General features: G+C 30.6%; 49 protein-coding genes (1 of these 49 running past the window's edge). 21 read left to right on the top strand and 28 right to left on the bottom strand.

Going from position 1 to position 57,671, the window contains the following annotated elements; translation table 11 throughout:
- From EQ921_RS12530 to gldJ, 3 genes are all read right to left on the bottom strand, one after another.
- Window positions 1-2,808: the 5' portion of an aminopeptidase gene (locus EQ921_RS12530; RefSeq protein ID WP_128331888.1), read on the bottom strand. It extends 15 nt beyond the left edge of the window; only the first 2,808 of its 2,823 coding nucleotides appear in the window; its start codon is at window positions 2,806-2,808; its stop codon lies off the left edge, out of view.
- Window positions 2,809-2,825: 17 nt separating this feature from the next.
- A complete protein-coding gene (locus tag EQ921_RS12525; protein WP_128331887.1) occupies window positions 2,826-3,338 on the bottom strand; it encodes a Smr/MutS family protein in 513 nt (170 codons plus the stop codon).
- 71 nt (window positions 3,339-3,409) lie between these two features.
- On the bottom strand, window positions 3,410-5,065 hold the full coding sequence (gldJ, locus tag EQ921_RS12520; protein WP_128153333.1) for a gliding motility lipoprotein GldJ: 1,656 nt from the start codon (window positions 5,063-5,065) through the stop codon (window positions 3,410-3,412).
- Between the two features lie 172 nt (window positions 5,066-5,237).
- Here gldJ and porU point away from each other — a divergent pair, with 172 nt between their 5' ends.
- The 5 genes from porU to EQ921_RS12495 all read left to right on the top strand — a co-directional run bounded on the left by porU (window position 5,238) and on the right by EQ921_RS12495 (window position 12,666).
- Window positions 5,238-9,125 carry a type IX secretion system sortase PorU gene (gene porU, locus EQ921_RS12515; protein WP_128331886.1) on the top strand — a complete coding sequence of 1,296 codons (3,888 nt, stop codon included), beginning with the start codon at window positions 5,238-5,240 and terminating at the stop codon, window positions 9,123-9,125.
- Window positions 9,126-9,184: 59 nt separating this feature from the next.
- Window positions 9,185-10,342, top strand: a complete 1,158-nt coding sequence (porV, locus tag EQ921_RS12510) for a type IX secretion system outer membrane channel protein PorV (RefSeq protein WP_128151954.1) — start codon at window positions 9,185-9,187, stop codon at window positions 10,340-10,342.
- An 80-nt stretch (window positions 10,343-10,422) separates the two neighbouring features.
- Complete coding sequence (locus EQ921_RS12505; RefSeq protein WP_128331885.1) at window positions 10,423-11,436, top strand: bifunctional oligoribonuclease/PAP phosphatase NrnA; 1,014 nt, start codon at window positions 10,423-10,425, stop codon at window positions 11,434-11,436.
- Entirely contained in the window at window positions 11,414-11,980 is a 567-nt protein-coding gene (locus EQ921_RS12500) for a hypothetical protein (protein WP_128331884.1), read from the top strand. Before EQ921_RS12505 ends, EQ921_RS12500 begins: the two co-directional genes overlap by 23 nt.
- Window positions 11,981-11,991: 11 nt before the next feature.
- Window positions 11,992-12,666 carry a GLPGLI family protein gene (locus EQ921_RS12495; protein ID WP_128331883.1) on the top strand — a complete coding sequence of 225 codons (675 nt, stop codon included), beginning with the start codon at window positions 11,992-11,994 and terminating at the stop codon, window positions 12,664-12,666.
- A 426-nt stretch (window positions 12,667-13,092) separates the two neighbouring features.
- Here the strand turns inward: EQ921_RS12495 and EQ921_RS12490 are convergent, their stop codons facing one another.
- Entirely contained in the window at window positions 13,093-14,022 is a 930-nt protein-coding gene (locus tag EQ921_RS12490) for a bifunctional riboflavin kinase/FAD synthetase (RefSeq protein WP_255424492.1), read from the bottom strand.
- 126 nt (window positions 14,023-14,148) lie between these two features.
- Between EQ921_RS12490 and atpD the strand changes: the two genes are divergently transcribed.
- The gene (atpD, locus tag EQ921_RS12485) at window positions 14,149-15,663 is read left to right on the top strand and encodes a F0F1 ATP synthase subunit beta (RefSeq protein WP_128151946.1); all 1,515 of its coding nucleotides are present in this window, start codon (window positions 14,149-14,151) and stop codon (window positions 15,661-15,663) included.
- A 27-nt stretch (window positions 15,664-15,690) separates the two neighbouring features.
- Window positions 15,691-15,966 carry a F0F1 ATP synthase subunit epsilon gene (locus EQ921_RS12480; RefSeq protein ID WP_128151944.1) on the top strand — a complete coding sequence of 92 codons (276 nt, stop codon included), beginning with the start codon at window positions 15,691-15,693 and terminating at the stop codon, window positions 15,964-15,966.
- A 60-nt stretch (window positions 15,967-16,026) separates the two neighbouring features.
- Here the strand turns inward: EQ921_RS12480 and trmB are convergent, their stop codons facing one another.
- Both trmB and EQ921_RS12470 read right to left on the bottom strand, forming a co-directional pair.
- On the bottom strand, window positions 16,027-16,701 hold the full coding sequence (gene trmB / locus EQ921_RS12475) for a tRNA (guanosine(46)-N7)-methyltransferase TrmB (protein WP_128331882.1): 675 nt from the start codon (window positions 16,699-16,701) through the stop codon (window positions 16,027-16,029).
- Between the two features lie 87 nt (window positions 16,702-16,788).
- Window positions 16,789-17,709, bottom strand: a complete 921-nt coding sequence (locus EQ921_RS12470; RefSeq protein WP_128331881.1) for a 2-dehydropantoate 2-reductase — start codon at window positions 17,707-17,709, stop codon at window positions 16,789-16,791.
- 133 nt (window positions 17,710-17,842) lie between these two features.
- Here EQ921_RS12470 and EQ921_RS12465 point away from each other — a divergent pair, with 133 nt between their 5' ends.
- On the top strand, window positions 17,843-19,027 hold the full coding sequence (locus EQ921_RS12465) for an MFS transporter (protein WP_255424491.1): 1,185 nt from the start codon (window positions 17,843-17,845) through the stop codon (window positions 19,025-19,027).
- A 444-nt stretch (window positions 19,028-19,471) separates the two neighbouring features.
- Here EQ921_RS12465 and EQ921_RS12460 read toward each other — a convergent pair whose 3' ends face one another.
- From EQ921_RS12460 to EQ921_RS12450, 3 genes are all read right to left on the bottom strand, one after another.
- Window positions 19,472-20,032: a hypothetical protein gene (locus tag EQ921_RS12460; protein ID WP_128331880.1), complete on the bottom strand. Its 561-nt coding sequence runs from the start codon at window positions 20,030-20,032 to the stop codon at window positions 19,472-19,474.
- A 57-nt stretch (window positions 20,033-20,089) separates the two neighbouring features.
- Window positions 20,090-21,550, bottom strand: coding sequence for an IMP dehydrogenase (gene guaB / locus EQ921_RS12455; RefSeq protein ID WP_128331879.1), 1,461 nt, complete (start codon window positions 21,548-21,550; stop codon window positions 20,090-20,092).
- Window positions 21,551-21,625: 75 nt separating this feature from the next.
- Window positions 21,626-23,047, bottom strand: a complete 1,422-nt coding sequence (locus tag EQ921_RS12450; protein ID WP_128331878.1) for an L-serine ammonia-lyase — start codon at window positions 23,045-23,047, stop codon at window positions 21,626-21,628.
- Between the two features lie 156 nt (window positions 23,048-23,203).
- Between EQ921_RS12450 and EQ921_RS12445 the strand changes: the two genes are divergently transcribed.
- The 3 genes from EQ921_RS12445 to EQ921_RS12435 all read left to right on the top strand — a co-directional run bounded on the left by EQ921_RS12445 (window position 23,204) and on the right by EQ921_RS12435 (window position 26,588).
- Window positions 23,204-24,070, top strand: a complete 867-nt coding sequence (locus tag EQ921_RS12445; protein ID WP_128151932.1) for a neutral zinc metallopeptidase — start codon at window positions 23,204-23,206, stop codon at window positions 24,068-24,070.
- Window positions 24,071-24,305: 235 nt separating this feature from the next.
- Window positions 24,306-25,238: a hypothetical protein gene (locus EQ921_RS12440; protein WP_128331877.1), complete on the top strand. Its 933-nt coding sequence runs from the start codon at window positions 24,306-24,308 to the stop codon at window positions 25,236-25,238.
- A 357-nt stretch (window positions 25,239-25,595) separates the two neighbouring features.
- On the top strand, window positions 25,596-26,588 hold the full coding sequence (locus EQ921_RS12435) for a hypothetical protein (RefSeq protein WP_128151928.1): 993 nt from the start codon (window positions 25,596-25,598) through the stop codon (window positions 26,586-26,588).
- 189 nt (window positions 26,589-26,777) lie between these two features.
- Here the strand turns inward: EQ921_RS12435 and EQ921_RS12430 are convergent, their stop codons facing one another.
- The 8 genes from EQ921_RS12430 to EQ921_RS12395 form a co-directional block, all read right to left on the bottom strand.
- Entirely contained in the window at window positions 26,778-29,237 is a 2,460-nt protein-coding gene (locus EQ921_RS12430; RefSeq protein WP_128331876.1) for a glycoside hydrolase family 3 protein, read from the bottom strand.
- 641 nt (window positions 29,238-29,878) lie between these two features.
- The gene (atpG, locus tag EQ921_RS12425; protein ID WP_128151925.1) at window positions 29,879-30,757 is read right to left on the bottom strand and encodes an ATP synthase F1 subunit gamma; all 879 of its coding nucleotides are present in this window, start codon (window positions 30,755-30,757) and stop codon (window positions 29,879-29,881) included.
- A gap of 34 nt (window positions 30,758-30,791) precedes the next feature.
- Entirely contained in the window at window positions 30,792-32,369 is a 1,578-nt protein-coding gene (gene atpA, locus EQ921_RS12420; protein WP_128151923.1) for a F0F1 ATP synthase subunit alpha, read from the bottom strand.
- Window positions 32,370-32,406: 37 nt separating this feature from the next.
- A complete protein-coding gene (gene atpH, locus EQ921_RS12415; protein WP_128151921.1) occupies window positions 32,407-32,949 on the bottom strand; it encodes an ATP synthase F1 subunit delta in 543 nt (180 codons plus the stop codon).
- Window position 32,950: 1 nt separating this feature from the next.
- Window positions 32,951-33,445, bottom strand: a complete 495-nt coding sequence (locus EQ921_RS12410) for a F0F1 ATP synthase subunit B (protein ID WP_128151919.1) — start codon at window positions 33,443-33,445, stop codon at window positions 32,951-32,953.
- A gap of 96 nt (window positions 33,446-33,541) precedes the next feature.
- On the bottom strand, window positions 33,542-33,739 hold the full coding sequence (gene atpE, locus EQ921_RS12405; protein WP_128151916.1) for an ATP synthase F0 subunit C: 198 nt from the start codon (window positions 33,737-33,739) through the stop codon (window positions 33,542-33,544).
- A gap of 31 nt (window positions 33,740-33,770) precedes the next feature.
- A complete protein-coding gene (atpB, locus tag EQ921_RS12400) occupies window positions 33,771-34,871 on the bottom strand; it encodes a F0F1 ATP synthase subunit A (protein ID WP_228427607.1) in 1,101 nt (366 codons plus the stop codon).
- 447 nt (window positions 34,872-35,318) lie between these two features.
- Window positions 35,319-35,513 carry an AtpZ/AtpI family protein gene (locus tag EQ921_RS12395; RefSeq protein WP_128151914.1) on the bottom strand — a complete coding sequence of 65 codons (195 nt, stop codon included), beginning with the start codon at window positions 35,511-35,513 and terminating at the stop codon, window positions 35,319-35,321.
- 189 nt (window positions 35,514-35,702) lie between these two features.
- Here EQ921_RS12395 and EQ921_RS12390 point away from each other — a divergent pair, with 189 nt between their 5' ends.
- The 4 genes from EQ921_RS12390 to accC all read left to right on the top strand — a co-directional run bounded on the left by EQ921_RS12390 (window position 35,703) and on the right by accC (window position 38,375).
- On the top strand, window positions 35,703-36,191 hold the full coding sequence (locus tag EQ921_RS12390) for a DUF177 domain-containing protein (RefSeq protein ID WP_128331875.1): 489 nt from the start codon (window positions 35,703-35,705) through the stop codon (window positions 36,189-36,191).
- 25 nt (window positions 36,192-36,216) lie between these two features.
- The gene (rpmF, locus tag EQ921_RS12385) at window positions 36,217-36,417 is read left to right on the top strand and encodes a 50S ribosomal protein L32 (RefSeq protein WP_128151910.1); all 201 of its coding nucleotides are present in this window, start codon (window positions 36,217-36,219) and stop codon (window positions 36,415-36,417) included.
- A 116-nt stretch (window positions 36,418-36,533) separates the two neighbouring features.
- Window positions 36,534-37,007, top strand: coding sequence for an acetyl-CoA carboxylase biotin carboxyl carrier protein (gene accB, locus EQ921_RS12380; RefSeq protein WP_128151908.1), 474 nt, complete (start codon window positions 36,534-36,536; stop codon window positions 37,005-37,007).
- A gap of 12 nt (window positions 37,008-37,019) precedes the next feature.
- On the top strand, window positions 37,020-38,375 hold the full coding sequence (gene accC, locus EQ921_RS12375) for an acetyl-CoA carboxylase biotin carboxylase subunit (protein ID WP_128151906.1): 1,356 nt from the start codon (window positions 37,020-37,022) through the stop codon (window positions 38,373-38,375).
- Window positions 38,376-38,470: 95 nt separating this feature from the next.
- Here accC and EQ921_RS12370 read toward each other — a convergent pair whose 3' ends face one another.
- The 3 genes from EQ921_RS12370 to EQ921_RS12360 are packed head-to-tail and all read right to left on the bottom strand — an operon-like array spanning window position 38,471 to window position 41,030.
- On the bottom strand, window positions 38,471-39,040 hold the full coding sequence (locus tag EQ921_RS12370) for a hypothetical protein (RefSeq protein WP_128151904.1): 570 nt from the start codon (window positions 39,038-39,040) through the stop codon (window positions 38,471-38,473).
- 7 nt (window positions 39,041-39,047) lie between these two features.
- Window positions 39,048-40,466: a CCA tRNA nucleotidyltransferase gene (locus EQ921_RS12365; protein ID WP_128331874.1), complete on the bottom strand. Its 1,419-nt coding sequence runs from the start codon at window positions 40,464-40,466 to the stop codon at window positions 39,048-39,050.
- Between the two features lie 15 nt (window positions 40,467-40,481).
- Window positions 40,482-41,030, bottom strand: a complete 549-nt coding sequence (locus EQ921_RS12360; RefSeq protein WP_128153329.1) for an L-threonylcarbamoyladenylate synthase — start codon at window positions 41,028-41,030, stop codon at window positions 40,482-40,484.
- A gap of 220 nt (window positions 41,031-41,250) precedes the next feature.
- On the opposite strand from EQ921_RS12360, the gene secD reads away from it, so the two are divergent.
- The 3 genes from secD to EQ921_RS12345 all read left to right on the top strand — a co-directional run bounded on the left by secD (window position 41,251) and on the right by EQ921_RS12345 (window position 45,099).
- The gene (gene secD, locus EQ921_RS12355) at window positions 41,251-44,112 is read left to right on the top strand and encodes a protein translocase subunit SecD (RefSeq protein WP_128151900.1); all 2,862 of its coding nucleotides are present in this window, start codon (window positions 41,251-41,253) and stop codon (window positions 44,110-44,112) included.
- A 136-nt stretch (window positions 44,113-44,248) separates the two neighbouring features.
- Window positions 44,249-44,539, top strand: coding sequence for a twin-arginine translocase TatA/TatE family subunit (locus EQ921_RS12350; RefSeq protein WP_228427606.1), 291 nt, complete (start codon window positions 44,249-44,251; stop codon window positions 44,537-44,539).
- Between the two features lie 2 nt (window positions 44,540-44,541).
- Entirely contained in the window at window positions 44,542-45,099 is a 558-nt protein-coding gene (locus EQ921_RS12345) for a phosphatase PAP2 family protein (RefSeq protein WP_128151897.1), read from the top strand.
- Window positions 45,100-45,112: 13 nt separating this feature from the next.
- On the opposite strand, the gene EQ921_RS12340 is transcribed toward EQ921_RS12345, so the two are convergent.
- The 3 genes from EQ921_RS12340 to EQ921_RS12330 form a co-directional block, all read right to left on the bottom strand.
- The gene (locus EQ921_RS12340; protein WP_128151895.1) at window positions 45,113-46,468 is read right to left on the bottom strand and encodes a nucleoside permease; all 1,356 of its coding nucleotides are present in this window, start codon (window positions 46,466-46,468) and stop codon (window positions 45,113-45,115) included.
- A 107-nt stretch (window positions 46,469-46,575) separates the two neighbouring features.
- Complete coding sequence (locus tag EQ921_RS12335; RefSeq protein ID WP_128331873.1) at window positions 46,576-47,883, bottom strand: ABC transporter permease; 1,308 nt, start codon at window positions 47,881-47,883, stop codon at window positions 46,576-46,578.
- The gene (locus EQ921_RS12330; RefSeq protein WP_128151891.1) at window positions 47,880-48,806 is read right to left on the bottom strand and encodes an ABC transporter ATP-binding protein; all 927 of its coding nucleotides are present in this window, start codon (window positions 48,804-48,806) and stop codon (window positions 47,880-47,882) included. The genes EQ921_RS12335 and EQ921_RS12330 overlap by 4 nt, the downstream gene beginning before the upstream one ends.
- A gap of 158 nt (window positions 48,807-48,964) precedes the next feature.
- Between EQ921_RS12330 and EQ921_RS12325 the strand changes: the two genes are divergently transcribed.
- Both EQ921_RS12325 and EQ921_RS12320 read left to right on the top strand, forming a co-directional pair.
- Entirely contained in the window at window positions 48,965-51,025 is a 2,061-nt protein-coding gene (locus tag EQ921_RS12325) for a hypothetical protein (protein WP_128331872.1), read from the top strand.
- A 60-nt stretch (window positions 51,026-51,085) separates the two neighbouring features.
- Entirely contained in the window at window positions 51,086-51,622 is a 537-nt protein-coding gene (locus tag EQ921_RS12320; RefSeq protein WP_128151887.1) for a hypothetical protein, read from the top strand.
- 38 nt (window positions 51,623-51,660) lie between these two features.
- Here the strand turns inward: EQ921_RS12320 and hflX are convergent, their stop codons facing one another.
- The 4 genes from hflX to EQ921_RS12300 form a co-directional block, all read right to left on the bottom strand.
- Window positions 51,661-52,881: a GTPase HflX gene (gene hflX, locus EQ921_RS12315; protein ID WP_128151885.1), complete on the bottom strand. Its 1,221-nt coding sequence runs from the start codon at window positions 52,879-52,881 to the stop codon at window positions 51,661-51,663.
- Between the two features lie 173 nt (window positions 52,882-53,054).
- A complete protein-coding gene (locus EQ921_RS12310) occupies window positions 53,055-53,618 on the bottom strand; it encodes a DNA-3-methyladenine glycosylase I (RefSeq protein WP_128331871.1) in 564 nt (187 codons plus the stop codon).
- Window positions 53,619-53,663: 45 nt separating this feature from the next.
- Window positions 53,664-55,319 carry an LptA/OstA family protein gene (locus EQ921_RS12305; RefSeq protein ID WP_164875634.1) on the bottom strand — a complete coding sequence of 552 codons (1,656 nt, stop codon included), beginning with the start codon at window positions 55,317-55,319 and terminating at the stop codon, window positions 53,664-53,666.
- Between the two features lie 4 nt (window positions 55,320-55,323).
- On the bottom strand, window positions 55,324-55,773 hold the full coding sequence (locus tag EQ921_RS12300; RefSeq protein ID WP_128153328.1) for a Fur family transcriptional regulator: 450 nt from the start codon (window positions 55,771-55,773) through the stop codon (window positions 55,324-55,326).
- A 237-nt stretch (window positions 55,774-56,010) separates the two neighbouring features.
- Between EQ921_RS12300 and msrA the strand changes: the two genes are divergently transcribed.
- The gene (gene msrA / locus EQ921_RS12295; RefSeq protein ID WP_128331869.1) at window positions 56,011-56,658 is read left to right on the top strand and encodes a peptide-methionine (S)-S-oxide reductase MsrA; all 648 of its coding nucleotides are present in this window, start codon (window positions 56,011-56,013) and stop codon (window positions 56,656-56,658) included.
- A 7-nt stretch (window positions 56,659-56,665) separates the two neighbouring features.
- Here the strand turns inward: msrA and EQ921_RS12290 are convergent, their stop codons facing one another.
- The gene (locus tag EQ921_RS12290; protein WP_128331868.1) at window positions 56,666-57,313 is read right to left on the bottom strand and encodes an alpha/beta hydrolase; all 648 of its coding nucleotides are present in this window, start codon (window positions 57,311-57,313) and stop codon (window positions 56,666-56,668) included.
- Window positions 57,314-57,671: the final 358 nt, after the last annotated feature.

The raw sequence follows: 57,671 nt of genomic DNA, 5'->3' as shown, positions 1-57,671 counted from the left end.
TCTAAAATGGCTTATAGCTGCCTGTAAGTTAAGGTTAAATGTAAATCTGATATGAGATAAATATTTATCTTTACCAGGTTCAAATCCTAATGTTGATTGTATTGGGAAATATAACTCAAGAAAATCAGGTATAATTTTTAATTTAACACCTGTATCATATATAAAACGATTGGATTTTCCCATCCCTTGATATACACCTACATCAGCATATAAATCAAAAGGTTTCCATAGATGTATTTCACCGTTTATAGCTGTTATCCATTTACTGGCAGATTTATCGACCATTGATTTAAATCCTCCTTCAGCCATAATATATTGCTGATATAACAAACCATTGGTAGCTGACCTTCCCAAATAGTCAACATAATTAAAACTATAATCTGTTATATGGTCAATACCAAAATCAAAATAAGTTGAATTGGATTTGTTATTTAAAAAATATCCTCCGAAAAATCTTAGAGTTATTTTTTTATTGGGTGCATATTCATGACGGTAATAAATCTCTGAACTAACTTTATTAAATAAATTCGAATGTTGAAAATCTAATTTACCAGACCATTCATTTATTACTTTTTTATCTGAATAAGTATACGAAATATCTAGTAAATTATATTGTGAATAATCGTTAGAATTTGTAAATTTATTGGGATTTCTTTCTCTATCAACACTATTAAAAGATAAACCTATTACCTGATTAATTTCAGAACGGGGCCTTTTTTTAAATATCAGTCCTAAACCTGCAGAATATTTTTTATATGATAAATTTTTATCGTAATGATAATAATTATATCCCGAACTTAGTGCAATTCTACGGAACAAACCTTTTTCCATGTCATAATTATAATTAAATACAGCGCTCCCTGTTAAGCTATTGGTTCCTGTTGAATAGGTAGGAGCAATTGAATACTCAAAAGGTCTGGAAAAAGGAGAGCGATTGTAAAAACGTAATCCAATTATAAATTTGTCATAATCATTCCATTTAAGTTTCGGCTCGTAAAATATTTGATTATAATTAGGGTTATCAACATCAGCATAGAATTTCATTTGTATCCGTTTTCGGTTTTTGAAAACTCCTTCCGTATTCAAAATATTATCATTGTCATTAATTTCGGGGAATAAATAGTTCCTGTTTATAGATAACTGATTGTAATTTCCTTTAGGAAAAGTATATAATGAATCTTTTTGGGTAGAAAAAATCCATTTCTGATTCACAACTTCTCCTTTTTTTTCTCCACTAATTAAAATAGGCACAGGCAATGCTGTTTTATTTTTAATTTTTATATCAATACTATCTTCATTCTTGGAATGAAATTTTAAGATTTTGAAATTTATCCTGTCATTTGTATTAATATAATTTTGAAAAAACCAGTTTAAATCTACTCCTGAATTCTTTTCTAACGTATTCCTTAAATCTTCAGGTTGCCACTTTTGTCCGATTTTTTCATCTATTAATTGTCTTACTGAACTTTGAAAATTATCATCATTTAAATACTCAGATAAAAAATTAAAACTTAGCCCTGTCTTAAAGCCACTAATGATAAACTGATTTATGTTACTAAGTTCAAGGTATTTTTCATTGATAGGCTGATCATAATTTTGAGTAGCTATGTATCGATAACCTAACTTATACCTGTCAGTTAATGGTACTTTAGAAATAAAAAAATATTTTAATGGTTTTATGCTAAATATTTTAAACTTATCAGGTAAATCTCCTAATAATTTAGTGTCATTATAATATGTTTTTAAATATTGAAGTTGATAATAGGTAAGTAGCCCATTAGGTATCCAATGATTTAAATTTTTATCTACATTTATTTTAGAATTTATTACTTCGTAAGCTATTTGCTGAAACAATTTTAAATCACTTTTAATTTCATCCGAAAACAAAGCCCATTCTTTTATTCCAAATAAATCAACATCATCGATTCCTATAAAATTTTGATTTTTTTTAACTTTTGAAGATATGAATATTTTTGAAGGTAATTCTCCCAGTTTGTCATTTAAAAAATTAAGTTCTCTTTCTATATTCTTTTTATATATTGAATATAATTTTTCCTCTACTTTATACCCTAGAACAACTTCAGTTTTTTTCCCCTTAATCTCAAAGTTGAATGAAACCGGAGGTATTTTGGAAATGAATAGGGTAATAGCCGTATTATTTTCTCCAGCTAAGTGATTATCTGATATCTTAATTAAGTCAGAGTTTATAGTGAATCCCTCGGGAAATAAAATAGAAACTTCATATTTTGTATTTCTGTAAGGATTAAACTCAGTGTCAGTATATGCTTCTAAGAGAGGTTTACCTTTAACAAAATCCAAAGGTTGGAGAAAAAAATATTTTAATAAATAATTATTTTCTGGAGAATATCCATATCCTGATATTTTATCACTTGGAATTTTAATTGTATATTTTAGATCTAATTGTACAGAATCATTAGGTAACAAAGGCTCCAAAAGGTATATTTCGTAAAATTCCAAATCACGAAGAATAAAAGGGGCTGGTTTTTCTGCAAAATTTATTTGTAAATCGTTTATTTTTCCTCTGTCCTTAAATTTAGAAAAATACAGTGATTTATTTCTGTCTTCCAGTTTTCTTTTTCCTAAAACTGTGTTATTTCCGGAATATGAATTAGCTACTGCATGAAGGTATATTGAATTTAAAATAGTACCTGTATTATTAATAAAAATGATTTTCTGATTTACACCTAAACTATTGGAAATAGTATCTAAACTTGCCTGTATAGAACTATAATCCTTCTGTGCAAAGCATAATATAGGTACAAACAGAAAAAATAAAATCTTTTTCATTTTTATAATTATTCTGATTAATAAAATCTGATTTCAACGGCTCCAAAACGATACTTCATAATATCTGCTTCAAAAAATTCAATTCTATCCATAGTTTTAAGCATTTTATAAATTTCTTCTTTTAAAACTCCTTTTCCCTTTCCATGAATAAGAATTAATTTTTTGAGCTGATCTTTTCTTGCTCTATCAATTTCATATTTTGCAGTATTTAGTTGTTTTTGAAGCATTTGATGAGGTTGAACATTTTTTATAGAATCCATTAAATGACCAATATGTAGATCTATTTCTCTACATTCTTCTTTACTGTTGACTAATTTATTTTTAGCTTTATCCGTTTTATTTTTAGCTAAACGAATTTCAACATCTATTACTGTTTCATCTACTGATATATAAGGCAATATTTTACTCAAACTATATTCCGTTTCAAATCCATACTGATCTTCCAGGACAGCTGTTCCTTTGTGTAATTGCTTAATAACAAATACACCTTCTTCGTCTACCACCTTAACTTTATCTCCAGATTTGAACATGTCAGAGTCCTTACTAAAAAAGGCTATCTGTCAGGATAGCCTTTTTATTTATAATTTTATTTAAAATTTATTTATTTAGGAATTTTATTATTGGTTCCTCTTTTCGTCTTAGATGAAGATGATTCTTTACCTTTATGATCCTGAGCTACTCTGAATCCTACCCATACAGCTGATTCATTTTCCAACATATATCTTCTTTGTCCCGGATCTAACCAATATGCAGTGTCATTCCAAGAACCTCCTTTAATAACTCTTAAATCATTGCTGATTTGCGATGTTCTCATTTTAGAGTCTTTTTCAAGTACAACTCTTCCTTTTTTATCTACTGTCCAGTTTCTTATAGGAGAGTTATAAAAATTGTATGAACCTGTTGAATCTACTCTTCCATCTCCTGCTTCTAAAGATGATTGTAAATCTCCGTCTCTGAAATTTCTTGAGTCATCAACAACCTCCGTTTCAAATTTACCGGATAAACTTTTATATATTCTTCTTCCATCAGATAAGGTATCGTATTGAATATTATCATCTTCTACCTTTTTAAATCTTCCGGCACTACCTTCTTCGTTTATAAATTGCTGATAAACATTTCCTCTATAATAGTTAAAATCATTGTAATCTGTATCAATAAGAGGTCTGTATACATCCTGTGTCCACTCAGCGACATTCCCGTACATTCCGTAGATTCCGAAAGGATTTGAAGGATAAGCCCTTACATCTGAAGTAATCGCATTTCCATCATTACCCCAACCACCAATACCGGAATAGTCTCCTTGTCCGTATTTGAAATTATCTAGGAACTGACCTCTGTTTCTTCCTTTTTTACCACGCATTTTGTTAATCATAACATCTTTACCTTCAACCAAATTGTACTGTCGGTTGTCAGCTTCTGCAAGCGCAGCATATTCCCATTCAGCTTCGGTAGGTAGTCTGAACTTTTGAACTAAATTACCCTGTGCACTTTTATTTACAGCAATTACCCGTTCATTTTTACTTGTAATACCGTTTTGTTTAGCAACTTTATCTTCATTAATAATTCCTTCTAAACCTGGGTCATTATATTTATATTTTTCTACATTAAATGAATTAGATCCGACGTTGTTGGAAGCATCATTATAGAAATCTTTGGAAATAATACCCTTATTCATCAGTTCTCTTTCGTTTGCACGGTCGGTAAGCCAGTCACAGTATCTTTGTGCCTGTAGCCAGCTAACTCCTACAACAGGATAATTATCAAACTGAGGTGCTCTGAAATAATCTTCCGAATACACATCATTTCTTGACAACTTGTTTTTCCAGACCAATGTATCTGGAAGTGCTCCAAAGTATATATCTTTATAATTCTGCTCGGTTGGAGAATATACATATTTCAACCAGGTAACATACATTCGGTATTCATAATTAGTAATCTCCGTTTCGCCTATAAAAAAGGATCGTACCTGCATACGTGTAGGAGTATTATTCCAATCGTGCATTACGTCATCTTTAACAAGTCCCATAGTGAAAGTTCCTCCTTCAACAAAAACCATTCCTGTCCATCCTTTTTCATTCTTCTTTTTGTTGCTGAAAAACCAACCGTTTCTATCATTAGCTTTCCATCCGGTTAGACTTGTACTATTTTTGGTACCACCACCCGGCTTGGTCCTTCCTCCACCGCCTCCACAACTTACCATAGTAAGAGAAACGGAAGATACAATTGCTAATAATAAAATGAATTTCCCTATTTTCATTGTATTTATTTTCATTATTTTAAACATGCAAAAATAATATATTATTGTGAAATTAAAAATTTTTATGTTCTAATATAGATTATTATGTAGCCTTAAACGCAAACAAAAAGAAAAATATTGTATCAGGTATTAAAATTTTTTTATTATTTTTCCGTTTATTTGAATAATTCTTATGAAAAAATACAAACATTTTCTCTCCATATTTATTCTAGTGTTTTTTTGCAGTATGTTTTTAAAAGCGCAAACCATTTATTTACAATGGGAAGGACTTAAAGAGGCGTACGATACAGAAAATAAATCAAGCAAGTTCCCCTACTTTTCCAATCATCACTATTCCTTAGAGGGAGGAATACCCACTTTAAATTATTCTGAATCTACAAATTATGTTGGTGAAATTACTCTTACTGATTTGCAATGGGTTCCTGTGAACCTTTCTGAATTGGGGGATATGCCTATATCTTCGCTCCCTAATAATGATGAGTTTGCAGCAGGCTTTAATTCAGCACGTTCAAAACGAGTACTTTCGGTATCTATTAGAACATTTAAAAAAACAGGGAATACCATTTATCAGTTAAAAAGCTTTACTATCTCTAAAGCAACACGTCTATCAACATCAAGCACTAACTATAAAATAACAGGGAGCACTGAGAGTATTTTTGAAAATGGTGATTGGTTTAAAATTAAAGTAAACAAAACCGGAATTTTTAAAATTAACCGGAATTTTTTACAATCGTTGGGTATAAATGTAAATTCCGTAAATCCTAAAACAATCAGAATTTTCGGGAATGGTGGTAAAATGCTTCCGGAACCCACTTCAAGCTTCAGATATGATAACATCCAGGAAAACGCCATTTTTGTAGCTGGAGAAGAAGACGGAGTATTTAACAATGATGATTATATTCTTTTTTATGCGCAAGGACCTGACTATTGGGATCGTTCTAATGGAAAGAATATAAAGCATAAAAAAAATATATATGAAGATTATGCATATTATTTCATAAATATTAATCAGACCCAGGGGAAAAGAATCTCATCAACTTCTTATCAAACTCCTAATTCCACACAATATACAGAATATGACGATTATCAATTTTATGAAGAAGATGCTCTAAACCTAAATGAAGTCGGCAAAATGTGGCTGGGCGAAAATTTAGGAGTACGCAATAATCTGGAACTGAATTTTCCTGTGCATGCATTAGCTCAAAGTACAATCAATTGGAGATTTTACTGGGTATCCAGAAATGGCACAAATGGCAAGGTGAATATTTTGTATAATGATTCTCAGGTTTATTCAACTACCTTAACTCCTGCCAGTAATGAATTGGACTTTTCCTTAAGAAATGTAAGTCAAACGTTAGAACCCACTAATAATCTTTTAAAGTTCACACTCAATTTTGATAATTCTTTAAATCCTTCCGCTCAGTTGTATCCTGATTACTTTGAAGTTATTTATAAACAAAAATTACAGTTCAACGGCAGCCAGATGAATTTCAGAACTCTTGACAATATTGAAAACGGAAATATCTATGGTTTTAATTTCAGTTCCGGAAATACTTTTGAAGTATGGGATGTTTCTGATTATGTAAATGCCAGAAAACTCGAAAAATCGCAAGAAGGAAACAAGTATTCTTATCAATTTTCCTCTGCTACTTTTAAAAACGAATTTATCGCATTCAATCCGGATCATGCCTACACTCCTGAAACTGTAGGAAGAATGCCTAATCAGGCACTTCATTCCCTATCAGATTCCGATTACATCATAATAACAGTCCCGGAATTTATTACTCAGGCCAATCGTTTAAAAACTTTCCATAAAACGAGGAACAATCTTCAGGTTGATGTAGTAACAGTTAATCAGATATATAATGAATTTAGTTCGGGAGGACAGGACTTAGCCGGAATACGAGATTTTTTACGTTATTTATATAATAAAGATGACGGTAAGCTTAAATATGCACTTTTATTAGGCTCAGCATCTTATGATTTCAAAAATAAAACAAAAACAGGTTATAATCTGATTCCCACTTATCAAAGTTACAATAGCCGAAATCTGGAATTCTCGTTTGCTTCAGATGATTTTATAAGTATTCTTGATGATAATGAAGCCATCATGGTTGGTGAAGATGCTAACCTATCTGCCAATCAACTGGATATTGCTATTGGAAGAATGATAGCCAAAAACGTTTCTGAAGCAACTTTATGTATTGATAAAGCGATTAAATACGATAATGGAAATGCTCCTCAGGGAACCCCTTTTGGAGACTGGAGATTGAAAACCTCTCTCATTGTTGATATTGACCGTTCCAGTTATAATTTTCACGAGACCATTGAAAATAGTATTTCTAAAAATATTTTTGAAGCAGAACATACCGAATTTACATTAAGAAAATTATATATTGATGCTTTTACAGCTGATTATACTTCCGGAGGTGCTAGATTTCCACAAGTAACCGAAGCTATTAAAAATGCCTTAAATAACGGAAACTTAATTATCAACTATTTCGGACATGGAGGCCCCTCTTCTATTTCTCAATATCGCCTTCTTGCTAAAGATGATCTTTTCAATTTATCAAATTTCACAAATGATTATTCCAGACTTCCGTTGTTTATTACTGTATCCTGCGATATTTCCGTCTGGGATAACCCCGGAATTAATTCTATAGGAGATATGTTATATTTAAAAGAAAATGGAGGAGCCGGATCTTTAATTACTACAAACCGGGCTATATATATTGACTACGGTATCAATATGAACCCGGTAATTATGAAAAATATTTTATCCAAAGACGATTCAGGTAAAAATTACATATCCATGGCTGAAGCTTTAAGACTTTCAAAAGCAGAAGTTCTTGATGGAGATAATCGTAAAGTAGCTTTTTTAGGAGATCCTGCACAATCGCTTGCTAAACCAAAGAGAGAAATTAAATTAACAAAAATAAATGGTATTGAAGCCGATTCTTTTTCCGGAACTTTAAGAGCATTGGATTTTATTACTCTCGAGGGAGAAGTTCTTAATGAAAGCGGTGCTATTGATACATCATTTTCAGGAAATATACAAACTACATTATTTGATAAACCTGTTGACAAAAAGACACTGAATAACTTTAACTATAGTTATTTAAATCCTCCAATGCAATATAAAGAACAAATCAATGCCATTTATAGAGGAGGATCACAAGTTAAAAACGGAATATTTAAAATTGAATTCTATATACCAAAAGATATAAATTACGAAGTAGGAAACGGCAAATTAATCTTATATGCGGATAATTCTTCGATTGACGCATTTAATTTTAAAAATGACATCAAAGTAGGAGATATAAATCCTGAAGGAATTAACGATAATGAAGGTCCAAAAATAAGATTACATATGAACAACCTTAATTTCGCCAACGGTGGAATTACAGACAGATCTCCTTATCTATTAGCTTGTGTAACCGATGACTCTGGAATAAATTCAACGGGACTAGGCGTTGGTCACGATATAACGGGGATTTTGGATAATAATGTAAATAATACAATAATACTAAATGAATTTTATACAGGTGGAGAAATATCTCCCTGCCTGAATCCAGATTTAAAGGATTTTCAAAAGGGGAAAGTGTGGTATAGATTATATGATTTAGAACCAGGAAATCATACAATTAAATTTAAAGTTTGGGATATAAACAATAATTCTTCAACTGCGTCGTTAGACTTTATAGTAATGGAAAATGGTGAACAGGGTTTAATCATAAAAAGATTATTGAACTGGCCCAATCCTTTTACAACTAAAACATTCTTCCATTTCGAACACAATTGCCCGGATATTCTGGAAGTTCAGGTTCAGATTTTTACAGTTTCCGGAAAACTGGTTAAAACCATAAATCAAACGGTTACATCAGAACCTTTCCATGAAGGTTATCGAACTGATAAATATGGATTAGAATGGAACGGTTTAGATGATTTTGGCGACAAAATAGGTAAAGGTGTATATATTTATCGGGTCAAAGTCAAAGGAACATCTGACATGTGTAAAGGATCAGTTTCTCAAGTAGAAAAATTGGTTATTTTGAAATAAAATTTAATTTTGCATTATTCAATTATATTATAAACTATTACTAATACAAATTTTTTTAAATGAAAAAATATTTTTTATTTCTGGGATTACTAAGCTCTGTCTTTTATAATGCTCAGAATAGATATCAAGCTATTGTAACAGGAGCTCCTTTTTTGAGGATTTCTCCAGATGCACGTTCCGGTGGTTTAGGTGATCAGGGGGTTGCTACTTCACCCGATGCTTTTTCTCAGTACTGGAACCCTTCTAAATATGTTTTTGGCACAAGTTATTCCGGAGTCGGAGTTTCTTATACTCCATATATGAATAAACTGACAAATGATGTTTTCTTATTGAATGGTACTTTTTATACTTTTTTAGGTGAAGAAGAAAGAAGTACTCTAGCTGCCAGTGTCTACTATTTTAATATGGGAGAAATTCAATTAAATGAATTGATGGGTAACGATATTGTTGGAAAAGGAATTTCTAAACCTAATGAATTTGCCATTGACGTATCCTATGGTTTAAAACTTGCCGATGTTTACTCTATGGCTGTAACTGCAAGATATATTCGCTCTGATTTATTTAACAACGTGGATAACTCTTCTGCGCAAACAAAAGCTGCTAATACTTTTGCTGTAGATGTTACCGGATATTTTCAATCTGAAAAGTCTGATTCATTCAACGATTTTGAAGGCAGATGGAGAGCTGGATGGGGAATATTTAACATGGGTCCTAAACTGGATTACTCAGATAATAGTCAAAATTCAAGTTATTTACCTACGAACTTACGTTTAGGGGTAGGTTATGATCTTTTTATTGATGAAGAAAATAAAGTCGGATTAACCCTTGAGGCTACAAAATTATTGGTTCCCGGGCCTGAAAAAATAACAAACGAAGACGGTAGCTCAACTTATCAGGTTCCTGATAAGAGTTTTATCTCAGGTATGTTTAGCTCTTTTGGAAATAAAGATGCTGGTAAAGAAATTACTTATAGCGTTTCCGGAGAATATGTTTTCAACAATGCTTTTGCTTTCAGAGCCGGATATTTTCATGAAAATCCGGATAGAGGAGCCAGACAATACGTTACTTTAGGTGCAGGACTTAAATATCAATCATTTGGAATTGACTTTTCGTATTTGATAACCACATCTAAAATTAATAACGCGTTAGATAATACACTCAGATTTGGACTCACATGGGATTTTGGAGGAGAAACATCCAATTCTGATTACTATTAAAAATCTAATTTTTTCATAATTCAAAATTAAAATCACTCTTCAATGAGTGATTTTTTCTATTTTTACTAAAACTTTTTTATATGTTCTCATCCCAGGAGTTAATTGAAATAAAACAATTACTGACAACAAAAAAAAATATACTCATACTTTCCCATCAGAATCCGGATGGAGATGCTATAGGTTCCTCTCTGGGATTGTATCATTTCTTACAGGCTTTGGGTATAGAATCAACAATTATCGTTCCCAATGAATTTCCTAAATTCCTAAAATGGTTACCTGAAGCTAAAAATATAGTTATAGCAGATTACAGAACGAAGTTCACGGAAATTGCGTTTAATAATGCAGAAATTATTTTTTGTCTTGACTTTAACACCGCTTCAAGAATTAATCAGCTCGATCAAAAACTACGTTCTTCCAAGGCCGTAAAGATATTGATAGATCATCATCAGGAACCCGATCCGTTTGACTATGTTTATTCCGACACCTCACAGCCGGCAACCTGCCAGATGATTTATAAGTTTATCGAAAGTCTGGGTAAAACTTCATTAATTAATGAAGACATTGCGTACTGCCTATATACCGGAATACTAACAGATACAGGAAGTTTCAGGTTCAGGAATACAACTGCTGAAACACATAAGATAATTTCAAATCTTATTGAAGCAGGCGTCTATCCTGATATAGTAGCATCTAATGTGTTAGATAGCAATACACCGGAAAGAATTAAACTTTTAGGTACTGTTCTTGACTCCATTGAAATTTTACCTGAACAAAACACGGCTATACTTTCATTGACAAGAGAACAACTAAAGTCGTTTGGATATCAAAAAGGAGATACTGAAGGCTTTGTTAACTACGGACTTTCTATTATCGGTATCAAATTTGTAGCATTTTTCATGGAAGATATGCAGAATAACTTTATTAAAATTTCTTTTCGGTCTAAAGGAAATTTTGATGTAAACCAATTTGCAAGAAAATACTTTAATGGCGGTGGTCATATTAATGCTGCCGGTGGCAGAAGTGATATGTCAATAACTGAAACTATTATAAAATTTAAAGATATTTTAGAAAGTGAAAATATTTCAAACATTTAATTTAATTTTAGTCCTGCTTTGTTTAATCGGGTGTCAAAAAAAAGAAGTTTTTCGTCCGGTAAGCCAGACTACTTCTGACTATTTAAAAGATTCTCGTGAATATTCAAAGTCCAGGGAAGAAAGCGAACGGAAATTTCTAACACATTGGATTGAAAAACAAAAAGATTCTCTTAATCAAATCTTTATACCTACTTCTTCAGGAATATGGATTAGATATATTAAAACCAACAGTCTTCCTAAGATTAAAAACAAAGATTATGTGTCATACACTGCGGAAATAAAAACCATTGCTAATGAAATTATTTATTCTTTTGCAGATATTGGTAAAAAAGAAGGTATAGTGGGTAAGTTTAAAGAAATCAGGGGTATTGAAAGTGCTTTATTTTTATTGAGTCAGGGTGATAAAGCTGAAATTTTAATTCCTTCTTTTTCCGCATACGGATTATATGGCGACGAAAATAAAATAGGTTCCAATGTTCCTTTATTAGTAGAATTACAGATTAATAAAGTAGAAAATTCAAACAATTTTAATTCTACTAAATAAGATTTCAGATAATGAAATATTTTTTTTTAAACATAATAATTTTTACCAGTAGTTTTATTTTTAGTCAAACGTATAAAGCTGTTTATAAAATTTCCCAATTAAATATTACTGATCAGGAAAAAAATAAACAATTAGAAAATTTTTCAGTTTTAATTTTTTCCGATAACAAATCTGTTTATGAACAACTTGAAAATAATCCTGCAAAAGCAGAAATACCCAGAATCGTATTTAAAAATTTCGACCAAAATATAAAAATAACTCAAACTTCTTTTTTTGGTGAGGGTATAAACATTAAAGAGGATTTAGCGAGCTTAAATTGGATAAATTTAAATCAGAGCAAACAAATTAACCAAATGAAATGTTCTCTTTATCATACCCAAATTAAGGATATGTGGAATAAAGTTCAAACAGTCCATGCTTGTGTTGATAAATCCATACCGGTTTTAGATGGCCCTGAAAATTATACCGGATTACCGGGCTTGATAGTTGAGTTACTATTACCTGATAAAAAATTTGAACTAACTGAAATAAAGATCCTCAAAAACAACACATCATTAAAAGAACCTGTAAATAGTTTTAAAACTCTAAGCAAAGAACAATACGATCGATGGACAGATGAGAATATGGAAAAAATGATGGAAGATATGAACAAACGTGAAGGCTTAAAGATTTCTTCTGAAAATTAAAAAACCCTGTCGCAATCTAAATAAATAAACAATTTATCTTTAATTATTCAACAAAATAATTACTAGCTATAAATTTATTTTATTAGCTTAAACAACACCTTTAAAGTTAGGCATATTAAAAAATAAATTAGTACGGAAAACCTCAATTATAATATAAAATAAAGCTTTATTTTTAATATTAATTAGAAGCAAATGGCTTGGTTACACTAAATTATTATTATTGTTGGTCTTAGTTAGTATACTAAGGGTAATATTTTTATATTTAAAACAAATTTTCTACATGAGCTATTAATTTTTAGTCTCTCTAATAAAATACTCATGTAGGATTTTTTGAGATTGAAATATATTATTTATACATTATAATTTTAATCATAATTACATATTCTTTAGTAATATCAAAAAATTTTTGTACAAATATTTTTTATATTAACTGATTTCTCTAAAATAATCTCTCGTATTTTCTCTGTCGGTGTAAAGCTGCTTTTTCAAATCCTCGATTGATGAGAATTTTTGCTCATCTCTTTCTCTATCATAAAAATGAATTTCTAGCTGTTCTCCGTAAATATCCTGATCAAAATCTAATATATTAACTTCAATTTGTTTCTTCAATCCGTTTACAGTCGGTCTCATTCCAATATTCATCATTCCGTGATAAAATTTATTCTTTAAAGAAACTTTCACAAAATAAACCCCGTTTTTAGGACATATTTTTTGAGCGTCTATATCTATATTAGCTGTTGGAAACCCTAATTGCCTACCTAATTTATTACCTTCCACCACTTTTCCCGTCATAATAAATTTATAACCCAGCCATGAATTAGCTGTAGATATGTCGCCTTCTAAAATTTTATTTCTTATTTTAGTAGAACTGATAACCATTTCGTTTTCACTGATTGGAGGAAGCTGATACAATTTAAATTCAAACATTTCAGAAAAAGTTTGTAATTGCTCAAAATTACCATCTCTATTTCTTCCAAACTGATGATCATATCCTACTACCAAAGAATGTATATTAAGTTTAGCAACTAAAATATCCCGTACAAATTCCAGGGATGAAAGCCTGCTGAATTCTTTAGAAAATTCCTGTATAAATAAATGTTGAATTGACAATTCACTTAATAAATTAATTTTTTCCTGTAATGTAGTAAGTAAACGAAAATCGGTATCTGGTTGTAATACGAACCTTGGATGAGGGTTAAAGGTCATGATTGCCGTTTCTCCATCTTCTTTTTTTGCAATTTCGTCTAAATAATTTAAAATAAACCTGTGCCCTAAGTGAACCCCATCAAACATACCTAATGTAAAAATGATTTTCTTATCCTGGGGCAGACTATATTTTTCTCTCTGAATTTTCACGTATTTTTATAAGATATAATTAAATGCAAAGATGATAAATTTTGTATTTTTTTCAAATAGATACGAATAAAATATTATATTTGCATGATCACAAGAAAAAGTATAGTTATTTGAATTTTAAATTATATGGCAACTGAAAAAAAAGGTAAAATATCTCAGGTTATAGGACCAGTTATAGATGTTGTTTTTGATGAAGTGGCACAACTGCCTAACATTTATGACGCTTTAGAAGTACTAAGAGAAAACGGAGAACCCCCTTTGGTTCTTGAAGTAGAACAGCATATTGGACAAGATATAGTTCGTTGTATAGCTATGGATGCAACTGATGGTCTATTTCGTGGTCAAACTGTTATAACCACTGAAAAACCTATTACAGTTCCGATTGGAGAAGAAGTTAACGGTCGGTTATTTAATGTGATCGGAAAAGCAATCGACGGAATCGGAGAGGTTCCTAAAACCAACGAATTGCCTATACATAGATCAGCTCCAAGATTCGAAGATTTATCTACTTCCGCTGAGGTACTTTATACTGGTATTAAAGTAATTGACCTGGTTGAGCCATATTCTAAAGGAGGTAAAATCGGTTTATTTGGAGGTGCTGGTGTTGGTAAAACAGTATTAATTCAGGAATTGATTAATAATATAGCAAAAGGTCACGGAGGACTTTCCGTTTTTGCAGGAGTGGGAGAAAGAACTCGTGAAGGAAATGACCTTCTTAGAGAAATGCTTGAGTCTAAAATCATTTCTTACGGTGATGAATTTATGAAATCTATGGAAGAAGGTGGATGGGATCTTTCTAAAGTAGATCATGAAGCATTGAAAACTTCCAAAGTTGCTTTCGTATTCGGGCAAATGAATGAACCTCCGGGAGCTCGTGCAAGAGTTGCTTTATCCGGACTAACCTTAGCAGAATATTACCGTGATGGTTTAGGAGAAGGTAAAGGACGTGATGTTCTTTTCTTTATCGATAATATATTTAGATTTACTCAGGCTGGTTCTGAAGTGTCTGCACTTTTAGGCCGTATGCCATCAGCCGTAGGATACCAACCTACGTTAGCCAGTGAGATGGGTGCACTTCAGGAAAGAATTACTTCTACTAAAAATGGTTCCATTACTTCCGTACAGGCAGTATACGTTCCTGCAGATGACCTGACTGACCCGGCTCCGGCAACAACTTTTGCATATTTGGATGCAACTACGGTATTAGATAGAAAAATTGCTTCTTTAGGTATATATCCTGCAGTTGATCCATTACAGTCAACTTCGCGAATACTTACTCCTGAAGTATTAGGAAATGAACATTATCAATGTGCTCAAAACGTAAAAGAAATTCTACAAAGATATAAAGCTTTACAAGATATTATAGCCATATTGGGTATGGAGGAATTAAGTGAGGAAGATAAACTGGTTGTTCACAGAGCAAGAAGAGTTCAGAGATTCCTTTCCCAACCTTTCCATGTTGCTGAACAGTTTACAGGTACTCCGGGCTCGTTAGTTGATATTAAAGACACCATCAAAGGATTTAATATGATTCTTAACGGTGAGTTGGATCAGTATCCGGAAGCAGCTTTCAACCTCAAGGGAACAATTGAAGAAGTTATTGAACATGGTGAAAAAATGTTAGCTGAGTTAAAAAACTAATTTTATAAACTTATCTGATATATAACCATGAAAATACAAATATTAACCCCGGAAGAAATAATTTTTGATGGTGAAGTTAAGTCTATAATACTTCCCGGTTCTAAAGGAGAATTTCAAATGCTGGAAAATCACTCAGCTATTGTTTCTACCCTTATTGAAGGTAAAATTAAGTTAGACTCTGTAATTTCATCAGTAACAATTAATGAACAAAAATTATCTGATGAGGGTAAATTTAAAACTCATAATATAAAAGGCGGATTATTAGAATTTAATAATAATAAAGGTATTATCCTTTGCGACTAAATTCTACTAACAATTATAAAAAAACGGTTTAATGTAAAAATTAAACCGTTTTTTATTTTATCAATGTATTTTAAAATTAAGATAAGTAATTCTTTTATCTTCATTTAAAAAAAGCTTTTCATAATGTGTCTTTATATCTCTTACATAAGAAGGTAAATTATATTCCGGTGCCCCGTAAATATCATGATGTGAAGATAAAATTTTATATCCTAATCCTTGTAAAAGACCATTTGCATATCCATGTAAAAACTCACTATCTGTTTTTAAATGTACACTTCCTTCAGATGTCATTATTTTTTTGTATTTATCTAAAAATACAGGATGCATTAACCGATGTTTTGCTCTTTTATATTTTATTTGAGGATCAGGAAAAGTAATCCAAATTTCATCCACTTCTTCCGCTGAAAAAATGTAATCAATAAGTTCTATTTGAGTACGAAGAAAACCTACATTGGACAGCCCTAACTGCTCTGCAGTTTTTGCTCCTCTCCAAAATCTGGCTCCTTTAATATCCAAACCCAGAAAATTTTTTTCAGGAAAATGCTGAGCTAAACCTACTGAATATTCTCCTTTCCCACATCCTAATTCTAATACTATCGGATGATCATTTTTGAAAAATTCTTTTTTCCATTTTCCTTTTAATGAAAACCCATTGATTACTTCTTCTCTTGTTGGCTGAATTACATTAGCAAAAGTTTTATTTTCTGCAAATTTTCTTAATTTATCTTTTCCCATGATTTTATGAATGCGAATGCAAAAATAGTAATTAATTTACTCCTAATAAATGATTATTAGATTTTAACAGTGTTTAAATTAAAATTACTAACATGAATATTCATCTTCTGCAAAATGCAATAATTTAGCAATCATATCTACCTTAGACATATAATACCCTTTTTCAAGTGCCATTTTTATCGGCTTTTCATACATATAATGAATTTCCATTTTTCTATGATTATCAAAATCTAATTTCATACTTGGAGAATATGAGGGCATTTTTTTTGTAATTTCAATTTGTTCCTTAATTAATTTTTCAGAAATTTCTACTCCACATGCTTTTGCGCCGGAAACTACCTCTCCCATTATTTCCTCAATCAGATTGAGCATGCTTTTGTTATTTATTAATTTATCTGTTTGAGCATTCAAAATTACTGACAGGCCATTAAAAGGAATATTCCAAAGAAGTTTATTCCATCGACTGTAATTCAAATTTTTCTTTGTACATATAATCTTAGATGTTTCATTAAAATCTTTAATCACCTGCTCTAATTTACTATCATCTTTATCGTTAAATGATCCGAGACTTAAATTGCCTAATTGCTGATGTCTTATTATTCCCGGTGAACTTTTATGGGATAATATCTGAGCTACACCTCCAGCTATTTTAATATCAGGAAATACCTTCTCCAAATCCTGCTCTGCTCCAAGACCATTTTGTATTAGTATAACCAAACTATCATTTTTAAGTACAGAAGGTAATAATTTTTGCAAAAGGTAGTTTTTATTTGTTTTCAAACCAACTAAAAGTATATCACATTTAGGCATTTTTTCAACCGTATCGTAATAATTCCCTTTGCATTTTATTTTACCGAAAACAGCTGAGTCTATATATAATCCATTTTGCTTTACAAAATCATAATCACTGTTTATCAGGAAATTTACATTTTTACCAGTATCTGATAAAATTCCTCCATAAAATCCTCCTATTGCTCCTGTTCCGATAACTCCATAAGTTAATTCCATAAACTTTATTTTATATACACAAAGGTATAAATTCTTAGTATAGTAAAGTTTTTAATTTAAACTGCATTACTAATTGTATAAGAATTAAAATTCGTAAATATTTAATAATTTTGAAATTCTAAATATAGAAAATTTGAATTCATCTTTATCACAGCCCAAACTAACATCGGGCGTATTATGGCTAATGGCTATAAGTTCGGGTTTAATCGTTGCCAACAATTACTATAATCAGCCTTTACTAGGTTTAATGGCTGAAGATTTTCAGGTTAGTGAATCTGAAATTAGTGGTATTCCTATGTTTACCCAAATAGGATATGCATGTGGTTTATTTTTCTTTATCCCACTTGGCGATATGTTCAAAAGAAAAAGAATGATTCTTATTGATTTCATTTTTATTATTATGGCATTAATAGCCATGTCTCTAAGCAAATCAGTTAAATTGTTGCTTCCTATCAGCTTTATTATAGGTTTTACTTCAGTTATTCCTCAGCTATTCATTCCTATGGCAGCAACTCTGGCTACACCAGAAGAAAAGCCCAAAGCTGTGGGAATCGTAATGAGCGGTTTGTTAGTAGGTATATTAGGTTCAAGAGTGTTAAGCGGTTATGTCGGAGATTTTTTTGGCTGGAGAGAAATGTACTATATAGCTACAGTGATTATGATTATTTTGTTTGTTCTTATTTATTTTAAATTACCTGAAGTTTATCCCCGATTTAACGGAACTTATAAAGAATTAATGTTATCACTTATTCAACTTTTTAAAACTAATTCTTCGCTGCGGCTTGCTGCTTTAAGAGGAGGATTAAGCTTTGCAGCTTTAAGTGCCTTTTGGACTCCGTTAGTTTTTCATCTACAAGCTAATTTTCATTTAGATGAACATATGGCCAGCAATATTGCGGGCAAATTTGGCCTTGTTGGAGCCTGTGGAGCTATTACAGCAGCTTTTATGGGTAAGATCATTGCAAAAAGTAATAAAAATAATTTTTTAACTAATTCTATTTTATTAATTCTTGCATCTTGGGTAATTTTTTACTTTAGCGGATATTCTTTCTGGGGACTAATTTTAGGAGTTATATTTATAGATATAGGAGTGCAGGCTGCACATATAACTAATCAATCAATAATATTTTCAGGTAATCCTAATGTTGCCAATAGGGTAAATACTATTTATATGACTTCTTATTTTATTGGCGGTGCTTTAGGAACTTATATTTCAGCTCATGCTTTTCAGTATTTTAATTGGAACGGTGTAGTATACACCGGGGGAGGAATAACACTTTTAATGCTTGTGTGCCACTGGACTTCTTTAAAAAAATAAAAGGAATTTTAATTATGTAAATAATTAAAATTCCTTAAACACATAAAGTGAAACATTAATAGGAAATATATATTATATTATAATCAGTATTTTAAAGAGCGCTTAATTTTTAGTCCTCATAAATGAGAAATGTAAAAAATAATGTTTCTATTATGTATATATTATATGTTGAATGACTCGACTTAAACTTTTAAATTCAGAAACAAATATAACAAATCATACAAACCCTACCAACTTAATATAAATTAATCTAAAAACAGATAAACTTCATTTTTTTATAAATTATATATTAAGAATTAATGTATTACTATTTATACTTCTGTATTTTTTTACATGTATCATAAAAAATTAAAAACTTTTTATGTAATACTAATTTCAATTAACTACAAAAAAAGAGCCGTTATGATAAACGGCTCTTTTAATATTCATTATCTTAAGCTGAACTTAAAACTTGTATTGCCCACCAATTCCTAAGGTAACAAATGTTGAATTAGAAGTTCCTCTTACTTTAGAAGAAATTCCTTTAACAAATCCTTGAACCTGGAAATCACTGATATTCCAACCTACTTTTGGCTGAAAATAAAAGCCCGTATCAATTCCTTTTTTTGTTGAAATAGCTACACCTAAGTCAGTACCTACTACAAATTGTTTTCCTAAAGCATATTCACCAGCTACCGCTACAGGGATAAATCCGAAATCCCCAACACCTACTTTAGTTGTAATAGTTTGATCAGGAATTAATGTTGGAAAAGGAGAAGGAATAGTTACTGTGGTAGTTTTATCTTTACCAATGTAATGAGTATACCCTGTAGCAACCCCAACTTCTAACTTATCAATAGGTTTCCAGAAGAAATAAGCTACATCTAAACCTAAGTTAAATGAAGAGATATCAGCTGCATCTCCTACTGGTAATCCCAAATGTACACCTGCACGTAAACCTTCCTGTGCTGAAAGTGTAAACGTTGCTCCTAATGCTAAAGCAATTGACAAAAATAATTTTTTCATATGTTTGTTAATATTTAAGGCTGCAAAGATTTGACAAAAAAATTTAATAAGCAAATATTAATTTGAATAGTTTGGTGCTTCCTGAGTAATAATTACATCATGAGGATGGCTTTCTTTAAGACCTGCTGAGGAAATTTTAACCATCTTACTATCTCTTTGCAAAGCTGTTATGTTGTTGGTGCCGCAATATCCCATTCCGGCACGAATACCTCCACATAATTGATAGACAACATCTGATAATTTTCCTTTGTATGGCACTCTTCCTTCTATCCCTTCAGGGACTAATTTTTTAGCTTCAGATTGAAAATACCTGTCTTTACTACCTCTCTTCATAGCTGATAAAGATCCCATTCCCTGATAGCTTTTGAACTTTCTTCCCTGAAATATGATTTCTTCTCCCGGAGCTTCTTCAGTTCCTGCAAAAAGAGATCCTAGCATAACACAAGAAGCTCCGCTAGCTATAGCTTTAACAATATCTCCTGATAATTTAATTCCACCATCAGCTATTACGGGAATGTTTTTACTGGTAGCATATTCAAAAACATTATATATTGCAGATAATTGAGGTACTCCTACTCCTGCCACGACTCTGGTTGTACAGATAGAACCCGGACCTACTCCCACTTTTAGTGCATTTGCACCAGCATCGATCAAATCTTTCGCTGCTTCGGCAGTCACAATATTTCCTCCTACAATGTCAAGTTCCGGGAAAGAACTTCTTATTTCTTTTATTTTATTTAAAACATTTATAGAATGCCCATGAGCTGAATCTACTGCAACTATATCAACACCTGCTTTTACTAAAGCAGCTACTCTACCTAACGTGTCATTGCCTACCCCTACTCCTGCTCCTACTCGTAAACGTCCGTCTGTATCTTTACATGCGGTTGGATATTCTAATAAATTATCTATATCTTTGATGGTTATTAAACCTATTAATTTATTATTTTTATCAATAATAGGTAATTTTTCAATTCTATTATCCAATAGAATTTCTTTTGCCTGTTCTAATGAAGTATCTCTTGAAGACGTAATTATATTTTCTTTTGTCATTATGTCTTCAACTTTTCTATCCAAATTTGACTGATATTTGATATCCCTGTTCGTAATTATTCCTACAAGGGTATTATCATTCTCTATAACAGGTAATCCGGAAATATGATATTCCTGCATCAGGTTTAAAGCATCCTGCAATGTATGGTTCCTGCTTAATGTAACAGGATTGGATATCATACCATTTTCAGACCTTTTAACTTTATTAACCTCTGCAGCCTGCTGCTCGATTGTCATATTTTTATGTATAAAACCAATACCTCCTTCTCTTGCTAAAGCAATAGCCAAAACAGATTCAGATACGGTATCCATTGCGGCAGAAACAATAGGAATACTTAGTTTAATTTTTTGAGTGAGTTGTGTTTCCAGAGAAACCTGAGAAGGTAGAACTTCTGAGTAAGAAGGAACGAGAAGTACATCGTCAAAAGTAATGGCCTCCTCTACAATTTTGCTTTTAAGTGACATATATGCTTTTGCCGAGCAAATTTACTGTTTTTTTTATTAATATGAAAAATTTCATAGAAATTAATATCGTTTAGTTTAGCATTCGGCAATGGTAACCGGTATACTAACTGCTAAACCTCCTTCTGAAGTTTCTTTATATTTAGAATTCATATCTAAAGCTGTCTGCCACATACTTTGTATAACTTCATCCAAACTAACCCTTGCATTTTCAGGATTGCTTTCCATTGCTATATTGGATGCTGTAATAGCTTTTATGGCTCCCATTGCATTGCGTTCAATACAGGGAATCTGCACCAGCCCACCGATAGGATCACAGGTAAGCCCTAAATGATGCTCCATTGCTATTTCTGCAGCCATTAAAACCTGTTCGGGACTTCCTCCCATGATCTCAGTAAGCCCTGCAGCAGCCATTGCTGAAGAAACTCCTATTTCTGCCTGGCAACCACCCATAGCAGCAGAAATGGTGGCATTTTTTTTAAACAGCGTTCCTATTTCACCTGCTGTTAGTAAAAAATCAATTATATGTTTTTCCGTTCTTCTTCTGGTAAATAAGTGTGCATACAACAATACGGCAGGTATAACTCCTGACGCTCCATTGGTTGGAGCCGTTATAATTCTTCCGAACGAAGCATTTTCTTCATTTACTGCCAAAGCAAAACAACTGATCCATTTATTTATCTTAGTAAAGTTTGTTCCTGAAGATTTCACTAACCTCATCCATTCGTCAATATTTGAGTAATCTTTTCCATCCAATAGTTTATTATTCAAATCAAAGGCTCTTCTTTTCACCTTTAAACCTCCAGGTAAAATACCTTCTTTGTTCACACCCTCATAAATACATTCTTTAATGTTTCTCCAAATTTCAAGTGCATTACTCACAATTTGCTCTAAAGGGTTCCATGCTTGTTCATTCCAGAGTACCAACTCGCTTAATCTCAGACTAAGTTTATTACAATTTTTAATAATATCCTTTGCACAATGGCACGGATACGGAGTTTTTATTGCATGCTCTTCGATAGTATTTTCATCTTCTGTAGAGATAAAGCCTCCTCCAACTGAGTAATAACTCTTTTCAATTTTTTCTTGATTATTAAAAGTTACATGAAATGTCATTCCATTAGGGTGAAATGGCAACAATTCCTTATAATGAAAACGAATATCTCTTTTATACAGAAAATCAATATTTACTTTTCCTGCCAGGTTAATTTTTTTTTCATTTTTAATTAAATCAACAAGTTCAGGTATACTTGGTGTATTAATAGTTTTAAAGTTTTGACCACTGAGCCCCATCAACACAGCTATGTCAGTACCATGTCCTATACCTGTTTTAGCAAGAGAGCCATATAAATCCACAGAAATTTCTTTTACGTTATCTAAAGAATATTTATCTACAATTAATTTAATAAAAAGTTCAGCGGCATTCCATGGTCCCATAGTATGAGAACTGGAAGGGCCAATCCCTATTTTTATAATTTCAAAAATACTGATTGATTTCATAACTTCTATTATTTCATATCATGCTAGCCTAAGTAACAAATCTAATAATTTTGTTTTACAATCACTCCATTTGTTTTAATTCATTGTTTTCCAATTTTAATGAGTTTAATAAAAAAATTATAAATTTGAAAATAAAACAAATTAATAAGAAAAGATATGAAATGGGAAGGCCGTCGGCAAAGTTCTAATTTAGAAGATAGAAGAGGTTTATCAGGTGGTGGTAAAGCCGTTTTAGGCGGCAGTGGAATTTTAATTATAGGAGTTATTATATTTAGTCTGTTTACAGGCAAAGATCCTTCTCAACTTCTTAGTTTAATTAGTGACAATTCGCAAATTACAACTGTTGATAGTACTTCTCAAGAACTAACACCTGAAGAGGTTAAAACCGGTGAGTTTGTATCTACTATTTTAGCAGACACAGAGGAAGTCTGGGATAGAATTTTTAAAGAAAATGGTTTAACTTATAAACAACCTAAACTTGTATTGTTTACAAATGCAGTACAAACTGCGTGCGGTGGAGCAAGTTCCGCTGTAGGGCCTTTCTATTGCCCAGCTGACCAAAAAGTTTACATGGATATGTCTTTTTTTAAAGAATTAAAAGATAAATATGGAGCTAAAGGAGGTGATTTTGCCGTTGCTTATGTGATAGCTCATGAAATAGGACACCATGTACAAAATTTACTTGGAACTTCTGAAAAAATGCAGAGAGCTCAGATGGGTAAAAGTGAAAAAGAAGCAAACAAACTGTCTGTAGCTCTTGAATTGCAAGCAGATTTCTATGCCGGTGTATGGGCTCATTACGACGATAAAATAAATCATGTACTTGAAGATGGTGACATTGAGGATGCTCTTAGTGCAGCTAATGCTGTAGGTGACGATGAAATACAGAAAAAAACTCAGGGTCAGATAATACCCGATTCTTTTACCCATGGTACTTCTAAACAAAGAATGTATTGGTTTAAAAAAGGATTTACTACAGGAGATATCAGCCAAGGTGATACATTTGCTTACTTATCTAATTAAAAAGATAAATGGTATTTACTATTTACATGTATTCTGCTCAGTATAATTATTAATTCATAATGAAATTATCATTTATTACACCTATATAATAACATAAATTAAACATTTTTTATTTGTACATTTAAACTTAATTTCATAGTTTATTATATATTCACTTTTAGAATTCATGAAGGGTTTTAAACGATACATAGTTAAGCGCAAGGAAACTTTGGAGTCTATCGCTATAAATCTTAATATGAAAGTCGAAGAATTAAGACATTTTCATAATTATAATTGTGATTTAAAACATTTAATTGGTGGAAACAAAATTCCCAGACATGTAAAAGAAATATATTATCCTGCAGTAAAGAGTAATAACAATACTTTTGTAAATAACCATTCGGTAAACACGATAGTTTCATCAGATGACAATTTATTTAGTCAGCTTTACACATCTCAATTGTTACATTTTAAATGTAAAGTAACTGTAACGTCAGATAACAATGTTATTGATTTTATAAACCATTATTCTCTTCAATATTTTCATAAATCGGATGAATATTTTTACGTGGAAATAAATTATAATCTTTCACAATCAAAAAGTTCAGATCCTCTATCTGAGATAAAAGAAAAAATATATTCTAACATTTATCCATTAATGCTCGTTATTAATATAGATGGAACTATACATGATATTCATAACTTTTCCAGAATAAAAAATCGTTGGTTTAAACTTAAGAATGAAATTAAAAAAAAATATTCTATTCCGTCAATTCTTAATTTTTTAAATCGAAATGATGGTATTTATCTGAATAAAGAAAGTCTGCTTCAACGGTTAAAAAATGATTGGTTTTTGAATTCCTATTTTTTTGGAATATTTACTAATTACAATAAGGAATGGGAAATCACTAAAACAATTAATATTCCTATATCCAGTTCTTCATATACATCTTTACTTGTTAAACAAAAAATTATAAATTATTCTGAAAAGGAAAATTATATTGTTTCGGAAATCGAAAATTATGCTAAATCAGAAAATTATCTTGTACCGGATAATAATAAATATACAGCCTGTTTTACTTTAGAGCCTTTATTTCATATACCCCATAAAATATTTATAAATTGTTATTTAGAAAATCAAGCAGCTAAAAAAATATCAATTTTAATCACTCAAATAATTAAATCTTAATAAATTTCAAGCTTAAATCTTATTATTAAAATATCTTATTAACTTAAATACAGTATAAATTTTACAATTTTAATAAAATAAAATAAAATTTGTTAAAAAAATTAACTTTTTACTTTGTCAGTAAAAAAATTAATTATAATTTTATTTCTCAATTTACAATAAATATATATTATTAGACATTCTTTTTAAGAAACAATATTTTAATTAACATTAAAAAATAACATAATTACTAAAAAAATAGTAATTATAACACTAAAACTTTTAATTTTTTGGGTTTACATGATTTAACGTTTAAACATGATTTATCCCATATTCAATTTATTTAGATAAATTGAAACCAACTAATTATTATTTATCATGATAACAAAAACAACTAAAATTCTTTTTACTATTTGGTTTTTATGTAACTTAATTTCATGTGGGCAAAAAAAAGAGGCTATGCTCATGGGGAAAGAAAATTTTTTAATAACCGAAGATAATTTAGTCCCTACACTTCTCAATGATGTAAAAAAATATTCTGAAGAGCCTTTATATTATCTACATATTGTTCCTGTAAAATGTGATTACGAAATACTTATCAATGATTTCCCCATTTATAACAGTCAGAAAAGCAACAAAACCAGAATTATTTATATTAATCAAGCTATACTACAAACAGGATTACAAAAAATTTCCTATTATCTTTACCCTGAGAAAGGTGAAAAATGTTTAGTTGATTCCAGTGAACTGCAAATAAGTATATGCAAACATCAAGCCAATAAGAATGAATCTCATGAAGTTTTTATGTCATTTCCTAGTCCTAAAATTGAAATTATAAAAAGCGGGCAAAATAATAAACAAATATCTGAAGCCAGCGGACATAAAATTTATAAAAATAATCTTATGTTTCATGCTGAGGTACCTTATAAGATTAAAGGTTGGAGCAACGGTCAATATCTTAAGAGTTATGATTCTTTAGCTTTAAGGCAGGCGGTAATAGATTTCTATAAAAGCCAGTGGGAAAATTTTAAACATCACAAAAAAGATGAGATATTTTCTCTTTTTTATAAAAAAGAGAAAGAAAGAATCATTTGTGAGTATAACAGTAAAAAGCATATTGATTTAATTTTAAAATCTTATTCAAAACTTTTAAATAATACCTCTTTCTCAACTCAATCATTAGACAAGTATAAGATTTCATTTTATGGAAATGGTAAATTAGTTCGACTGGAAAGAAAAGATAAGGACTCCGTAGCCGATAAATATTTAAGCAGTAATTATGAAAATACATCAAACTCTAATTTATTGAATTATTATTTGTATCTTCCTAAAGGAAAGAACCTTAATAACGGGCTTGAGATTATTCGTTAATCTTAACCGCTAATAAACATTTTTCTTTTTTCTTGTTATTATACTTAAAAGGCTGTCAAAAAACAGCCTTTTAAATTTTTATTTTTTTATAAATAAAAAAGAGAATTAAGAACAAAGTTCTTAATTCCCCCAACAAAACCACAAAAATGCATAATTATTTTATGCTTAATTTGTATATTTTAGTACTGATTACCTTGGTTTAAGCTCAGTAATTTTTTCTTTAGGATTCATTACATTATTTACTTTTTCAACTACGATATCTTTTTCTAAATTAAAAGTGGTAGTCTGTCTTGAGTCAAGAGCAGAAGCTCCGACTTCGATTTTATAAGTACCTTTGTCTGCTATCCAAGAGCTTTTATCTGTATAAAAAGAAGCCAAATCTTTAGGATTTATAACCATTATTAGTGTCTGAGTTTCTCCTGGTAATAATAATTTGGTTTTAGCAAATGCTTTTAATTCCTTAACCGGTTTGTCTATTTTTCCAGCAGGGGCAGAAAGATATAACTGCGCAGCTTCTTTTCCTGATGTTTTACCAATATTTTTGATATCTATACTTACTGATACTTCTTTCGTAAAATCTGAATTATTTATTTTCAGGTTAGAATACTCAAACTGAGTATATGAAAGTCCATAACCGAATTCATAAGCAGGTTTTACATTAAATGTGTTGAAGTATCTATATCCAACATAAACTCCTTCTTCATAAACAACGTCTGTAGGGTTGTCTGCTGGAAAACCTTGGAAATTTCTTGCGGTAGAAACATCTTCATATTTTATAGGGAAGGTAATTGTCAATTTACCAGACGGAGAAACTTTTCCAGTAAGTACATCAGCTACAGCGTTTCCTCCTTCCTGTCCTGGCAACCAAGCTTGTAAAATCCCGTCAACCTTGTTACTCCAGCTCGCTATATCTACGGGACCTCCTACATTAATAACTACTATAACTTTTTTATTCAATGAATGAAACTCTCTGGATACATTATCTATCAAGCCTATTTCATCTTTAGTTAAATAAAAATCATCCTGTATTTTTCTGTCATCCATCTCACCTGAACTTCTGCCTATTGTCAAAATAGCTAAATCATTTTGTAAAGCACTTTTTCTAATAGTTGCAATATCAACCTGAGGTTGTGGTATCAACGGAACCAAATTCATTGGATCTGCTTTAAGCTTTTCTTTAATTTTAAGTACTTCCTGGTTTACGAAAGATTTATAGATTGCACTTAAATCAGAATCAATCTTAAATCCTGCATTTAAAAGACCATCAGTTAATGAAACCACATAAGCTTTATTTACATCTCCACTTCCTGTACCTCCGGCAACAAAATTATAAGAATAACTTCCAAAAACTGCTAATTTATTAGAGCTTGAAGTGATAGGCAAAGCTTGTTGTTTATTTTCTAATAATACCATGGCTTCTGTAGCAGCTAATCTGGCAATAGAAGCATGAGCTTTTAAATCCGGATTGTTAGAAAATTGATAATTTTTCATTTTCTGTGAAGCAAAAACCATTTCTAAAATTCTTTTCACACATACATTTAAATCTTTTTCTTTTAATGTACCTGATTTTAAGTCATTAAGTATATCTTGTTTTTGTAAAGCAATACCAGGCATTAATAAATCATTACCTGCTTTAAGCTGTTGAGAAGTATAATGTTCAGAAGCATTTCCTTTTAAAGCTTCCAAGCCTTTACTATACCCTCCTAACCAATCTGTCATTACTAAACCTTTAAAACCCCATTCATTTCTAAGAATTGTAGTTAATAAATCGTAATCAGCAGAAGTATATACTCCATTGATTTTATTGTATGAAGACATTATAGTTGCCGGATTAGATTCTTTTACAGCAATTTCAAAACCTCTGAGATATATTTCTCTTAGTGATCTTTGTGAAACATGGACATTTAATTCCATTCTGTTTTTTTCACTGTTATTGGCTGCATAATGTTTTAAAGATACACCAGAACCGTTTTTTTGAATACCATTGATCATTGAGGCTGCTATCTTCCCGGAAATTAATGGATCTTCTGAATAATATTCATAATTTCTTCCACAAAGCGGGTTTCTCATAATATTAATTGCTGGAGCCAGCTGTATATCAGACCCATATTCCAAAACTTCGTTCCCCATAGCTTCTCCAACAATTTGAACTAATGGAGAGTTCCAGGTTGATGCTAAAGCTATTCCAACGGGAAACCCTGTAGCATAAAAAGTTTTATTTGTATTTTTTCTGGTAGGACTAATCCTTACACCTGCTGGTCCATCGGTCATAACAACTGCCGGAATCCCATATTTTTCTAAAGGAAAAGTGGTACCCGCAGCTCCCGGAACTAAATATTCCGTACCTCCTACAACCATATCTTTAATCAATCCTTCAAATCCTTTCATCCCCGTCCCCATAACCAGGTCTATTTTTTCGTTAAGAGTAAGTCTGGACATTAAATCGTCAATTCTTTTACTCTCAGGTAATCGGGTATCTTCGTATTTATCAAGTTTACCATTCTTGTTTAAATCTAAGAATTCTATTCCGTCAACAATTATTTTTTGCATAGAACCAGATTCCTGTCCTGAAAGAAATGAAGTTCCTATTCCAACACTCAATAGAAGCGCTGAAAAAACTTTCATTTTTGATTTTGTTATTACTTTCATTATTTCATTTTTTTGGTGATACATTATTTATATTTACTGTATAATTAATCATACAGTTACAAGTGCCTTGATTGAATATTAAATACAAGTTTTTAGATTTATCTAAGTTAAATAATACTTGATAAACCGAGAAATAATTATAGAATTTGTATTTTTTTAAGATATGGGTGTAGTTAAGTAGCTTAATCCAAAAATGTAATTTTTGAATATTATATTCGACTTTTAAATCTGAATATTCGGATGTTATTGTGTTAAACATTCTCATTTTTACTGCTACTCTGTAGTTCCGACTATTTCTTATGAATACTAAATGTTAATATATTTATCAGAAGAATATTTTAAAAAAAGTATTTATAAAAAGATAGTTGTTGGTTTGGTTTTAGTTTTACAACCAATCATTGCTGATGTAACATACAATGATGTGTTGTATAGACACAAATATATTATTTTATTTTTTATTTTGTTTATTTTTTATCTAAAAAAAAATTCTTATTTTATGTCTCTTAAATAAATTAAAATTTAAGCTTTATTTGATTTTCTTAAACAATACTAAAATAAATGAGTGAATCATTTTAATATTTAACAAATAGAAAAAGCCTGTTAGAAACTAACAGGCTTTTTTATAAATTTAAAATTAATTTTTAATTTTCAAGTGCTTGTGCACCACTTACAATCTCGATAAGCTCGTTGGTTATAGAAGCCTGTCTGGCTTTATTGTATGAAATTATAAGATCTTGCTTCAAAGTGGTTGCATTGTCAGTAGCAGACTGCATCGCAGACATTCTGGCTCCGTGTTCTGCAGCATTAGAATCTAAAATAGCTTTAAAAAACTGGACTTTTAAAGTTTTTGGAATTAACTCTTTCAATATTTGCTCTTTAGAAGGTTCAAATATATAGTCTGTATTTAAAGAATGTTCGTTAGCCTGAGAAGATGTTTCAGTATTTAATTTGATAGGAAGAAATTGTTCTACCTGCAATAACTGAACTACAACATTTTTAAATCGGTTATATACCAATTCAATTTTATCATAATCTCCGGATATAAATCTTTCGATTATGTCGTCAGTAATTTCGGTTGCATTATCATAAGATAAAGAATCCCAAAGATTACTACAATTTTTATAGATAGGTGCTATTTTACTTAAAATATCATGGGCTTTTTTTCCTACAGTCAAAATATCTACCTGAACATTTTTGTATTTATTTTCAAGTAAATTTTTTACGGCTTTAACAACCGTTGAATTAAAAGCTCCTGCTAACCCTCTGTTAGATGTTATAGCTACAAGTAAAACTTTTTTAACTTCACCAGTTCTCATATATTCTTCCCCTACATCACTGTCAGAAGCAGAACTAACATTTGACAAGAGCTCCTGCATTTTTTCAGAATATGGACGTAAACGTTGGATAGCATCTTGTGCTCTTTTTAATTTGGCTGAAGAAACCATCATCATAGCACTCGTTATCTGCATCGTAGAGTTTACTGAGGTAATCCGGTTTCGTATTTCTTTTAATGTTGCCATTTTTCTCTTATCTGTTTATTTATCGAACTGATTATTAAGAATAATTTTTAACTACTTCAGCTATTATTGTATCTAAAGCATCAGTTATAGATTTATCTATTTTTCCGGCCTTAATATCTTTCAATAAATCGGCATGCTTAGTTCTTAATGTATCTGTTAGATTGGCTTTAAAATCACTTACCTTATTAACGGGTACTGATTTTAATAAATTTTGAGTCCCTGCATATATTATTGCTACCTGCTCTTCCACCGGCATAGGTGAATTAACAGATTGTTTTAAAATTTCAACGTTTCTTTCTCCTTTAGCAATCACAGCAGCTGTAGCTGCATCTAAATCGGAACCAAATTTAGCAAAAGCTTCAAGTTCCCGGTATTGTGCCTGATCGATCTTTAGTGTTCCGGAAACTTTTTTCATTGATTTAATTTGTGCTGCACCTCCTACTCTGGATACGGAAATACCAACGTTGATAGCTGGTCTTACTCCTGAGTTAAACAAATCAGATTCAAGAAAAATCTGACCATCTGTAATCGATATCACATTGGTAGGAATATAGGCAGAAACGTCTCCCGCCTGCGTTTCAATAATTGGTAACGCTGTTAAAGATCCACCTCCTTTTACTCTTCCTTTTAAAGATTCAGGTAAATCGTTCATGCTTGATGCTACTTCATCGTTAGCTATTATTTTAGCTGCCCTTTCCAATAATCTTGAATGTAAGTAAAAAACATCTCCTGGATAAGCTTCTCGTCCCGGAGGTCTTTTTAATAAAAGAGATACTTCCCGATATGCTACTGCCTGTTTAGATAAATCATCATAAATAATTAATGCAGATCTTCCGGTATCTCTGAAAAATTCTCCTATAGAGGCTCCGGCAAATGGAGCATATACCTGCATTGGAGCAGGATCTGAAGCATTGGCAGCTACTACTACTGTGTATGCCATGGCTCCTTTGTCTTCTAATGTTTTTACTATTTGTGCTACTGTAGATGCTTTTTGTGCTATTGCAACATAAATACAAAATACAGGTTCTCCTCTGTCGTAAAATTCTCTTTGATTTAATATAGTATCAATAGCTACTGTTGACTTTCCTGTCTGACGGTCACCAATAATTAACTCTCTTTGTCCTCTTCCGATCGGAATCATAGAATCTATAGCAACAATCCCTGTTTGTAATGGCTCATTTACAGGTTGACGATATATTACTCCCGGAGCTTTTCTTTCTAATGGCATTTCAAGCAATTCTCCTGTTATCGGACCTTTACCATCAATAGGAATACCTAAGGTATCAACCACACGGCCTATCATTCCATCCCCAACATTTATTGACGCTATGGTTTTAGTTCTTTTAACTATATCTCCTTCTTTTATACCGCTGGATTTTCCAAATAGCATAACCCCAACATTATCTTCTTCCAAGTTCTGAACCATTCCTTCTAATCCGTTAGAAAAACGAACCAATTCTCCTTGTTCTGCTTTACTCAATCCGTAAATACGAGCAATACCATCACCTACCTGTAATACAGTTCCTATTTCATCTAAAGAAACATTTTGATCAAAATTTGATAATTGTTGTTTTAATATTGCAGAAACTTCTGCTGGTTTTATATCTGCCATAGTGGTTCTTATTTAATAATTAATTCAAAAAATATTCTTAAAATACTTTTTCACCTAATTTTTTCTTAATATTATTTAGTTTAGTTTTAACGCTTGCATCTATTTGTTGATCTTCCATTCGTAATATGTAACCGCCTATAAGAGATGGATCTACAATATTTTCAATGATAGCCTTTTCCGGGTTAATATTCGGATCTGATGCAATAATTTTATTCAAGAATTCATCATCCAAAGGTACTGAGGAAGTTATCTCTACCCTTTGTATGCCTTTATATTCGTCATTTAGTTTTAAAACATCTTTAGATATTTCAAGTAAGATATTTTCTCTTTTATGCTTTAATACTAAAGTTATGAAATGACGGGTGGTGGCAGAAAATGATTTAAATATTTCATCGGTAATCTGAATTTTTTTCCAGGTTTCAATGATAGGAGATTTTAAAAACAATTGAAAATGCTTGTTTTCCTGAATATTCTCTATAATTGACTGCACTTCTTGAACAACTACTTCAGTTTCGTTAACTGAAAGCGCATAATCCCAAAGCCCTGAAGCATATCTTCTTGCAACTCTTGATACAGCCATGTTAGTTAAGTTTAGCTTTATTAACCAACGATTCAACTAACTTTTTCTGTTCTTCTTCTGAAGATAATTCTTTTTGAAGAACCTGTTTAGCTATATCTACAGATAAGTCTGCCACTTCACTTTTGATCTGGTTGATTGCAGAAATTCTTTCGTTATTAATACTTTCTTTGGCTGCTCTTATTATTTTATCTCCTTCATCAGATGCAGCTTCTTTAGCATCACTGATAATTTTATCTTTAATTTCACGAGCCTCTTTTAAAATACTTTCCCTCTCTAATCGAGCCTCTTTAAGTATTTTCTCGTTTTCGGATGTTAGCTTAGCCATTTCTTCTCTGGCATTTTTAGCCTCGTCTAAAGATTTTTGAATTGTATTTTCTCTGTCTTCTAAAGCTTTTAGAATAGGTTTCCAGGCAAATTTCCCTAATAATATCAATAAGACAATGAAGGATATTGTCATCCAAAATACTAATCCAATTTCAGGTGTTAATAAATCCATATCTATTTATTTTACTCTTTATATAATAATTAATTTTTTCTTATAAGAAAAACCCGAATAACCAACCGTTAAATTCGGGTTTTCATTTTTTTTGTCTTACTTAATCAAAGAAACAACTATTGCAAATAATGCAACCGCCTCGATTAATGCAGCTAAAATTAAAGCTGAAGACTGGATTTTTCCTTGAGCTTCCGGTTGTCTTGCAATTGCTTCCATAGCTTTACCGCCAATTAAACCAATTCCTAAACCTGCTCCAATAGCAGCTAAACCTGCTCCAATTACTGAAATTCCCATAATTTCGATGTTTATATTTATATAATTTAAATTAATGTTCTTCGTGATGCTCTTCTGTAGCCATTCCAAAATACAAGGCTGATAAGGTTGTAAATATGTATGCTTGTAAAGCTGTAACTAATATTTCAATTACACTTATAAATACAACTGCTATAATTGATGCAGGTGCAACTAAATAAGATTTAAATACAAATATCAGAGAAACCAAACTTAAAATAATGATATGTCCAGCTGTAATATTAGCAAATAGACGAACCATCAAAGAAAATGGTTTTGTAAACATTCCTATCAGTTCGATTGGAGCCAAAAATATTTTCATAGGTACGGGTACTCCCGGAGCCCAGAAAATATGCTTCCAATAATTTTTATTCCCACTGAAGGTTGTTATTATAAAAGTAAATACAGCTAATGTACATGTTACAGCAATATTTCCAGTTAAGTTAGCTCCAAAAGGAAAAAAAGGTATAAGCCCCATTACATTATTTAACCATACAAAGAAAAATACGGTTAATAAATAAGGCATATATTTTTTATATTTTTTTTCTCCTATATTTGGAATTGCTATATCATCTCTAACAAAAACTACAAGCGGCTCAATTACTTTTGCAGCTCCCTTAGGTACTCCTTTATACTTACTTGTTTTGTAAAACCTACCTGCAGAGATGGCTACAACTAATAAAAGTATTAATGATAACCACATTGAAAATACATTTTTAGTTATTGAAAAATCCCATGGCTTTTTATTTATTGGATGATGCTGATCATCTAAATGAACAATTTTAGCTGATTCGGTAATATAATCACCCTGATCATTTTTCTTGGAATTAGCATAATAAATTTTTTCATGGAATTTGGTAAATTTCATTCCATTTTTTTCTACAATAACTTCACCACTATCATCTCCATGAAATTCTTTTGATGAAAAAGTTACCAGCCCATTTTCTGTCCATAAAATTATAGGCAAATGAATGGTTAAATCATGTCCCCAGATATCAAACTGATGTGAATCTTTAACATGGTGCATGGCAGTTTCTGTAGGATTGAATTCTTCTGAATGTTTTTCGCCACCCGAAGCTAAAGCTAAATTTACTGTAAAAAGTAGAGTTAAAATACTTAATATAAATCTTTTCATATTTCTCATTCGTAGGTTTGCAAATATAATTATTTTTAGCAAAATTCCAATATATATGATTTTAATCATACAGTTAAGCTGTAGACTTTCCGTATTTATTTAATTTTAAAATAAATATAATCTCTATAATCATCAATATTATATAAATAAGACAAATTATAACAATCAATTCCTTTACAATTTGCGGATATTTGTAACAACCATATAATAATATCGCATTCTTCAGTAATGAACAGAATAAATACATAAATAGTATTTTACCTTTATCTATAATAGCGGCTGTTAAAGCTCCAAAATAGACAAAAACAGAGGAAAAACTTATAATAATATAGGAATTTGAAGTAAAATGCTTTAAAGATGCATTAGCCCAATTATATGTATTTATCAATATATAAAAGATAATAGCTAAAAGAATGTTTATAAATAAATATAAGAACGTATTTTTTTTCATTTTTGTTTTTTTATTATTTGTCTTATTACACTGAACAAGCCTAACCCTATTCCTAATAGACTGAATATGATAATAAACAAAGGATTATTATTATTGTATTTTTTATCCATATAAAAACCTGCTCCTGCAAAAAGTAAAATCGTAACTAAAAGTTGCATTCCTAATCCAGAATAAAACGCATAATCTTTCATTTATTATTTAATATAATAAGCAAAGGTAGATATTAACTTATCAGAATCAAAAAATATTAATATATAAATATGGCTTTACAAAGCCTGTTTAATAATACAATTTTTTACGTACAAGAAAGTTACCTTTAAAGTAAAAACAAAAAAAATTTGCAGTTCCCGAACAAATGCTTAAATTTGCAATCCATTTTTATGGAAAAGTTACGCAATTATGATATCCTATTTTCATCATTAAAGCTTGGTAAACATAGCTTTAAGATGTTTGCTGATCAAAAGTTTTTTGATTTATTTACTTTTGAGCAGGAATTCAAAGAGCCTAAAATTGAAGTAGATGCAACGCTTACTAAACATTCTTCATTTTTAGAGCTTGAAATTAAAACAGAAGGAAAAGTTCAATTAGAATGTGATATTTCCGACGAAGTTTATGTTGAATCTGTTCATAACATAATTAAAACTTTGGTCAAATTCGGTGAAGAATTTGATGACAGTAACGAAGAGGTTTTAATCATTCCTATGGGGGCTTATAGCGTTAATATTGCCCAGTTTATATTTGAAAGCGTACTTTTATCCATACCTATGAAGCGTATTCATCCCAGATATGCCGAAGGCTATAAAGATGAATATACAGACCTAATTGAAAAATACAGTCTACCTGATGAAGGTGACACAGAAACAGAATAAAAATAAAAAATATACTTAAGGAATTATGGCACATCCTAAAAGACGTCAGTCATCTACAAGAAGAGATAAAAGAAGAACTCATTACAAAGCATCAGTTCCTCAATTAGCAAAATGTTCTGCTACCGGTGAATTACACCTATTTCACAGAGCATACTGGCATGAAGGTAAACTTTATTACAGAGGTAAAGTAGTAATGGAAAAAAATGTTGAAGAAGTAGAAGATTAATAATATCTAACTGATTCAATTTGAGAAATATAACCATTTAATTAATATGTTAAATGGTTTTTTTGTGTATTAACAAATTTACTTTATATTTGAAACAATAATAAAAGCTTTAGCTCATGGACATTAAAGACATTCAAAATTTAATAAGATTTGTATCTAAATCTGATGTTGCAGAAGTAACTTATAAAACTGAGGATTTTGAGATTTCAATAAAAACCAATAATGGTTCAGTAGTCTATACCCCATCGGTTTCTCAACAACAGATACAATCTTTACCACAGGTTTCTGCACCGGCTGAACAGCCTTCTGCTCCTGCCACTGTCCCTGCTTCTACAGAAGATACTTCTAAATATATAACAATTAAATCACCCATGATCGGAACTTTCTACAGAAAGCCATCACCGGATAAAAGCGTTTTTACAAATGTTGGAGATACGGTAAGCATAGGAAGTGTGGTTTGTGTTATAGAAGCAATGAAATTATTTAACGAAATAGAATCAGAAGTGTCTGGTAAGATTGTAAAAATCTTAGTAGATGATGCTTCTCCAGTAGAATTCGATCAACCTTTATTTTTAGTAGACCCATCTTAAAATTATTGATTTATGTTTAAGAAAATTCTGATTGCAAACAGAGGGGAAATTGCTATGCGAATTCTCAGGACTGCTAAAGAAATGGGAATAAAAACTGTTGCTGTTTATTCTACTGCTGATGCTCAAAGTCTGCATCTTCGATTTGCAGATGAAGTAGTTTGTATTGGTCCTGCGGCCAGTAAAAATTCTTATTTAAACCCATTAAATATTTTGGCTGCAGCTGAAATAACCAATGCAGATGCAATACATCCTGGGTATGGATTCTTATCTGAAAATGCAAATTTTTCCAGATCCTGCCAAAAAATGGGAATTAAATTTATAGGTGCTACACCTGAAAATATTGATAGAATGGGTGATAAAGCTTCAGCAAAAGCAACAATGAAAGAAGCTGGAGTTCCTACCGTTCCTGGTTCTGAAGGACTTATCGGGTCTTACGAAGAAGCTAAAAAGATAGCGAAAGAAATTGGTTATCCTGTGATGATTAAAGCTACAGCAGGTGGTGGTGGAAAAGGTATGCGTGCTATCTGGAAAGAGGAAGACCTTACTAAATCATGGGAATCTGCTGTTCAGGAAGCCGAAGCTGCTTTTGGTAACGGTGGTATGTACATGGAAAAACTTATTGAAGAACCCAGACATATAGAAATTCAAATTGCCGGAGATAAATATGGAAAAGCTATTCACTTATCTGAAAGAGATTGTTCTGTACAAAGAAGGCATCAAAAATTAACCGAAGAAACTCCTTCCCCTTTCATGACTGATGAACTTCGTGAAGAGATGGGTAAAGCGGCTATAAAAGCAGCTGAATATATCGGTTATGAAGGTGTAGGTACTATTGAATTTTTAGTTGATAAACACCGTAATTTCTATTTTATGGAAATGAATACCCGTATTCAGGTGGAACATCCAATTACTGAACAAATAACCGATCTGGATCTTATAAGACTTCAAATTGAATTAGCAGGGGGAACAAAAGTTCCGAAACATAGTTTTTACCCTAAACTTCACTCTATTGAATGCAGAATAAATGCTGAAGATCCTTATAATGACTTCAGACCTTCCCCGGGAGCCATTACCGGACTGAATATTCCTGGAGGAAATGGTGTACGTATAGATACTCATGTATACTCTGGTTATAAAATACCTCCATTTTACGACTCTATGATTGCTAAGCTTATTGTTACTGCTCCAACCAGAGATGAGGCAATACTTAAAATGAAAAGAGCTCTTGATGAATTTTATATTGAGGGTGTTAAAACAACTATACCTCTTCATAAACAATTAATGGAAGATTCTAATTTTATTGACGGTAATTACACGACTAAATTTATGGAAGATTTTATACTTGATGAAAATTATAACAATCATTAAATTTAAAAATATATTTAAAATAAAAAAGCTGCTAATCAATTAGCAGCTTTTTTATTTGATTTAATAACTTTTATAATAAAAGTTATTTCTATTTTTTAATCTTCATCATCTTCATCAGAAATGGCTTCAGCATCATGATTTTCGTAAGTATCTTCTTCTTCATCATCAAACGTTTCTGTTTCATCTTCAAATTTGATATCCAGATCTACATCATCCACTCCTCCAAAATCATCTATATCTGGAGATAAAGAGAATTTTTTATCTGGTGCTTTCAATGGCATTTTCCCAAATCTGTACACTGTCAGAGGGTAATTCCCTATAGCTTTTTTATCAACTATATCCAGTAATTCTACATAAAATGACCACATTTTCATAAAGTCGTAAACGAAAAGCATTCGGTCTCCTACTTTTGAAAAAGCTTCTTTGATATAAACATCAGACATTGTTTCCCCATCACCTTCATCTGACATATCCTCTAAAGGAACCTCTTGCCCCTGGTTCCAGTTTCCGTCAGATTTATAAAATGAAGCTAACTCATCTCCTTGTAAACTGAAAGCGCTTTTAATACCTTCGTACAAATTCCACAAAGTTTGTAATTCTTTAATCTCAATATCCCGAAAAACGTCATCTTCGGTTTCAAGGATTACTCTAATTTTATAAATCATACTGAGTTTAGTTTTTTTGTTTCAAATTTAATTTTTTTCCTAATTCTAACATATAATCGAATGAATTTTTATACTCATTTTTTATAACTCCTTCTAATATTGCTTCTTTTATCGCTTCTTTGATTATTCCTATTTGTTTTCCTTCTAAAATTTCAAATGTATTCATTATGTCATTTCCTGAGATAGGAGGTTGAAAATTTCGTATTTTATCTTTTTCTTCTACTTCCTTAATCTTTCGCTCTACGTATTCAAAGTTCTTTTTAAATTGAGCCTGTTTTTTTTCATTCTTTGTCGTGATATCTGCTTTACACAAAAGAAACAAATCTTCCATATCATCCCCAGAATCAAAAAGTAAACGTCTTAATGCGCTATCAGTGGCATCATCGGTAATTAACGATATTGGTCTGGAACTATATTGTACTAGTTTCTGGACATATTTGAGAGAATCGCCCAGAGGTAACTTTAATCTTTTAAATATAGTAACGACCATTTTGCTACCAACAAATTCATGGGAATGAAAAGTCCAACCTATTTTTTTATCAAAACGCTTAGTTCTTGCTTTACCAATGTCATGAAGTAATGCCGCCCAACGTAACCATAAATTATCAGTTGTTTGACTTATATTATCCACTACCTCCAATGTATGAAAAAAATTATCTTTATGCTTCTGTCCTTCAATCTCTTCAATTCCCTGCAAATCGGTAAGTTCCGGCAAAAATCTTTCCAGAAGCCCTGCTTCGAATAACAATTTAAGTCCTATACCTGGCTGAGGAGTCATCATTATCTTATTAAATTCATCTGCAACTCTTTCTTTGGAAAGAATATCAAAACGTACGGCATTCCTTCTTATAGCTTCGAATGATTTTTCTTCAATTTGGAAACCTAATCTTGTAGCAAAACGAATAGCTCTAATCATACGAAGAGGATCGTCAGAATAAGTTATATCAGAATCTAGGGGTGTACGAATAATCTTGTTATTTAAATCATTTAATCCATTAAACGGATCAATAAGCATTCCGTAATCATCTTCATTTAGACTTATTGCTAAGGCATTTATTGTAAAATCTCTTCTTTTTTGATCATCTTCTATAGTTCCGTTTTCCACAAAAGGCTTACGACTGTCGGGAGTATAACTTTCCTTACGGGCACCTACAAATTCAATATCGCAATTTTTTATATTGACCATAGCGGTACCGAAACGTTTAAAATAGGAAACCTTGGGTCTAGGCTTATAAGTTTCAGCTAAAATAGTAGCTAATTCTATTCCACTTCCTTCAGTAACTATATCAATATCTTTAGCCTCAGTATTACCTAATAAATAATCACGAACAAAACCACCAATGACAAAAGTTCTTTGCTTTTTTTCACTTGCAATTTTTGATAGCTGTTTAAATATAGGTGCTTGTATAGCCTGAGTTAAATCCATGAAATATTTATTCTCTTATTCTCTTATTATCTTAATTTTTCCATCTACAGAAAGTTGTATCACCGAAGATCCCGGGTACAAACTTTTTTCTTCACGGCGCAAATTTATTATATAATCCACACCTTCCAAAATTTTACTTGAAATTGAGTCAAATTTTTCCGGAGATGGCTGTCCACTTAAGTTAGCTGAAGTAGACACTAACGGTTTATTTAACTTAGATATTAATTTCTTACAAAATTCATCTTTAGTGAGTCTTATTCCTATTGTATTATTCTCAGATATTAAGTTTGGAGGTAAATTTTTAGGGTTATCATAAACAATAGTTAACGGTTTTTCGGACATATCAATTAAATCCCAGGCTAATGTAGGTACTTCAACAATGTTTTGCAACCGTCTTTCATTCTCAACCAATAGTATTAAGTTTTTACCCTTCTCCCGATTTTTTAATTTATATATTTTATTTACAGCTTCTTCATTAGTAGCATCGCAGCCTATACCCCATATTGTATCTGTAGGGTAAAGAATAATTCCTCCTTGTTTTAAGACTTCTACTGCTCTTTCTATTTCTTCCTTCATTATAAAATTAAAAATGCAAATATATAAATGGATATGATTTTTCAAATACAAATATTATTTTTTTTAATTCATTTAACATTGAGTTAATATTCCTCCTTATTTATTTATAAAGCAGTATAAAAAAAACTTATAAATAATTGGCTGACATGAAATAGTCTGCTATATTTGCAGACTAAAATAAAAATATTATACATATTAAAATTTCACAATGAAAGGAAAAGGATTTGTTAAATTTTTTGCTATTGTTCTTTCGTTAATTTGTCTGGCGGAATTATTTCCGACATTTTATGTTAACCGTATTGAATCTAAAGCAAATAGTTTATCTAACGGAACTGAGGCCAGTAAAAGAACAGAGCTTGAGAAATTAGCTAAAGACACACTGAATCTAGGAATTGTTAAATTAAATTATTTCGATGCTAAAAAGAAAGAAATGAAGCTTGGATTAGACCTTAAAGGAGGTTTAAATTTATTGCTTGAAATTTCTGAAAAAGATTTACTTTTAGATTTAGCAGACAATTCTGAAAATCCTGTATTCAGAAAAGCACTGGATATTGCAACTTCTCAGGAAGTCAAATCTAATGCAACCTATACATCTAACTTTTTCAAGGCTTTTGAATCGGCTAAAAAAGAATTAGGGCAACCTGATTTAAAATTATCTTCTCCTGATGTTTTCGGGACAAAAGATTTATCCGGACAAATTCAGTATAACACTTCTGATGCTAATGTAGAAAAATATATTTCCGGTGTTGTCGAGTCTAAAGTCAATAAAGCTATTGATGTAATTAGAGCTCGTATAAAAAAACTAAATATTGATGAACCTAACATTGCAAGGGTTCCCGGAACCGGTAGAATTTTAGTTGAACTACCCGGGGTAACAGATGCAGATCGTGTTAAAAAACTTTTACAAACTTCAGCAAGACTTGAGTTTTGGGAAGTTTTTGATCAAGCTTCAGTCTGGGCTTATTTAATGGATGCTAATCAAAAAATTGCAAATAATAAATTATCTGCGTTATTAGCTCCATCTAACCGTTCAAATGCTGTAGCTGTTGCTAAAATTCAGGATACAGCTGCTGTTAATCAAATAATTTTCTCAGATAAAGCTAAAAAATTATTACCTGTATCATTAAAATATTCTAAATTCCTATGGGCTTCAAAACCTGATTCTCGTTTTCCTAACGAATTGGAATTATATGCTATAAGAGGTACAAAAAATAACAAAGCACCTTTAGTTGGAGCTGTAACGGAAGCTCATATAACTTTCGACCAATTTAACCGTATACAAATCAGTATGCAGATGAGTCCAGAAAGTGCAGTAACCTGGAAAGATCTTACTAAAAGAAATATTGGAAAACCTATAGCAGTAGTATTAGATGAAGTAGTATATACCGCACCAAATGTCAATACTGAAATTCCTAACGGGCAGTCCATAATCAGCGGTAATTTTAGTGAACAGGAAGCAAATGACTTAGTAGACGTACTAAAATCCGGAAACTTACCAGCCAAAGCTAAAATTATTCAATCTGAAATCGTAGGTCCAACTTTAGGTCAACAATCCATTAACAATGGTTTATTATCTATTGTTGTTTCTTATGTATTTATTTTAGCATGGATGCTATTTTATTATGGTAAAGCTGGTTTATACGCAAATATTGCCTTAATAATAAATTTATTTTTCTTAATCGGAATTATGGCTTCTACAGGAGCTGTCCTCACTCTTCCGGGTATTGCAGGTATCGTTCTATCTATGGCCATGGCAGTAGATGCGAACATTATTATATTTGAAAGGGTCAAGGAAGAATTACGATTGGGTAAACCGTTAAAACAAGCCTTCATGGAAGGTCAAAAGCATGCGCTGGCTGCCATCATTGACGGAAACCTTACTACCCTTATCGTTGGTATAGTTTTGCTGTTCAGCACCGGTCCTATCAAAGGATTTGCTGTTACTTTAGTTATCGGTATATTCTGTACTTTATTTACTGCAATATTTATAACCGGAATGCTTATTTATGGCGCTATGGATAAAGGGAAAACTTTCTCTTTAACTACTAACATAACAAAAAACTGGTTTACTAATGTTCATTTCAAATGGATGGAAAAAAGAAAATTTGCTTACATTTTTTCATTCATTTTAATGATAATTGCTATTGCATCAATCTTTACTAAAGGTTTTGACAAAGGGGTAGATTATACGGGAGGTAGAACATATGTAATCAAGCTGGAAAAAAATATTCATCCTGAAGAAATTTCAAATTCTTTAGAAAAACTTTTTGTAAAGAACGGAGAATCTAATAATATTAATGCAAAACAATACGGGGAAAGTAATCAGGTAAGAATTACAACTAAATACGGTATGGATAGTAACGATCCGAATATAGATGTTGTAATAAGAGAAAAATTATATGAAGGTCTTAAAAGTTTTTTACCTGCCAACTATTCTAAAGATAATTTTGTTAAAGGATCTCCGTATGGTATTCAATCAGCTTCTGAGGTTGGACCAACTGTTGCCAGCGGAATAGTCAGAAGTGGAATTATTGCTGTATCCATAGCTTTAGGAGGTATATTTATTTATATTCTTGTCAGATTTAGAAACTGGCAAATGTCTACAGGTGCTGTTATATCTTTACTACACGACTCTGTAATAGTAATGGGTGTATTCTCAGTACTTAGCTGGGTTAAAATTATACCGTTTTCTGTAGAAATAGATCAATCTTTTATAGCTGCTATTCTTACTATTATTGGTTACTCTATTAATGATACAGTAATTGTATTTGATAGGATCCGAGAAAATAAAAGAAATAACGTTCATCACCTGATGACTCTGGAAGAATTGTATAATGATGCTATTAACCATACTTTAGGAAGAACTATTAACACGGGGGTTTCCACCATTATGGTAACTGTAATAATTTTCTTCTTTGGAGGTGAAAGCTTACAAGGATTTATGTTTGCTTTATTTTTAGGATTTACATTTGGTATGTATTCTTCCATTTATATAGCTTCGGCTCTTTCTTATGATTTAACCAAATATAGTTATGATAAAGAAACGGAACCTAAATTAGCAAAAAACTAATATTAATACTAAATTATAAAAAAAGGACTCAATATCAATTGAGTCCTTTTTTATTTATAGCTAGTTAATAATTTTAAACTATGTGCATTTATATATAATTTAGAAAATGTAACTTTGTAAAAATAAAATTCAAATTGTGAGTTTCGGAGAAATTATTGTCATTATTTTTGTAGCCGTATTGTTATTCGGTCCAGATAAAATTCCAGAAATTGCCCGTGGCTTAGGCCAAGGTGTTAGAGCCATGAAAGATGCTACTGATAATATAAAAAGAGAAGTGATGTCTCAAATTGAAGAGAGCGGTGCTGTTAAAGAAATTGAGGATGAAATTCAAGAGGCGAAAAATACAATGGAAGAAACTATACAGGATTCCAAAAATACCGTTGATGACATGCTGGATGATTCTTTTGACGGCCCGGTAAAAAGATAACTATGAATACATTTGTACGTTGGGATACTGAGCTATTCCTATTCTTAAATAATCTGGGAAGTTCCAACTTTGATCAATTCTGGTTATTTATGACCAATGAATACTATTGGATACCAGTCTATCTAATGATTTTTATTATAGTAATAGAAAAATTTGGATGGAAAAAGGCTCTCTTAATTGGCTTAAGTATTGGCTTAATGATTTTAATTACAGATAATTTTGCTTCATTAATTAAACATTGGATAAAACGTCCAAGACCATGTAAAAATCAGGAAATTGATGGACTTTTCCGATTGGTTATTGATAGATGCAGAGGTAATTATTGTTTTTTTTCTGCCCATGCAGCAAATTCATTTGGTTTAGCAGTTTATCTTTCATCTTTATTTAAGAAGCAACACAAATATTCTACTTATTTATTTTTCTCGTGGGCTGCATTAGTTTCATACAGCAGAATTTATGTGGGAGTGCATTTCCCATTGGATATTATAACAGGTATATTGGTAGGAATCCTTATCGGATGGTTATTTAGTAAATCACAAAAATTTATTATAAAACCTTAACAAATTAATTAATTTATTGATCCTGCGGTTTATGCTTATGCTTAAAGAGTACAGCAAACAATACGGCTACAATTAGAGAATAAGAGGCAAACGTAATCCATATATTTTTCCATTCTTTTATTTCAACGGGATTTTTCAAAATACCATTTTCTCCGAATTCATTTCCTGATAAGAGATTTTTAATAGCTGGATTGTTCAAATCTGTATGTAAGTATGAAAGCAAATCATTTACCTGTGTAAATTCTAAAGTAAAAAACTTTTGAATTATAAATCCACTAATCAAACTTCCGAATATTGCACCAAATCCATTAGTCATCATCATAAATAAACCTTGAGCACTAGATCTTATCTTAGCATTAGTCGTTGATTCAACAAAAAGTGAACCTGAAACATTAAAGAAATCAAATGCCATACCATAGACTATACACGACAATAGTAGCATCCACAGTCCCTGAGTAGGATCACCAAATGCAAATAATCCAAAACGAAAAACCCAGGCCACCATACTAATAAGCATAACATTTTTAATCCCAAATTTTTTAAGAAAAAAAGGAATGGCTAGTATGAACATGGTTTCTGAAATCTGAGATATTGACATAATAAGTGTAGAATATCTTACTATCAAAGAGTTTTGGTATTCTCCTATTAATCCAAAATCAGACAAAAATGTATCTCCATATGCATTGGTTAGCTGCAATGCTGCGCCTAAAAACATACTAAACAGGAAAAACAACATCATCTTATAGTTTTTAAACAATGAAAAAGCATCTAGTCCCAGAATCTGAACCAGTGATTTATTTTGAGATGTATTATTTTGTGGGGGACATTTTGGTAATGATAAAGAATAAATACCTAATAATATGGCAACTGTTCCTGCTATTATAAATTGATTTCCTGATGCTTTATTCCCTGATAGGTTAGTAACCCACATAGCTACAATGAATCCTATAGTACCCCAAACCCTTATAGGGGGATAATCCTTTACAATATCCAGGTTATTTTTTTCCAGAGCATTATAAGATATAGAATAAGTTAATGCTATGGTTGGCATGTAAAATATCATTGCTACTAAAATTGCCCAGAAAAATGTAGATGAGGTCTCTATAAATGGAATTGCCAGAAATGTAATTCCTCCAAGTGTATGAAGGATTGCATATAATCTTTCAGCGTTAATCCATCGGTCTGCAACAATACCACATAAAGTAGGCATAAAAATAGAGGCTATACCCATGGTCGAAAATATGGCTCCGAATTCAATATTTCCCCAGTGTTTGGTCTCAAACCAATAATTTCCAATGGTAATCATCCATGCTCCCCAAATAAAAAACTGAAGGAAAACCAAAATAATCAAACGAAGTTTTATACTCATTTTAGCTGTTTTTAATTATATGCAAATAATCCTATTTCTAATTTTGCTAATATATAAATATTTTACAGGTAAAGATTACAAATATTTATGATTTATTCTAGGTTTCATTAAGATTGTCTTACCCATTTGATCAATTCTTTAAAACTGATTTTCTTACCGTACATTAATATTCCTATTCTATAAATTTTTGCTGCAGAATATATCATTGCAAAAACAGAAATTATCATAATTATAATTGAAATAATAAGTTGCCATGCCGGAATTCCATAAAAAGCACGGGTTACCATGACCATCGGAGATGTAAAAGGAATCATACTTAACCAGAAAGCTACAGGACCTTCGGGATTATTTATAATAGTAATACACCCGTAAGCTCCTAGCATTAGTGGAACTACAATTATCGGCATAAATTGTTGTGTTTCCGTGTCATTGTCTACGGCAGCACCTATTGCCGCAAAAAAAGAGCTATAAAACAGATATCCTGCTAAAAAGAAAAATAAAAAAACAAAAATTATTAATGGATAGTTTAAACCTAAAAGACCATCTATTGTATTTTTTACCTGAACCTGAGCATCATAATTAATTAATTCGTTTATTCCGTTTTGATGAGGATTCATCATTAATTCTTTTCCTAAAAATATCTGTCCGGCAAAAAGTAAAACCATGGTCATCATAATCCAAATACTAAACTGGGTAAGTGCTACCAGTGTAGTTCCTAGTATTTTCCCCATCATAAGTTCAAAAGGCTTTACTGATGAAATAATTATTTCTACCACCCGGTTATTTTTTTCTTCCATCACGCTTCTCATAACCCGAGTACCATATATGATTATAAACATTAATATAACATACATCAGTGAAAGAGCCAATATGTCTTTAACTGATGAATTTATATCTGACTTACCGTCCTTTAAATTCATTATTTTTAAGGAAATGTTTGAAGATAATTTCTGAATATCTTCTTTTTTAAGTCCTAATTGAATTCTTCTTTTATTTTCAATAACTTTATTGATATTAGACTCAATGGAAAATAATAATGATTTATTAAGATTTTTATTGGTGTAAAACTGAATATGAGTTTCCAGATTATTGAAAAGAGAATCATGTACATCCGGAATATAAAGGAGCGCATCAATAGATTTACCTTTTATTAAAGAATCTTTTAATGCTTTTAAATCCTTTTGTTCATAAAAATTATATGTATGTTTTTCGTCACTTTTAAATTCTGGATAGAATTGATTTGTCACGTCTATAATTGCTACTTTGGAATTAGTTTCATTAATTTTAACCATATAAGCAACTATTATTCCAGCCAATAAAATTAAAATAGGAGCTAAAATAGTTATTATTATAAAGGATTTTTTTCTGGCTTGAGTCAAAAACTCCCTATTCATTACCAAAAGTATATTTTTCATATATATTTGTTAGTTTTAACTGCATCTATAAATACTTGATTCATACTCGGTATTTCTTCATAATATGAAATAATATCTCCTATCTCTGATAATTCATTGATCAAAGTTTTTGAGTCTTCACGGTCTGAGATTTTAACTGTAAAAGAATACGTATCTTCATCCTGAGATATATTTTCTAAGCTTCTTAGAAGCCTGAAATTATTAATTTTATCAGAAACAATATTTGCAAGAGATACTTTGAATTTTCCTTCTTTAAATTTATGCCTTATGTCTTTAACAGAACCATCTAAAATTTTTTCAGAATTGTTCAATAAAGCAACATTATCGCATAATTCTTCTACCGATTCCATTCTGTGAGAAGAAAATAAAATGGTAGTACCTTTTTCTTTAAGTTCTAAAATTTCATCCCTTATCAAATTAGCATTAACAGGATCAAAACCACTAAAAGGCTCATCAAAAATCAATAATTCAGGCTCATGCAAAACCGTAACTACAAATTGTATTTTTTGAGCCATTCCTTTGGATAACTCACTCAATTTTTTATCCCACCACTTTTCAATATGTAATTTATCAAACCAATATTCTAATTTCATTTTAGCAGTCTTCTTGCTCATTCCCTTTAATTGAGCCAGATATATTGCCTGCTCCCCAATTTTCATATTTTTGTATAACCCACGTTCTTCCGGCATATAACCTATCTGTGAGATATGTTTTTCTTGCAACGGTTCTCCATTAAATAATATTTCTCCGCTATCCGGTTTCGTAATCTGATTTATAATTCTTATAAAAGTAGTCTTTCCTGCACCATTGGGACCTAATATTCCATAAATACAACCTTTAGGTATATTTATACTGAAATTGTTTAAGGCTATTTTATCTTCATAAGCACGTGTAATATTTTTAGCCTGAATAAAGTAATCCATTAATTTTTTATATAATTAGTCTTTCAAAATTACTAAAAAGTTCCCTACATTATGAAAAATTACCGTTATTAGTAATTTTATATATTTGCCTAACTAATATTGGTAAAATGTATATCTGTAAATTACTGCTTTTTAAGTTATTGTTTTTTGTAATTTTAATGAGTAATTTTTCTTTTCTTGAAGCTCAAATCAACGTATATAAGCTTTTGGAAAAAACCCGTGAACAACACAAACTAAATTCTACGGATTATTTGAGTTCCTATCAATATTTTGCCTATGATAAGTTTTATATTGATGAATTTAATTATAATTTTTCTTCACATATAGATTCAATTTCTTTACCCGATCCTAAATTTGATGAATTATATATTCTAGGTGAAAGAATTTCAGAACATAAATTTGATAAAAAATACGGAAAGAAAAGTAATATAATTGCTAATAAATTATCTGGATTTAAAGAGCCATTTTATGATATACCAGATCAAATAATTAATCAAGAAAATTATCCAGATGTATTGACAAAAAATTTTTATTTATATAATTTTTATCTCACTGATAGTTTGTTGTTAAACAACAGAGATACCTACGTGATTTCTTTTAATTCTAAAAAAAAGCTTCTAATTAATGGAAGCAGAGGTAAATTATTTATTGATAAATCTAGTTATGCTCTTGTTCATTATTCAGGAATTGAATATTCAGATGAGTTTACAAGATATTTTGATTATACATGGGAAAATTATCAAAGCGTCTGGTATCTGAAAAATAAAATTAATAAATTTAAGCTGTATTCTTTTGATCTGTCTAAATTTATGAAAGGTATAAATCAAAAAATAATCATTACTCCCTGGATAGTTGTTGAATCAACTGTACATGATTTTACTGATAAAAATAAATTTACAAAAAAAGATTTTAGCGGGTATTCATATGAACTTGACAAGAATTTTGATCAAGATACAGAAAGTAAAATTTCAATTTATAGAAAAGATTCTCTTACTAAAAGAGAAAGTAATACCTATAGCTCAACACATTCACTTTTTGATATTTTTCCAATTGAAAAAAATATGAAAATGATGAACACTTTGAAAAAAGGAGAATTTTCTTTGGGTAAAATTAATCTGGATATTGAAAATGCCTTATCCTATAATGATTTTGAAGGTTTCAGGTTTCAATTAGGTGGAAGAACCAATTATAATTTTAATAAAAATTACAGTTTATACGGTTATACAGCTTTAGGAACTAAAAATAATAATCTTAAAGGAGGCGCTGGAATTACTTTCTTTATCAACAAGCAATATGATGGAAAATTAAAATTTAAATTAGCATCAGATGTAAATCCCTTTTCCAAAAATATTTCAAGATATCCACGGTCGATGAATCAGATTAAAGATCAATTGAACTTTTTACAAAATCCAGTATTTTATGATTATAGAAAAGCAGAAATTTCTTATGAACAAGACATACTAAAACACTTTACCACTTCCATAAATATTGATTATCAATTACAAAAAAGCGAATTTAATTATAATTATAAAACATATAAAAGTACCCATTGGTTTAACCAATTATCTACTTCATTAAATATTAAATATGCACCTTTTGCTACTTATATGCAAACACCTGAAGGAAAAAAAGTACTAGATGATAAGCCTATATATTTTTACCTGACTTATTCTAAAACCTGGAAAATCATAAATTCTGATTTTGATTATCATAAATTAGATTTTTCAACTGATATATCTTTTAAAAATAAATGGGGATTAAGTAATATATTTGTTAATAGTGGAATAATCAAAGGTGAAACAACACTTTGGAACTCTTACGGAAGTTTTGGAAATGCAAAATCGGGTAAAAATATATTTGATAGATTTTCAGCGAAAGGAGTACGTTCTCTTGAAACTTTACCTGCCGATAATTTTTTTGCAACTCAGTATTTTACAGTTTTTTTAACGCATACTTTTCCTGATATAAAACTTTGGGAAACAAAAAAAATATCTATTGCTATTGTTTATAATGCGCTTTTGGGAAGATTAGAACATAAAGATATTCATGCATTTACATATTTATGTGTTCCTGATAACTATTATCACGAATCAGGAATTGAAGTAAATCGATTAATTTCTAATTTTGGATTAGGATTTTATTACAGACTAGGTGCTTATAGTGAAAAAGAGTTTAGTAATAACTTATACATGAAATTAACTTTTAACTTATTTAAATAAATACTCCTTTAATATAATAATTAGATAGAAAACATTATTTTTGCATTATTATAAATAATCATGAAAAAAATTTTCTTTTTAACATTATTCTTTGCCTGTGTTTATTTTTGTAATGCTCAGGAAACTATAATTAAAATTGATTCTGCTACAGGAGGAAGACTTTCTATAAGTGGGGAACAAGATATTTTAAAAATGATTGATGATGGCCAAATCTGTAAAAATTTAGCCTCAATGGCTCATTCTTCAGATTCCGATTCTTCCAATAACTCTAATGCAGGAACAGGAACCGGTAAAAAAACTCCTACCAGACCGACTACTCCTAAAAGTGTTTGTGGAAAGAGAAACGATATACCGGGATTTATGATAAAAGTAGGAGAAGCTAAGACCGAACAGGATTTTAATGATTTAATGTCTAAGTTTAGAAATGAATTTCCTGAATTGCGCGTTGAAAAAAGTTATCTTCGTCCAGACTGGAGACTCTTAGCAGGTGATTATTTTAAAAAGGAATCTGGTCAGGCTGATTTGAAAAGAATCAGGAAAAGTTTTCCTACAGCTATGTTAATTAATTGGCGAATTTACTGTAACCGGGCAAAATAAATAAAAAAAGAGATTGAAAATCAATCTCTTTTTTTATTTTAATTCACTTCTTTCCCTTCATTATCATAATATTCAAATAAGAAATCATTATATGGGAATCGCTTAGTATGAATTTCTTTAACCTTTTCATAAATAAGCTTTTTCATATCTTCATAATTCTCTTTAGTTAAAGCTGAAATGAAAACTGTAGGATATTGTGATTTAGCCATCCATGTTTTTTTCCAGTCTTGTAAAGAATAATTTCTTCTGGTTACAGGAGTTAAATCATCTTCATCTTTCTTTTCATAAGTGAAATTATCTATCTTGTTAAATAACATAATGGTTGGTTTATCCGCACATTCAATTTCAGCTAAAATTATATTAACTGAATTGATATGATCTTCAAAACTACCGTGGGATATGTCCACTACATGAACAAGTAAATCCGCTTCTCTGACTTCATCCAGAGTTGATTTAAAAGATTCAACTAACTGAGTCGGCAATTTTCTAATAAATCCTACGGTGTCTGTCAACAAAAATGGCAAATTGCCAATTACTACCTTTCTCACGGTTGTATCCAAAGTCGCAAAAAGTTTATTTTCCGCAAAAACTTCTGACTTACTCAGTACATTCATAATTGTTGATTTACCAACATTGGTATATCCAACCAATGCTACTCGTACCAGCTTTCCTCTGTTATTTCTCTGTGTAGCCATTTGCTTATCAATAGCCTTAAGCTTTTCCTTAAGTAAAGATATCCTATCTCTGATAATTCTACGGTCTGTCTCTATTTCCGTTTCTCCTGGACCTCTCATTCCAATACCTCCTTTCTGTCTTTCCAAGTGTGTCCACATTCTGGTCAAACGAGGAAGTAAATATTCGTATTGGGCCAGCTCAACCTGAGTTCTGGCGTAAGACGTCTGAGCTCTCTGAGCAAAAATATCCAAAATTAGATTAGTTCTATCAATAATTTTTTTATCTAATTCTTTTTCCAGATTTTTTAATTGTGAAGGTGATAATTCATCATCAAAAATAATTGTATCTATTTCGTTTTCAGAAACAAATTGCTGTATTTCTTCAAGCTTTCCTGTTCCAACAAATGTACGCGGATTGGGTTTATCTAATTTTTGTGTAAATCTTTTAAAAACTTCTGCCCCTGCTGTATTCGCTAAAAATTCAAGTTCATCCATATATTCTGAAAGTTTTTCTTCGTCCTGACTAGGAGTTATTAAACCAACGAGAATAGCTTTTTCATAAACGTTTTCTTTTTTTTCTAACATAAATGTTTTTCTACTTTTTTTATTTTTTAATGCAGTCAATTTATTATAATTTATTCTATCTTAAATAAATCATTAATTAAACGTGTGAAAGTTTTATTTTACATTTTATAAGGTTTGATTAAACAATTTCAAAAACTATGCAATAAAAATATTAGCTAAAATATATATAAATATTACAAAGCCTTTGGATAACAGCAACAATCTGTCGTATGATCCATAACTATACCAACTGCCTGCATATGTGCATATATAATGGTACTTCCGACAAATTTAAATCCACGTTTTTTTAAATCTTTAGATATTTTATCCGATAATTCAGTGGATGCTGGCACATCGCAACTATTTTTCCAATGGTTAATAATTGATTTGTGACCTACAAAATCCCAAATATAATTGCAAAATGTTCCAAATTCTTCTTGTACTTTTAAATATTTCTGAGCATTGATAACAGTAGAATTTATTTTTAGCCTATTACGTATGATTCCCTCATCTTGCATAAGTAAATCAAGCTTTTCCTGTGTATATTCAGCAATTAGATTAAAGTTAAATCCATCAAAAGCTTTACGAAAGTTTTCTCTTTTTTTCAATATGGTTATCCAGCTTAAACCAGCCTGGAATCCTTCAAGTATAAGAAATTCAAACATTAATTTATCATCATGAACCGGAACCCCCCATTCATAATCATGGTAATTTTTATAGATTTCATCTGAACCTACCCAAGCACATCTTTGTTTCATCTTTATTAGTTATTTTTTGCCTGGTTACAATTTACAAAATTGTATTTATTTATTTACTTTTGTTTCTGATTCCTGTTCTTCTTCTGTTAATATTTCTTCAATTGTTTTTTTAGGTTTATTCTTATCATAAATTAAAACATCTGGAAAAATATCCTGCCATTTATGTAACTGTTCTTCTTCACTCCAGTCAAATTCCTCTAAATATCTTTGCCGTTTAGGTACTTTACTTTCCGGATAAATTTTTGATTCGGCATTAATCTGACAAGAAACGATATCCATTTTTCTATTTATAAATTCACCTTGCAATATTCCACATATGGAGCGTGAAATTCCTGTCCTTACCTTTTCATGGGTTTTTGAGTTTTCCTCCTCAACGTAGGTTATTGATTCAGCATTTCCTTGTAAATCAACAAAATGCAATTCTTCATTTTCAAAGTAGGCATGTAACATCCTTCCTTTTGCCTGATTAAATTCAAACTTAGGCGAAAGTGAGTCTACTTTGCTAATTACAAATGCATGATTTCTACCATAAATAGAATCAATTGCCTGGGTTTTAATATTCATATATGCGGATAAGGTATCTGCTACTAATTGTCGACCACCTGAAGACCAAAAAATAGGTTTTTTATAAAAATCTATCCTACCTATAGACTCATGATACACTAATGAATCACTTTTACCTGAAAGATTAGATTTAAAGATTCGTCCATTATGATATCCTCTGATTATGGATTTTTTATTGATATCCTGTGTAGCTATTAAAGTGTCAGAATGCAAATAAAGTGAATCTTTTGTAAATGCTTTGACCATGTAAGGTCTGCCGGTAATTATAGCTGAATCTTTAAACTGGTATACTTCTCCGTAATTTCCTATTATAAAACGTTTTTCTTTAGGTTCTTCAATTTTAACATTTTTAATTCCTTTACCAAATCCCGTTATCTCATTAAAATATAACTCATCACCAGTTAAAACTTTACCCTGATAATTAACTCTCCCGTCTTTCTTTAAAAATGATTCCTTTGTTTTGGTATTATACGTTCCATTGCTACCAGTCACATAAACGGAAAAATCTTTTTTATTATTAATACGAGTAAATTGATCAAAGACAGCAAGCCCCGTATTAGAATCATATTTAATTGATGAACCTTCAATTCTGTAATCAGGAGATTCCAGTATGGAGCTTTCACCTAATTCTATCCTATTTTGTTTAACGTAGTATATTCCCACTTTAGTTCTGGTAACATCTTTTCCTTTATAAATAGTTCCCCAGTTATCAAAATAAGCAATATCTGCGTTTGCATCATAAAACATTTTATCCGTTTCAACCGTTTGATCAGGAGTTACTAATTTGACATTATCGTAAGCTGTTACCAATCGAGTCGTTGCATCATAAGTTAATCTCTCACATACCAATGAAGATCCCTTATCAACAAAATGTATATTTCCTCTTGCCTCTATTGTCTCTTTATCCTGAAAATAAATAACAGAATCTGCTTTTAATTTTGAAGTTTCATGCTCTGCAACAACATTTCCGGAATATATCATATTTCCGTTAAAAACCATTTCATTAACTTCTTCCAAATCAGCATTAACCAAACGAATTTTTTCAGCTTTAGAATTTTTTTTACTAACTGGTAATTTTACCTGAGAAATTAGCAAAGAGCTATGTATAAATAAAAAAAAGAGAAATATAACTCTCATTAATTTAAGCTTTCTTTTTTGCATAAAAATACAACGAGTGACTTTCTATATCAATTCCAAATATTTCTTCTAAAGAATCTTTAATGGTTTGTATTCTAGGATCACAAAACTCTATAACTTCACCGGAATCTAACATCAGAATATGATCATGTTGTTTGGCAAAATAAGATTTCTCATACAAAGCTTGCAATCCATCACCAAACTGATGTTTTTTAACAAGCTTGGCATCAAGAAGAATTTCTATAGTATTATAAATTGTAGCTCTACTTACACGATAATTTTTTTCTTTCATTCTCATATACAACCAATCTATATTAAAATGCTCATCTGTTGAATATATTTCTTCAACTATTGCAAATCTTTCAGGAGTTTTTCTATGACCTTTGTCTTCCAAATATTTACGAAAAACTTCTTTGACTGTCTGTATATTTTTATTGATAGTTTCTGTATTCATAACTAAACTGGTTATTACTGCAAATATAGCAATAAATAAAATATGAATATTTGTATACAATACCATTTAATAAATACTTTTATAGATTATTATTATAGTTAATTAAAAAAAATAGTAATAAATTAAAAAAAAAACTTAAAAAATCATTTTTAGTATAATTTTTGATTAAACCTATGAGCATAATTATTAATCTAGAGTAAGTTGTCCTATAAATGCTCTTAAATAATGCATTCCGAGATGAAAAAGTTTATTAAATTTTTCTTTGTTATATTCTTGTTTTTCGTTAGTTGCCAAACTAATCAACCACAAGATAAAAACTCAGAAAACAGTGGAAAAAAACTGGAGAAAACCACCTTAGGTGGTGGATGTTTCTGGTGTTTAAGTCCGTGCTTTGAAATGTTAAAAGGAGTTTATAAAGTAACATCCGGATATTCTGGAGGAAACAATGAATATCCTACTTATCAAGAGGTATCCAGTGGAACAACCGGCCACGCTGAAGTAGTACAAATTGAATATGATCCAGAAGAAATTTCTTTTTTAGAAATATTGGACGTTTTTTGGTTTTTACATGACCCTACTCAATTAAATAAACAGTTTGAAGATGTAGGAACTCAATATAGATCCGTTATATTTTTCAGATCTGAAGAACAAAAAATACTAGCACAAGAATCACTTAAAAAATCAGAAAAAACGGATTTGTGGTCTGGTAAATATGTAACTCAAATAAGCCCTTTTGCTAATTTTTATCCGGCTGAAGATTATCACCAGCAATACTATAAACAAAATCAATTTTTACCCTACTGCAAATCGGTAATATCTCCAAAAATTCAAAAATTTAAATCTAAATTTTACTATAAACTTAAGCCTGAATTTCAAGATAAATAATTTAAAATTAATTTATAGTTTGAATTAATATATTTTGTATTGAAGTGCTATCAGAGAGTATCATAAAATGCCCTTGATTAGTAATCATATGGTCAACTTTAATATATCTTGCAGGGAAAATTTTATCTTTAGAACCATGTATATGGACCAAATTATCAGGAATATTTTTATTGTCCCATCCAATAACCTGATCAATTGCCCAACGGGTAAATTTTATATCTGTATCATTTAATATCTGAGACATTATAATTTTATCTTTCTTCTCAGTTATTCCAAAAAAGTAAAACAATAAAGAATGAGCTTTAAGAAAATACATATCAGGTATTAAATTTTGTATTTTTAAATTACCAAACCACCTGTAGTAAAAAGGTAATTCATTTTTAGTTTTTATGGTTGATAATAAAATAATCTTTAAAGGTTTTTTATGTTTAGCTACTTCAATTGCCATTATACCTCCAAAAGAAACACCTATAAATATACATGAATCATCTGTTATTTGTGATTGTATAATTCGTAAAGCATAATCACTTATTTTTTCTTTGTATAATGGATGAATCCAATTTATATGGATAATTTTATCACTTAAAACAGATAAATCTAATTGAGAAAATACTCGATAATCTGCACCTAAACCACTAAATAAATATATTGTCATATTAAAAAATTAATTTTCAACTAAAAACCAGAGATACACATATGTCAGTGTTGGTGAGCAATAAAAATTTAATAAAATAAACTATAACACATTATGGGATTTAATCTATTTTTATTATTTATTTGATAATTAATAACCTGCTCCATTATATTATAATTTTTTTATAAACAAATATAATAAATCCTATTTTGATGTGAATATAAAAACAGTAATATTGAGTCTTAAAGAGAGAATATAAAAAAAATTGAATTATTCAAAAACCATCAGAGCGATAGAGCTAGGTATAGAATTGGTTATAGATATAACTATAATGGTTTTTATTGAGTAGTAGAAATAGAATTAAAAAAGATAAATAAAA

Source organism: Apibacter sp. HY039, from assembly GCF_004023655.1.
In the GTDB taxonomy this organism is placed as follows: Bacteria; Bacteroidota; Bacteroidia; order Flavobacteriales; family Weeksellaceae; genus Apibacter; species Apibacter raozihei.
This window is presented reverse-complemented; position numbering and strand designations above follow the sequence as displayed.

What these genes read in the sequence shown, in the direction of transcription:
- EQ921_RS12340 (WP_128151895.1), bottom strand. Translation starts at nt 46,468, where the DNA reads ATGAGTATAAAACTTCGTTTGATTATTTTGGTTTTCCTTCAGTTTTTT.
- atpG (WP_128151925.1), bottom strand. Translation starts at nt 30,757, where the DNA reads ATGGCAACATTAAAAGAAATACGAAACCGGATTACCTCAGTAAACTCT.
- atpD (WP_128151946.1), top strand. Translation starts at nt 14,149, where the DNA reads ATGGCAACTGAAAAAAAAGGTAAAATATCTCAGGTTATAGGACCAGTT.
- atpA (WP_128151923.1), bottom strand. Translation starts at nt 32,369, where the DNA reads ATGGCAGATATAAAACCAGCAGAAGTTTCTGCAATATTAAAACAACAA.
- EQ921_RS12310 (WP_128331871.1), bottom strand. Translation starts at nt 53,618, where the DNA reads ATGAAACAAAGATGTGCTTGGGTAGGTTCAGATGAAATCTATAAAAAT.
- EQ921_RS12305 (WP_164875634.1), bottom strand. Translation starts at nt 55,319, where the DNA reads ATGAGAGTTATATTTCTCTTTTTTTTATTTATACATAGCTCTTTGCTA.
- rpmF (WP_128151910.1), top strand. Translation starts at nt 36,217, where the DNA reads ATGGCACATCCTAAAAGACGTCAGTCATCTACAAGAAGAGATAAAAGA.
- EQ921_RS12410 (WP_128151919.1), bottom strand. Translation starts at nt 33,445, where the DNA reads ATGGATTTATTAACACCTGAAATTGGATTAGTATTTTGGATGACAATA.
- msrA (WP_128331869.1), top strand. Translation starts at nt 56,011, where the DNA reads ATGAAAAAGTTTATTAAATTTTTCTTTGTTATATTCTTGTTTTTCGTT.
- EQ921_RS12525 (WP_128331887.1), bottom strand. Translation starts at nt 3,338, where the DNA reads ATGTTCAAATCTGGAGATAAAGTTAAGGTGGTAGACGAAGAAGGTGTA.
- EQ921_RS12430 (WP_128331876.1), bottom strand. Translation starts at nt 29,237, where the DNA reads ATGAAAGTAATAACAAAATCAAAAATGAAAGTTTTTTCAGCGCTTCTA.
- guaB (WP_128331879.1), bottom strand. Translation starts at nt 21,550, where the DNA reads ATGTCACTTAAAAGCAAAATTGTAGAGGAGGCCATTACTTTTGACGAT.
- EQ921_RS12320 (WP_128151887.1), top strand. Translation starts at nt 51,086, where the DNA reads ATGAAAAAAATTTTCTTTTTAACATTATTCTTTGCCTGTGTTTATTTT.
- EQ921_RS12505 (WP_128331885.1), top strand. Translation starts at nt 10,423, where the DNA reads ATGTTCTCATCCCAGGAGTTAATTGAAATAAAACAATTACTGACAACA.
- EQ921_RS12445 (WP_128151932.1), top strand. Translation starts at nt 23,204, where the DNA reads ATGAAATGGGAAGGCCGTCGGCAAAGTTCTAATTTAGAAGATAGAAGA.
- atpE (WP_128151916.1), bottom strand. Translation starts at nt 33,739, where the DNA reads ATGGGAATTTCAGTAATTGGAGCAGGTTTAGCTGCTATTGGAGCAGGT.
- EQ921_RS12450 (WP_128331878.1), bottom strand. Translation starts at nt 23,047, where the DNA reads ATGAAATCAATCAGTATTTTTGAAATTATAAAAATAGGGATTGGCCCT.
- EQ921_RS12470 (WP_128331881.1), bottom strand. Translation starts at nt 17,709, where the DNA reads ATGGAATTAACTTATGGAGTTATCGGAACAGGAGCAATAGGAGGATTT.
- EQ921_RS12460 (WP_128331880.1), bottom strand. Translation starts at nt 20,032, where the DNA reads ATGAAAAAATTATTTTTGTCAATTGCTTTAGCATTAGGAGCAACGTTT.
- accC (WP_128151906.1), top strand. Translation starts at nt 37,020, where the DNA reads ATGTTTAAGAAAATTCTGATTGCAAACAGAGGGGAAATTGCTATGCGA.
- atpH (WP_128151921.1), bottom strand. Translation starts at nt 32,949, where the DNA reads ATGGCTGTATCAAGAGTTGCAAGAAGATATGCTTCAGGGCTTTGGGAT.
- EQ921_RS12390 (WP_128331875.1), top strand. Translation starts at nt 35,703, where the DNA reads ATGGAAAAGTTACGCAATTATGATATCCTATTTTCATCATTAAAGCTT.
- EQ921_RS12370 (WP_128151904.1), bottom strand. Translation starts at nt 39,040, where the DNA reads ATGATTTATAAAATTAGAGTAATCCTTGAAACCGAAGATGACGTTTTT.
- EQ921_RS12365 (WP_128331874.1), bottom strand. Translation starts at nt 40,466, where the DNA reads ATGGATTTAACTCAGGCTATACAAGCACCTATATTTAAACAGCTATCA.
- EQ921_RS12495 (WP_128331883.1), top strand. Translation starts at nt 11,992, where the DNA reads ATGAAATATTTTTTTTTAAACATAATAATTTTTACCAGTAGTTTTATT.
- EQ921_RS12290 (WP_128331868.1), bottom strand. Translation starts at nt 57,313, where the DNA reads ATGACAATATATTTATTTAGTGGTTTAGGTGCAGATTATCGAGTATTT.
- porU (WP_128331886.1), top strand. Translation starts at nt 5,238, where the DNA reads ATGAAAAAATACAAACATTTTCTCTCCATATTTATTCTAGTGTTTTTT.
- trmB (WP_128331882.1), bottom strand. Translation starts at nt 16,701, where the DNA reads ATGGGAAAAGATAAATTAAGAAAATTTGCAGAAAATAAAACTTTTGCT.
- EQ921_RS12345 (WP_128151897.1), top strand. Translation starts at nt 44,542, where the DNA reads ATGAATACATTTGTACGTTGGGATACTGAGCTATTCCTATTCTTAAAT.
- gldJ (WP_128153333.1), bottom strand. Translation starts at nt 5,065, where the DNA reads ATGAAAATAGGGAAATTCATTTTATTATTAGCAATTGTATCTTCCGTT.
- porV (WP_128151954.1), top strand. Translation starts at nt 9,185, where the DNA reads ATGAAAAAATATTTTTTATTTCTGGGATTACTAAGCTCTGTCTTTTAT.
- EQ921_RS12395 (WP_128151914.1), bottom strand. Translation starts at nt 35,513, where the DNA reads ATGAAAGATTATGCGTTTTATTCTGGATTAGGAATGCAACTTTTAGTT.
- accB (WP_128151908.1), top strand. Translation starts at nt 36,534, where the DNA reads ATGGACATTAAAGACATTCAAAATTTAATAAGATTTGTATCTAAATCT.
- EQ921_RS12480 (WP_128151944.1), top strand. Translation starts at nt 15,691, where the DNA reads ATGAAAATACAAATATTAACCCCGGAAGAAATAATTTTTGATGGTGAA.
- EQ921_RS12335 (WP_128331873.1), bottom strand. Translation starts at nt 47,883, where the DNA reads ATGAAAAATATACTTTTGGTAATGAATAGGGAGTTTTTGACTCAAGCC.
- EQ921_RS12435 (WP_128151928.1), top strand. Translation starts at nt 25,596, where the DNA reads ATGATAACAAAAACAACTAAAATTCTTTTTACTATTTGGTTTTTATGT.
- atpB (WP_228427607.1), bottom strand. Translation starts at nt 34,871, where the DNA reads ATGAAAAGATTTATATTAAGTATTTTAACTCTACTTTTTACAGTAAAT.
- secD (WP_128151900.1), top strand. Translation starts at nt 41,251, where the DNA reads ATGAAAGGAAAAGGATTTGTTAAATTTTTTGCTATTGTTCTTTCGTTA.
- EQ921_RS12330 (WP_128151891.1), bottom strand. Translation starts at nt 48,806, where the DNA reads ATGGATTACTTTATTCAGGCTAAAAATATTACACGTGCTTATGAAGAT.
- EQ921_RS12325 (WP_128331872.1), top strand. Translation starts at nt 48,965, where the DNA reads ATGAGTAATTTTTCTTTTCTTGAAGCTCAAATCAACGTATATAAGCTT.
- hflX (WP_128151885.1), bottom strand. Translation starts at nt 52,881, where the DNA reads ATGTTAGAAAAAAAAGAAAACGTTTATGAAAAAGCTATTCTCGTTGGT.
- EQ921_RS12300 (WP_128153328.1), bottom strand. Translation starts at nt 55,773, where the DNA reads ATGAATACAGAAACTATCAATAAAAATATACAGACAGTCAAAGAAGTT.
- EQ921_RS12440 (WP_128331877.1), top strand. Translation starts at nt 24,306, where the DNA reads ATGAAAGTCGAAGAATTAAGACATTTTCATAATTATAATTGTGATTTA.